This is a genomic window from Salinivirga sp., assembly GCF_035268865.1.
In the GTDB taxonomy this organism is placed as follows: Bacteria; Bacteroidota; Bacteroidia; order Bacteroidales; family Salinivirgaceae; genus Salinivirga.
Genome location: NZ_DATFKB010000086.1, coordinates 1 through 57,671 on the forward strand (window position 1 = coordinate 1; position 57,671 = coordinate 57,671).

Annotated in this window: 39 protein-coding genes, 1 tRNA gene and 1 pseudogene (1 of these 41 running past the window's edge); 18 read left to right on the forward strand and 23 right to left on the reverse strand. The window is 39.0% G+C overall.

Going from position 1 to position 57,671, the window contains the following annotated elements; genetic code table 11:
- The 7 genes and pseudogenes from VJ937_RS05310 to VJ937_RS05340 all read right to left on the reverse strand — a co-directional run.
- Positions 1–1,080 (reverse strand): annotated as a pseudogene (locus VJ937_RS05310) (hypothetical protein); the annotation flags it as partial.
- Between the two features lie 102 nt (positions 1,081–1,182).
- Positions 1,183–2,343, reverse strand: a complete 1,161-nt coding sequence (locus tag VJ937_RS05315) for a M20 family metallopeptidase (protein ID WP_324065854.1) — start codon at positions 2,341–2,343, stop codon at positions 1,183–1,185.
- Between the two features lie 54 nt (positions 2,344–2,397).
- A complete protein-coding gene (locus VJ937_RS05320) occupies positions 2,398–2,760 on the reverse strand; it encodes a sulfite exporter TauE/SafE family protein (RefSeq protein WP_057953339.1) in 363 nt (120 codons plus the stop codon).
- A 71-nt stretch (positions 2,761–2,831) separates the two neighbouring features.
- Complete coding sequence (locus VJ937_RS05325; protein WP_324065855.1) at positions 2,832–6,002, reverse strand: hypothetical protein; 3,171 nt, start codon at positions 6,000–6,002, stop codon at positions 2,832–2,834.
- On the reverse strand, positions 5,999–6,742 hold the full coding sequence (gene rlmB, locus VJ937_RS05330) for a 23S rRNA (guanosine(2251)-2'-O)-methyltransferase RlmB (protein WP_324065856.1): 744 nt from the start codon (positions 6,740–6,742) through the stop codon (positions 5,999–6,001). The genes VJ937_RS05325 and rlmB overlap by 4 nt, the downstream gene beginning before the upstream one ends.
- 14 nt (positions 6,743–6,756) lie before the next feature.
- The gene (locus tag VJ937_RS05335) at positions 6,757–7,989 is read right to left on the reverse strand and encodes a GWxTD domain-containing protein (RefSeq protein ID WP_324065857.1); all 1,233 of its coding nucleotides are present in this window, start codon (positions 7,987–7,989) and stop codon (positions 6,757–6,759) included.
- Positions 7,990–8,006: 17 nt separating this feature from the next.
- Entirely contained in the window at positions 8,007–9,314 is a 1,308-nt protein-coding gene (locus tag VJ937_RS05340; protein WP_324065858.1) for a DNA recombination protein RmuC, read from the reverse strand.
- 263 nt (positions 9,315–9,577) lie between these two features.
- Between VJ937_RS05340 and VJ937_RS05345 the strand changes: the two genes are divergently transcribed.
- The gene (locus VJ937_RS05345; RefSeq protein WP_324065859.1) at positions 9,578–10,198 is read left to right on the forward strand and encodes a hypothetical protein; all 621 of its coding nucleotides are present in this window, start codon (positions 9,578–9,580) and stop codon (positions 10,196–10,198) included.
- Here the strand turns inward: VJ937_RS05345 and VJ937_RS05350 are convergent.
- Entirely contained in the window at positions 10,195–10,656 is a 462-nt protein-coding gene (locus VJ937_RS05350) for a GAF domain-containing protein (protein ID WP_324065860.1), read from the reverse strand. The two genes, VJ937_RS05345 and VJ937_RS05350, sit on opposite strands and share 4 nt — an antisense overlap.
- A gap of 146 nt (positions 10,657–10,802) precedes the next feature.
- On the opposite strand from VJ937_RS05350, the gene VJ937_RS05355 reads away from it, so the two are divergent.
- On the forward strand, positions 10,803–14,207 hold the full coding sequence (locus VJ937_RS05355) for a SpoIIE family protein phosphatase (RefSeq protein WP_324065861.1): 3,405 nt from the start codon (positions 10,803–10,805) through the stop codon (positions 14,205–14,207).
- A 70-nt stretch (positions 14,208–14,277) separates the two neighbouring features.
- Positions 14,278–14,348, forward strand: a tRNA-Cys gene (locus tag VJ937_RS05360).
- Positions 14,349–14,588: 240 nt separating this feature from the next.
- Here the strand turns inward: VJ937_RS05360 and VJ937_RS05365 are convergent.
- Genes VJ937_RS05365 through VJ937_RS05375 form a run of 3 tightly spaced genes read right to left on the reverse strand, consistent with a single transcriptional unit; the run spans position 14,589 to position 16,497 of the window.
- Positions 14,589–14,879, reverse strand: coding sequence for a hypothetical protein (locus VJ937_RS05365; RefSeq protein WP_324065893.1), 291 nt, complete (start codon positions 14,877–14,879; stop codon positions 14,589–14,591).
- The gene (locus tag VJ937_RS05370) at positions 14,771–15,214 is read right to left on the reverse strand and encodes a hypothetical protein (RefSeq protein ID WP_324065894.1); all 444 of its coding nucleotides are present in this window, start codon (positions 15,212–15,214) and stop codon (positions 14,771–14,773) included. Before VJ937_RS05370 ends, VJ937_RS05365 begins: the two co-directional genes overlap by 109 nt.
- A gap of 2 nt (positions 15,215–15,216) precedes the next feature.
- The gene (locus VJ937_RS05375; RefSeq protein ID WP_324065862.1) at positions 15,217–16,497 is read right to left on the reverse strand and encodes an ATP-binding protein; all 1,281 of its coding nucleotides are present in this window, start codon (positions 16,495–16,497) and stop codon (positions 15,217–15,219) included.
- Positions 16,498–16,831: 334 nt separating this feature from the next.
- Between VJ937_RS05375 and cobA the strand changes: the two genes are divergently transcribed.
- From cobA to VJ937_RS05390, 3 genes are all read left to right on the forward strand, one after another.
- Positions 16,832–17,605 carry a uroporphyrinogen-III C-methyltransferase gene (cobA, locus tag VJ937_RS05380; protein WP_324065863.1) on the forward strand — a complete coding sequence of 258 codons (774 nt, stop codon included), beginning with the start codon at positions 16,832–16,834 and terminating at the stop codon, positions 17,603–17,605.
- 12 nt (positions 17,606–17,617) lie between these two features.
- Positions 17,618–19,600 (forward strand): TonB-dependent receptor, encoded by a 1,983-nt coding sequence (locus VJ937_RS05385; protein WP_324065864.1) that lies wholly within the window; start codon positions 17,618–17,620, stop codon positions 19,598–19,600.
- A 109-nt stretch (positions 19,601–19,709) separates the two neighbouring features.
- A complete protein-coding gene (locus tag VJ937_RS05390) occupies positions 19,710–23,375 on the forward strand; it encodes a ligand-binding sensor domain-containing protein (RefSeq protein WP_324065865.1) in 3,666 nt (1,221 codons plus the stop codon).
- A gap of 122 nt (positions 23,376–23,497) precedes the next feature.
- On the opposite strand, the gene gldA is transcribed toward VJ937_RS05390, so the two are convergent.
- The 11 genes from gldA to VJ937_RS05445 form a co-directional block, all read right to left on the reverse strand.
- Complete coding sequence (gene gldA / locus VJ937_RS05395; RefSeq protein WP_057953328.1) at positions 23,498–24,421, reverse strand: gliding motility-associated ABC transporter ATP-binding subunit GldA; 924 nt, start codon at positions 24,419–24,421, stop codon at positions 23,498–23,500.
- Between the two features lie 74 nt (positions 24,422–24,495).
- Complete coding sequence (mnmD, locus tag VJ937_RS05400) at positions 24,496–25,146, reverse strand: tRNA (5-methylaminomethyl-2-thiouridine)(34)-methyltransferase MnmD (protein ID WP_324065866.1); 651 nt, start codon at positions 25,144–25,146, stop codon at positions 24,496–24,498.
- Positions 25,147–25,164: 18 nt separating this feature from the next.
- A complete protein-coding gene (locus tag VJ937_RS05405) occupies positions 25,165–26,145 on the reverse strand; it encodes a lipoate--protein ligase (protein WP_324065867.1) in 981 nt (326 codons plus the stop codon).
- A gap of 147 nt (positions 26,146–26,292) precedes the next feature.
- Positions 26,293–26,859: a hypothetical protein gene (locus tag VJ937_RS05410; RefSeq protein WP_324065868.1), complete on the reverse strand. Its 567-nt coding sequence runs from the start codon at positions 26,857–26,859 to the stop codon at positions 26,293–26,295.
- Between the two features lie 103 nt (positions 26,860–26,962).
- Positions 26,963–27,796: an orotidine-5'-phosphate decarboxylase gene (gene pyrF / locus VJ937_RS05415; RefSeq protein WP_324065869.1), complete on the reverse strand. Its 834-nt coding sequence runs from the start codon at positions 27,794–27,796 to the stop codon at positions 26,963–26,965.
- A 3-nt stretch (positions 27,797–27,799) separates the two neighbouring features.
- Positions 27,800–28,876, reverse strand: coding sequence for a peptide chain release factor 1 (prfA, locus tag VJ937_RS05420; RefSeq protein ID WP_324065870.1), 1,077 nt, complete (start codon positions 28,874–28,876; stop codon positions 27,800–27,802).
- A 12-nt stretch (positions 28,877–28,888) separates the two neighbouring features.
- On the reverse strand, positions 28,889–30,058 hold the full coding sequence (locus VJ937_RS05425; RefSeq protein WP_324065871.1) for an AIR synthase related protein: 1,170 nt from the start codon (positions 30,056–30,058) through the stop codon (positions 28,889–28,891).
- A 99-nt stretch (positions 30,059–30,157) separates the two neighbouring features.
- A complete protein-coding gene (locus VJ937_RS05430) occupies positions 30,158–32,167 on the reverse strand; it encodes an OmpA family protein (protein WP_324065872.1) in 2,010 nt (669 codons plus the stop codon).
- A 93-nt stretch (positions 32,168–32,260) separates the two neighbouring features.
- Positions 32,261–33,574, reverse strand: coding sequence for an RIP metalloprotease RseP (gene rseP / locus VJ937_RS05435; protein ID WP_324065873.1), 1,314 nt, complete (start codon positions 33,572–33,574; stop codon positions 32,261–32,263).
- A 6-nt stretch (positions 33,575–33,580) separates the two neighbouring features.
- The gene (locus tag VJ937_RS05440; RefSeq protein WP_324065874.1) at positions 33,581–34,741 is read right to left on the reverse strand and encodes a 1-deoxy-D-xylulose-5-phosphate reductoisomerase; all 1,161 of its coding nucleotides are present in this window, start codon (positions 34,739–34,741) and stop codon (positions 33,581–33,583) included.
- Positions 34,742–34,805: 64 nt separating this feature from the next.
- A complete protein-coding gene (locus VJ937_RS05445; protein ID WP_324065875.1) occupies positions 34,806–35,672 on the reverse strand; it encodes a M23 family metallopeptidase in 867 nt (288 codons plus the stop codon).
- Between the two features lie 263 nt (positions 35,673–35,935).
- On the opposite strand from VJ937_RS05445, the gene VJ937_RS05450 reads away from it, so the two are divergent.
- The 12 genes from VJ937_RS05450 (at position 35,936) to gcvH (ending at position 57,517) form a co-directional block, all read left to right on the forward strand.
- A complete protein-coding gene (locus VJ937_RS05450; protein ID WP_324065876.1) occupies positions 35,936–36,952 on the forward strand; it encodes a DUF4837 family protein in 1,017 nt (338 codons plus the stop codon).
- Positions 36,924–37,295, forward strand: coding sequence for a hypothetical protein (locus tag VJ937_RS05455; RefSeq protein WP_324065877.1), 372 nt, complete (start codon positions 36,924–36,926; stop codon positions 37,293–37,295). The genes VJ937_RS05450 and VJ937_RS05455 overlap by 29 nt, the downstream gene beginning before the upstream one ends.
- 51 nt (positions 37,296–37,346) lie before the next feature.
- On the forward strand, positions 37,347–38,492 hold the full coding sequence (locus VJ937_RS05460; protein ID WP_324065878.1) for an efflux RND transporter periplasmic adaptor subunit: 1,146 nt from the start codon (positions 37,347–37,349) through the stop codon (positions 38,490–38,492).
- Positions 38,492–41,665, forward strand: coding sequence for an efflux RND transporter permease subunit (locus VJ937_RS05465; protein ID WP_324065879.1), 3,174 nt, complete (start codon positions 38,492–38,494; stop codon positions 41,663–41,665). Before VJ937_RS05460 ends, VJ937_RS05465 begins: the two co-directional genes overlap by 1 nt.
- 5 nt (positions 41,666–41,670) lie before the next feature.
- Positions 41,671–43,008 (forward strand): TolC family protein, encoded by a 1,338-nt coding sequence (locus VJ937_RS05470; RefSeq protein ID WP_324065880.1) that lies wholly within the window; start codon positions 41,671–41,673, stop codon positions 43,006–43,008.
- 133 nt (positions 43,009–43,141) lie between these two features.
- Complete coding sequence (gene trpS, locus VJ937_RS05475; protein ID WP_324065881.1) at positions 43,142–44,131, forward strand: tryptophan--tRNA ligase; 990 nt, start codon at positions 43,142–43,144, stop codon at positions 44,129–44,131.
- A gap of 195 nt (positions 44,132–44,326) precedes the next feature.
- On the forward strand, positions 44,327–46,627 hold the full coding sequence (locus VJ937_RS05480) for a HAMP domain-containing protein (protein ID WP_324065882.1): 2,301 nt from the start codon (positions 44,327–44,329) through the stop codon (positions 46,625–46,627).
- 35 nt (positions 46,628–46,662) lie between these two features.
- On the forward strand, positions 46,663–49,011 hold the full coding sequence (locus VJ937_RS05485) for a cache domain-containing protein (RefSeq protein WP_324065883.1): 2,349 nt from the start codon (positions 46,663–46,665) through the stop codon (positions 49,009–49,011).
- A gap of 13 nt (positions 49,012–49,024) precedes the next feature.
- Positions 49,025–51,769 carry a PAS domain S-box protein gene (locus VJ937_RS05490; RefSeq protein WP_324065884.1) on the forward strand — a complete coding sequence of 915 codons (2,745 nt, stop codon included), beginning with the start codon at positions 49,025–49,027 and terminating at the stop codon, positions 51,767–51,769.
- 15 nt (positions 51,770–51,784) lie between these two features.
- The gene (locus VJ937_RS05495) at positions 51,785–54,568 is read left to right on the forward strand and encodes a GAF domain-containing protein (RefSeq protein WP_324065885.1); all 2,784 of its coding nucleotides are present in this window, start codon (positions 51,785–51,787) and stop codon (positions 54,566–54,568) included.
- A 104-nt stretch (positions 54,569–54,672) separates the two neighbouring features.
- Entirely contained in the window at positions 54,673–57,057 is a 2,385-nt protein-coding gene (locus VJ937_RS05500) for a GAF domain-containing protein (RefSeq protein ID WP_324065886.1), read from the forward strand.
- Positions 57,058–57,139: 82 nt separating this feature from the next.
- Positions 57,140–57,517, forward strand: a complete 378-nt coding sequence (gene gcvH, locus VJ937_RS05505) for a glycine cleavage system protein GcvH (protein ID WP_324065887.1) — start codon at positions 57,140–57,142, stop codon at positions 57,515–57,517.
- A gap of 55 nt (positions 57,518–57,572) precedes the next feature.
- Here the strand turns inward: gcvH and VJ937_RS05510 are convergent, their stop codons facing one another.
- Positions 57,573–57,671, reverse strand: partial view of an NAD(P)-dependent oxidoreductase gene (locus tag VJ937_RS05510; RefSeq protein ID WP_324065888.1) — the 3' end only. 846 nt of this gene lie beyond the right edge of the window; only the last 99 of its 945 coding nucleotides appear in the window; its start codon lies beyond the right edge, outside the window; its stop codon occupies positions 57,573–57,575.

Sequence of the window (57,671 nt, forward strand, 5' to 3'; positions counted from 1 at the left end):
GGAGTTCTGGTTCTGTATTTTATGGTTCAGGGTATGGTCTATAGATTTATAAAATAAAAAAGGAATCATGTAAGCCGGATGTGCGCCGCCCATGTCGCTGTAAATAATAGCATTTCCCACGGAGAAACTTGTGTGTTTAAATGGATGAAGCGTGTACATGTTGGCAGCAATATTTTTCGGTCTGAACACCTGGCGACTTTCACCGTACTGACTGGTATAGGTCAGGGTACTATCAATTACCTCAGAAACCAGCCAGCCATGCAGGTAATCGAATTCAAACCATTTTACCGGCTTCAGGTGCAATTTAATCATGGCAAAAGAGGGTGCCCTTGAATCAATGATATTGGGGCCGTGCTGATGATCACCCCATTGGACATGGTCTTTTGATAGTTCGACATGTCCCCATTTCCATGCAAAAGACACGCCACCGCGCATTTCGGAGTAATCGCCCCCGGGCCTGCCGCCGTTTCCAATTTTATAGTTACCTCCATCCTGTCGGGTAAAATTACCGGGCCATGCCAGAATTTCGCTGATGCTGTTATCACGCAGCGATGCCCAAAAACCAAGATGCTTACCTAAAGTGACACTGGCTTCTGCACCTCCCCAATAATGGTCTACGCTTCCATTGTCGTTTGTGCGGTATCGGTACCCCCAAATCGGGCTTACCTCAGCGGTAAAATTGGAATCTCGATATACAAATCCCAAATGTGTGCTGCTAATGGCTGAGTGGGAGCTATATTTCCGAAGAAGATTTACTTTTTCGTCTATATAAGGGTTTTCCGGTTCATTATTATACAGTTGGTAAGCGTTAAGATAAAACGCCAGCTCTTTCTTTTGCCTTTTATTGAGTAAAGAATCCGCATGCTGCGCCTGCTTTAATTTACTGTAAATAAATTGCTTAGTGTATGGCTTTATAGCACTGTGAAGGGTAATTAATTTTTCTCCGGCAAGTTCATCCAAATAGTTGTAAATACCTTTATTACTTACATGTTCAGGAATAGCCTGCCCAAGCGTCATGAAGCCGGAAAATATTAAACCCGCTAACAATAAAAATCTTTTCAAATCATTAAAAAGGGGCATGGGCATGCATTTTGGTATTGTACGAAGGTAAAAAAAGTTTTTATAAATCGCTTACAGCGCATAGTGAGGTTAATAAATCTGCTGTAACAAAAGGGTTCGATATCACAAATCCTGCATAATTTGCACCAACAGCATTACCCCTGTTTCAAGTGCTTTAGGGTCGGGTAAAAATTCCGGTGTGTGCAAACCTGCACTGCGCCCATTTGAATCGGCTACACCCAGTCTGAAATATGCAGATGGAATTTTTTGCGCATAATAACCAAAATCATCAGTAGTCATGCGCAAAGGCAGCAGATGAATATTTTTCGACCCCAGTAATTCAGTGGCAATATCTTCAATTTTAGCGGTAACGTTTTTATCATTTTCGATGGTAGGGTAACCCGGTCGAATAACAGTTTCAGCATCTGCCCCAGTGGCTTTGGCTGTATTCTGTACAATTTGTTTGATTTGTTTTAGCGCTTTTTTACGCCACTTTTCGTTCATCGTACGGAAAGTTCCTTCAAGCAATACTTCCCTTGGAATAATATTCATTACACTTTCGGCACAAATATTTCCAAAGGTGAGTACCGAAGGAATTTCGGTCGGTATAAAACGCGATTGTATTTGCTGAAGGGCTACCAGCACCTGCCCTGCGGTAAGCACTGTGTCTACAGTTTTGTGTGGCATTGCTGCATGGCCGCCCGGGCCTTTAATATGCACATCTACCTCATCGCCTGAAGCCATGTATGGGCCGCTCCTAAATCCAACCTCACCGGCTTTCAAATCGGGGAACGAATGCATGGCCAACATCACATCAGGCTTATGACTTTTAAAAAAATCTGATGCAATTACATCCACAGCACCCCCGGGAATTTTTTCTTCGGCGTGCTGGAATACAAAAAGCACATTGTGTTCCAGGTTTGCTTTATGTGCAGAGAGTAGTTTTGCTGCACCCAGGGCACAAGCCATATGCAGATCGTGCCCGCATGCGTGCATGGTCCCTGTATTTTGAGAAATATAATTTACGTTGGTTTGTTCATGTAATGGTAATGCATCCAATTCGGCTCTTAAACCAATGGTGCCTTTGGCATTGGTTACCTGCAAATATCCCATCACAGCGTTTTGGGATAAGCGATGTACCTCCAGTCCCATTTTTTTTAGCCCGGAAGCTATATAGGCAGCTGTTTCTTTCTCCTGAAATGAAGGTTCAGGATGGGCATGCAAGTGCTCATACCAGGTGCGTATTTCAGGTAATTGTTCGGTAATTTGGGCTTTAGAAATCATTTTATAATGGTTTTATGTTGCAAGTTACAAAGAATGAAACAATAATACATCAGCTCAGCTTTTAAAAATCATTCTGTAAGCCACATATAGCAACATTACACCAAATATTTTCTTTAATACTTTATCGGGCAACTGCACCGAAATCATGGAACCTACCCAGGCTCCCACAACAAAGGCGACCATCAGCAACAGCGCGTACTTAACGTTGACATAACCCGCTTTATAGTAGTTCCAGGCAGCCATCAGGCCAATTGGCGGCAGCATAAAAGCCAGGGCTGTACCCTGCGCCTGGTGCTGCGAAAATCCCATGATAAACACAAGCGCGGGTATGACTACCACACCACCACCAACGCCCATCATACCACCCACGAAGCCTGCAAGCAGGCCAACAATTAGAAGCAATATTATTTCGTTCATCCGCATTATTTTATCTGGTTATATGATTATTGTAAAAATTAAACTGAAAAACTGTATTATCCTCGCATATCTTAAAAGTCGAGGTTAATTGAAAAATAAAACTGCCGATCCAGAATTTTTTTATTCTCAATTCCCCATGCCCAATCGAAACGCAAATAATATCCAAAAACACGTGTGCGAAAACCAAATCCGTAACCGGCCACTAATGGATCACGTCTCTTATCAATACGCACACTTACCGGTCCGTTCTCAATATAATCATAGCGGTAAAAATTATCGGTATTTGTGATATCCCAACCATACCAGGCGCTACCCACATCAAAAAAGCCGGCTATCATAAAATTATCCAGTAAATCACTATTTAAGGGCCGATTAAAAATATACTTGATTACGGGCCAGCGCAATTCTGAATTGATCAGTGCAAAACTATTTCCATTTCTGATATTTTGCTGAAACCCGCGCATATTAGTGGCAACCGTCTGAAAAGCCCAGTTTTTACTTTTATCAACAGGAATGGTCTGATCGAAATAACCATTTCCGCTAACCGACATCCAGTTGTCTACACCTCCCAGATAATATATCAGTAGCGCATTCCCGAAACTGGACGATGCTGCAAACCTGTTGGCCCAAATGAGTTGCCGGTGTATTTGAATATAGTGACGCACATCTGTACCCACTACAAACATATGATCGCCTGTATTTTGTTCAAGCCTGGAATATTGCTCAAAAAAGGCTTTTGCCCGGGTTCCACTGTACAAATTCAATCCCAGAGACCGGGTATTGTCATATACATACTCGGCCAACATGCCGCCCCACAACCTAAAATCGTCAGGTTTTACTAAAGTTTCGTTATTGATGGCGGGGTACACAATTTGGTCGAGCCGTAACCTACCGGTAAGACGTACCGATGACACCTGCGAAAAGGGGTATTTGAGCACAAGCATGGTTTGATAAGAATAGGATCGTTTAAGCTCATTATCGGTATACTCTTCACTTCCCATTCGATGGAGGATAAGCTGCTTGTCGAGCCGTGATTTAAGATTCTCGATGCTGATTAGGTATTCATTTCCTGTGAAATTTGCAGCAAGCCTGAAACCCGCAGTCAACTTATAATCCTCAAATAAATCAGCTGCACCAAATTTGGTCAGTACATTAAACCCGGGATTAAAAAAAACGCCCCCTCCCGTATAAACCTGGTAACTGCGGTTAAGCTGACTAAAATCGACCTGGTTAACAGTATAGTTGGTGTAAAAAGTTGTGAAATATAGCTTGCGCTTTAAAACCCAAAGACTATCAGCCTCAAAATCGGGCCATCGCTGATCAGACTTTTGCTTTTTTTCAAACTCAAAAGTGTAATTATTTATATCAATCAGGCTGTCGTTGCGTCGTTGTTGTTCCTTCAACCGTTCAATTTGTTTATTGTAAAACTTCCGGCGGGTGGTAAAAAAAGCTTTCTGCTCTGTAATGTTTAACGTTTTTTGCAGGGGAGTCAAATCGAATGGCTTTTGCACCAGATGATAGCGTTGGTTATAAAAATGAAGATCTGCAAAGGCAGACCTGGAATTGGCTACATCATGCTCAACTAAACCATACCTTAAATCAGTAAGTGGTTTTTGCTCAGTGAAAAACCGATAATGAATGGCTGTATCAACAAATTGAATAGCACTGTCGTAATTGGCCACAAAGCGATTCTGTATGCCATTCTGATCATTCAGATATAAATAATGATCCTTCCCCAGCACTATTGGCTTTGTTTGGTTACCCGGAGTTGCAACAACTTTTACAGGCTCAAAACGCCGGGCATCTGTCAGGTATAAATCCAAATGACTTTGCAAGGTGTCTCCTGTTGGTTTGTTACGATTACTACTAAAAATAATGTTGCCTTCAGGCGTGAACTTTGGATTAAGCTCGTCGGGCAAATCATCGGTGAGCCGGTTCTGCTCATTCGATGCCAGGTTCAGGGTAAATAAATCGGTTTTGCCATCCTGAATACCTGAAAAAACGATTTGTGTACCATCACTGTTAAAATCATAGTCCAACATACGATTAATATACTGTATGTTGCGTGCATTAATCTCAGTTGAATTCACATCATAAAAACAGAGTTTAATTTGCTGCTCATGCTCATACACCCACGATAACATATTGAGTTTTGGGTGCCAACGCACAACAGGGTATTTTCGGTCAATTTTCTGGGGTAATTTATGTCCATAAGCAAACACTTTCTGCCGCTTGCCGCTAGCTGCATCCTGGATATAAATTTTCACTTTTCCGGATTCATTTCTACTCCAGGCAAAATATCGCTCATCGGGAGAAAAGACCAGGTTGCTGTATTGCGCCTTTTTTTTGGTTCGCTTTTTTATTTTTTTTGCCTCAGCGCCGGGCACTCCAGTTCCCTCCTGCTCATAACGATAGGTTGAATACTCTGCCCATTCGCGCAGCAAGTATCGAAAAGGTACGCCTGTTACAAAAACAATGGCATTATTGATATTTTTACTCACCCTGGAGAGATACATGATATCTCTTAAAGCCGGCTCGCCATAATTCATTGCCACATAGGTCCAAAAAGAAAACCCGGCAAGTTCAGCATCCTTGCCAGTAAGCCATTGCATTTTTTTGTACTTACCATTGAGCAGACCATCTTTAATACTTTGCTGCTCTGATGCGGCAAATTCATTTCCATAGTAAGCAATAAGTCCTTTAATAAACCACTCCGGGTAAGATATCAACGCCGAATTTGCCAATCTGTCGGAAAACCGGCTTCCCACAAGAATCTCATTAATCAACAATTCGGCTGAAGCCCGCCGCACCTGCCTGTCCAGTTGCCGGTGTGTACCATAATTATAAATCATGACTTTATTATTGGCAATGGTTGTGGTACCACCTATATTGTACTGATCATTGCCTGAAACCAGACCAATATTGCTTTGTCTGAAATCTAACAAGTCGTTATACACAATGAAATTTATCTGTCCATCGAGTCGGTAGTCGAGTCGATATTCCATCTCTGTTAAAATGTCGCGTGCTCGCAACCCCACATACCGCGCTGTATTATCACCTCCCTGATGAAAATAAACTTTATAACGCTGAAAGTCGTAATGTTGCCAGTAAAAATCGCGGTATTGCACACGGTTCTTACCAAAACGCATACGATGACCGTTATAAAACTGGCCAAAAAGTGTATCCGAAATCAGTACCAGCATGCATAAAATCAGCGATATTTTAAGGGCAATATTTTTCACTTTTCCATTCGTTGCTTTAGCATCTCGTACAGGAGTACTGCGGCAGCATTTGATACATTTAATGATGATATTTTACCCTGTACCGGCAGTGCAGCTTTTACATCAGCCATATCAAGCAAACCCTGACTTATACCTTTATCTTCAGCACCCATAATAAGCAAGGCCGGTCCATCTAATGGCTGGTTAAAATACATATCATCGGTTTTTTCGGTAGCTGCGACCAGTTTCAGGCCGCTATCTTTGAGGTACGAAGCAGTTTTTTTCAAACTTGCGGTACGGCATACCGGCAGGTTAAACAACGCTCCTGCAGATGTTTTTACAGCGTCACCTCCAATACGCACCGAACCTTTTTGGGGAATAATTACCCCATGCACTCCGGCACACTCTGCTGTACGCACCATGGCACCAAAATTTCTAACGTCAGTTACCTCATCAAGCATTAAAAAAAACGGATCTTCGCCCTTGTCATAAACATTCATTAATACGTCCTCAATTTGCTGAAAAGGGACAGGTGACATCAGTGCAATAATACCCTGATGATTTTTACGTGTAATGCGGTTTAGCTTTGCATCAGGTACCTGCTGAAGCGGAATACGATGATTGCGCATCATCTCTTTTATGGCATCTATGGTATCTCCTCCCATGCCTTTTCTTATCAATACCTTATCGCAATGCTGGCCGCTTTTGATGGCCTCCTCTACGGGACGTATACCAAAAATAAAATCACTTTTTTGTTCCATGTTGTTAAGTTTTGTTAATAAAATTTGCCTTTTCTCCACCCGTTGATGTGGTGCATCAAAAAGCCATTCATAAGACTGTCATTACGATTCAACTGATACTCCCCAAGTGAATCGTTATATGCGAACGGAATTTTTAATTTTTCGTTTTTACCGATATAATAAAACCAATGCTCTGAAGTATCAGTAAGTTGTACTTCATCGGGCAGGCCGGCAAGTGTAATAACCTTACCCATGTCGGTTTTCCAGCCCGCACGATGACTACTAAATTTTATATTAGCCAACTGTACGCGGTTATAGAATACCTGTATGAGTTGTTTAGCTTTTTCTGCATCAGGGGCAGCTTTCAACCAAAATGTATCAACGGCATGCTTGGGTGATAATTGATTAATTTGGCGCCACTCCTTACCATTGATCAAATAACGAATAGGTCCAAGCATTTGTCTTGCCTGCCTGATGGCAGGAAAATATGGATTACTAACCACATACCGTAACCCTCCGTTTAATGTACTGTCGCTGTTAATTACATACGATCCGGATATTGAAAACCGTAGAAAATCGTTTTTGCTAAATTTATATGCTGTATCGAAAGGCAATGATGCTTTGCGGTTGTAGGTAAGATGAAACACCCATAAACTATCGTTTTCACCTCTGTAATTAACCTTCACAGAATCACCTTCGGCAGCAATTGTCCGTGTAAAAGGGTATTTTTTATCATTAAAATATGCAAAATAACGTTGCGGATTACCCATATGATCGTTTCGCAAACGCACTACCTCATTGGTTTCCAGCTCTGAGAGCAAATCCTGGATGCGTAAATCTACATACTTTACACTATCGGGATGATGGGCAAAGCCAAGTTGAAGCTGTAAAAAATTGGTAGCCGGCTTTTGAGGTTGGGCGTATTTTACTGACCCGCTATCGCGAAACATATTTGCACCAGCCGAATCGACTAAAAAATATTCAATAGCTACACCGGCCACCTGATCCTCGCGCCGTTTAAATTCCGGAAAAGCAATGTCACTAACAGGTATGTGCAAAAAAATAACCGACGAATCGGGAGCAACGCGGTTCAGCATTAAAACGGGATGAATATCGGTATGCATAGGATTGTAGAGATGCGAAAAATTGCGCTCGCTAATTGGCTGATAGTAGGTTTTGCAGCCTGCAAGAACAGAAAACACGGCCACCATCCACAATAAATGCCTGTAGAATTTTGCGCCCCGTCTATTTAGCTGATTATTAATCATTAAAACTTAGTAATTTTCTACTCCTGCTCATTAAAATTTGAAGGTAACGATTTTTTATGGCTGATGCCCATTTTACGAATCTTTTCAGCCCTGCTTATTAAATCGCCACGCCCTTCGCTGAGTTGTTTTATCAATTGCTCATGGCTGCGTTGAGCACCATGTATTTTCTGGCCCACATCATTTACCGACTCAAGCAAGCCCACAAATTTGTCGTACAGTTTACCGGTTTCATCTGCTACGCGCTCTGCAAACTCGTTTTGTTTCTCTATTTTCCACAAATTGGCCACTGTCATCAGAGTAGCCATTAATGTAGCCGGTGTAACCAACACAATACGGTTTTTCCATGCAAGATCCTGTAGAGTTGAATCGTATTGCAGAGCCAGGGATAGTGCATTTTCAACAGGCATAAACAAAAAGATAAACTCCGGGGAGTTTAATGTTTCACCAGTCTCATAATTCTTCTGTGCCAAATTAGTTATGTGATTTTTTACAGAGGTTAAGTGTTCATTCAGTGCGCGCTCACGGGATGTATCGTCTTCTGCATTAACAAGCCTTTCAAAAGCACTGAGTGATACTTTCGAATCAATTATCAGGTGACGGTTCTCTGGTAAAAACACAACTACATCGGGCCGCACCCGACCAGCTTCGGTAACCGTGGATACCTGCGTTTTATAGGTTATATTCTTTTCCAGACCGGCTTTTTCAAGAATACGTTCCAATACCATTTCACCCCAGTTTCCCTGTATTTTAGAATCATTTTTCAATGCTCCGGCCAGGTTTTGGGCATCGTGGCTTAACTGTTTATTTAACTCCTGCAGCTGTTTGAGTTCAGCAGAGAGTGTGCTGCGCTCTTTCACATCTTTTTCTCTGAAGTCTGTCAGCAACTGATTGTATTGCTGAAGCTTTTCTTTTAAAGGTTGCACAATCTGATCAATAGATGTCTTATTGGTTTTATTCAAAGCCTCGGTACTTTGCGTAAAAAGGTCATGACTCAGGTTTTTAAATTCTGTTTTCAGTGTATGCTGCATTTGCACAAAATCTTTCTCTTTTTGCTGCATCTGTGCATTGGCATATTTTAATGACTCCTGCAGGCGGGCTTTTTCTGTTGAAATGGTTGTAAAATCATCTTGTAATTTTGACAACTGCTCCTGCAGCTCATAATTCCGGTTACGGTAATATTCGGTTTGGGTACCGAGCTCACTCACTTGCAGGTCTGTTTTATATTTTTGCTCTTTAAAATAGCGCAGCTTCTGCCAAAATATAATAATAGCCCCGACAGCACCTGCAAAAAGCACGAATAGTAAAACCGTAGTAAATTGATCCATAAAGTACATTTTTTGTCACAACATTTGAAAAATGTTAATGATTAGCCAAAATTACACATTCTCATGGAAATGGACTGCTATTTGATTAGCTTAGTAATACAGCAAATTTTTCAATAGTTTACTGCTTTTTTAATCTGAATTCGGTTATTAAAGAAAAAGTGCACTAAATTTGCTACAGCAGTTTCGGGAAATTTTCCCGGGCATCATAAATACTTGAAAAATACGTTTTTTAACTCAGATAAACCCATAATAACATTCCGGAATTGAGAGACCGTCAAAAACTTACGAATTGGCAGCGATTTATGCTCTACCATCGCTTTTTCAGGAGCAGTGGTTTTTACCGCTTTTTTCTGCGCAATTTTTTGCGTGTAATTATTATTCTGGGATCTATCATTGGTCTAATTTTCGGTCTGGAACATTACATCCTGGAAGACCTGCGTGACGACTTTCTCTTTTGGCTCAGTCAACTACCTCATGCAGGCGTATGGGTTGTTTATGCCATATCAGAAACACTATTAGGCCTCATCCCACCAGACCTGTTTATTATTTGGGCAAATAAATTTGATAAACCCATACTTTATCTGACCCTTTTGGGAGGTATTTCTTATGGTGCCGGAATATTGAGTTATATTATTGGTAATTATTTTGGCACAAAAAAGCGGGTTGAACACTGGTTACTAAATCGATATGCTGTTTTTGTTAAAAGATTAAGGCAATGGGGTGGATTATTAATTATTGTTGCCGCTTTGCTGCCTTTACCCTACTCAACAGTATGCATGCTGGCCGGCCTTGTTAAATATCCGCTGCCGAAGCTGGCCCTTTACGGACTTACACGCATTATCAGGTTTTACATATATGCTTCATTCCTGATGAAAATATTTTAACTCCAAATTAACTGGAGTATTTTCACAAGATTCTGCTCATCAACCTCATCAAAAGCATTAAGTTGATCGCTATCGATATCTAATACACCAAGCAAATTGTCTTCAGGGTCAAACAGTGGCACTACCACCTCGCTTTTAGAGCGACCGTCGCAAGCAATGTGTCCCGGAAATTCTTCCACATTTTTTACAAGTACAGGCTTACGTGTATTGATTCCTTCCCAGCATACTCCGGTATCCTTTGCCAGTTGCATACAAGCAACGGGGCCCTGGTACATTTTTACCTGTAATTCTCCCTGATTTAAAAAGTAAAACCCTGTCCAAAAATAATAATCCATTTTGTGATGCAAAACGGCAATTATTGTATTCATGCGCGATTCAGGATTAGAACAGGTGGGCATCAACTGCTCCAGCTGTTTATATATACGATCGTAGCGACCCTGCTTCTTTTTAGCATCCATAATGTTTTTCTTTTAGTAGGAACCAAAAATAGAAAAATCCACGGGCTCCTCAAACTTACAAATTGTGTAATACTTGTCAATTATAAAAAAATAAACATAATTTTGTCAATAAATGTTTCTCTCATAAACCATAAAGTACAACTTTAATGCATCGGAGCAGCATTAAAATATTTTTTGCCTTCATATTTTTATGTCTGTTAAATTTAAACAGCGCTGCTCAAAAAGGTACACCATACATCAATAACTTCCCCATGGAAGATGAATTGAACTACAGGGTATGGGACATGATAAATTTACCTAACCAGGAAATGCTTTTTACATGCAGAAAAGGTTTGTTAGGCTATAATGGTTCAAAATGGAATCTACATACACTCTCATCGGTACCATTAGTCATAGAGACTGACGAGCGGGGAAGAATTTTTGTGGGTTTTCGCGGTGATTTTGGTCTGGTAAAGGAAGATAGTACCGGGTCATATCATTTTCAATCTCTACTGCCCGATAGTAGCATGAAAGATGTGGTATTCGATGAAATTTACATAGAACAGGACAGTGTGTTTTTTATTGGTGAAAAGTCTGTTTACCTGGTAGACAAAAACAACAAGACTTCTAACTTCACATTTCCTCAGTTTGATGAACATCATGGTTTTTTTATGCATAGAAAGCAACTACAGGTGGTTACCAATAATGGTATTTGCAGTGTTGATCCTGATTCTGTCGATTTGTTTTCAAATGTAACATTACCCCACAATTCAGATATCTTTTTTCATTTTAAGGTGAAACCCGGACTTACATATTTAGGTGCTTCGAACAATAAGCTTTATCAATTCGATGGAGAAAACCTTTTGAAAGTTAATATTAAAGACCAGGCATATCTGGACGAAAGCGTGCTTGTAGATGGATTACTCCTAAACGACTCACTAATAGCTCTTTCTACAAATATCGGAGGAGTACTGATTATAAATCTCAATACAGGAAAAACGCTCTATACAATTAATTACACAACAGGTTTGCCCGACAATAAAGTTTATGACATTTACCTGGACAAAAAAAATGGATTATGGATTGCCCATGGCCGTGGAATAAGTCGAATCAGCCTGTCATTGCCCATTATGCTTTTTAATAAATATCCTGGACTCAGTGGGAACCTGTATGCTTTTACAAGGAAACAAAACGAGATATACCTCGGTACCAGCGAAGGGTTATATTATTTGACCAAACAAAAACAATATAAAACCCGTCAAATAACTGTCAGGGTACCCGAAAAGACAGAGGCAAAAACCAAAAAGAAAAAACAAGTATCAGCGCAAGAAAAACCTGAAAACACAAATGACACGAAAAAAAAGGGGCGAGTACGAAAATTCTTCAGAAAAGTCGCTCAAAAAATAAAAGCACCAATAAAAAAAATATCGGGTAAAGAATCTGACAAGGAGCAGCCTCAACCGCAAACAGTAAAAAAGGAACCTGAACTAACATACAGGACCAGGACTATTTACAGCCTTCAATCCATATCTCATGCGTATAAAAAAGTAGCTGAGTTCAAAGGAAAATGTTTTCAACTAATCCACCACAATAATCAAATTTTGGCTGCTTCCAATACCGGGTTATACACAATAAAAAAACACAAAGCAAAAATCATTCTGAAAGACACTTACGTAAACTTCATTAAAAAATCACGGTTTGATCCACGGAAATTACTGGTTGCAACAAATGACGAAATAATATTTTTGGAATATACCGGAGACAACTGGAACCTTATAATGAAGCATAGCTTTGATGAAGCCATCTATTCTATTGCAGAACAAACACCCAAAACAATTTGGGTGGGCGGATTAGGAAAGGCTTTTAAAATAGATTTACATGCGCAAGACTCAATAAGTACCAATGTGATGTATTTTAAGGGCAACATGCTCGATGAAGTGGTAGTAAGATATTTCGATAAAAAACTACACTTCATCGTTTCGTCTGCCATTTACATTCTGGACAATAAACAAAACAAACCAATAAAGAAAAAGCAATATGCAGAACGCAATGCTCTTGATATATTCGCATTTTATAACCAACCGGAGTACACCTGGATTAAAACCAATCAATGGAACCTTTACGACTACTATGGTGAAAAAAAACTTGCAGCTATAAAGTATTTAAAATTACTCGATAATATTGATGAGGCTTTTCTGGATGAAAATCAGCAAATTTGGGTTATAGATAATTATAATAATTTATATAGAATAAACAATCAAACTGATTCTATCTACACCCCAAATTTCCGGCTAAATATTGCTTCAATACAACATAAAGGTGGTGCCTTTTTGAAGGCCGGGGACATCAAACTCGAATACGAGGATAATGCCATCACTGTTAAAGTTTCGTCTCCTTATTTCTTGAAAAACAATGCTGTGAAATACCGCTATAAACTGGTGGGGCTGACAAAAAAATGGTCAGACTGGAGTAACAACGAAATTATAAATTTCCCTTTTATTCCGGCTGGCACATATTATTTATTGCTGGAATCGAAAACTGTATTGGGAAACAAAAGTGGGATTACCAAAATACCAGTGCACATCGATAAACCTTTCAGGCAAACGATTATTTTCTATTTACTGGTAATTTTACTCCTGACGGGTGTGGTATTTTTGATTATTATACTCCGCGAACGAAAACTAAAACGAGATAAAGTTTTACTCGAAGCAAAAGTAAAAGCACGTACCAAAACTATTAGTGAACAAAAAGAAGAAATTACTGTACAGCACGATGAAATAAAAGAACAAAAAAACAGAATAGAGCAGCAGCACAACGATATAAAACAGAGCATTACTTACGCAAAAAGAATTCAGGCTGCAGCACTGCCTGATAAACCATTAATTGACAGACAACTAAAAGACTATTTCATATTTTTTAAACCACGTGATATTGTAAGTGGCGACTTTTATTGGATCAACAAAATTGGCAACAAAACAATTGTTATGGCAGCAGACTGCACCGGGCATGGAGTGCCTGGAGCCTTCATGAGTATGTTAGGTATTTCATTTCTTAATGAAATTACTTCAACCATAAAAGACCTGCATGCCGACACCATATTAGACGAACTCAGGAGATATGTCAAAGAAACTTTGTCGCAAGAAGGCAAAGAGGGTGAGGCAAAAGATGGTATGGATGCATCTTTAATGATTATCGACTATGAGAACAAAAAAGCTGAGTTTTCAGGCGCATTTAACCCGCTTTACATGATAAGAGGAGGCGAGCTTAAAGAGATAAAAGCTGACAAAATGCCGGTAGGCATTTATTTGAAAAAAGAAACACCTTTTACCAACCATGAAATAGAACTTAAGCAGGGAGATACGTTTTATATGCTTTCAGACGGTTTTCCGGACCAGTTTGGCGGGAAAAAAGGCAGAAAATTCATGCGAAAACCTTTTAAAAGGCTATTAATTAACATGCAGGATAAATCGATGGAAGAACAAAAAGATATTCTTGACAACACATTTAGAGAATGGCTGGGAACAGTGCATCAACAAATTGACGATGTTCTGGTTATCGGTTTAAGAATTTAGCAGCATGTGATTTTTATACCCTATAATTTTGCATAAAGAAGAAACTATTGTACTTTTGCAATCCGCAAATGGTCGGTTGGCCGAGTGGCTAGGCAGCGGTCTGCAAAACCGCGTACGGCGGTTCGAATCCGCCACCGACCTCAAACCATAGCTAGAAACCCTTGATTTTTAAGAGATTGAAAATTGAGGGTTTTGTTTTTGGAATAATTTGCTTTTTAGTTAAAAACCATAACCAAGACCTTGATATAACTATACCTTCACCCAACTTGTTCCATTAGATTTGGCCATGGAGGTAAGGTGTCCGTTCGGTCATTAAAGAGACAACTTATACGCATTGTAAGTAGTTTTCACTCATTTCATTTTAATCTCTCTGTAATAATCCTATTTTTTGCGGACTCCTTTTTTAAACTGTTCGAACTCCTTTATTGCAATATGAAGTGTTGTATAAGGAAAATGTGTACCGGTACTTTCTTTATTCTTTTTATCCAGTGTTTTTTGTGCATAATTTAGGGCTTGGTCCATCTTTCCATTTGAAATCAATTGCTCTACCCATGTGCAATTTTTCAGAAAACCATCTTTTCCTTTAGCATAATCAGGAATATGCTTTCGCAGAACTTGTTCTGCTTCATTAGCATTTCGAAATTCTTTTGTGGTATATTGATAATGCAGCAAAAACCAAAACTCAATAGAAGCATAGTTTCGCACAGAAACACTTCTGGAATTTGGGCATACTTCTTTTTAAGTTTGTTGAATTTTTGTTGGTTTGCTTGATTTACAACCGTGTCATAATCAAATAAGTAAATAATTTTATTTGTTCCGCCGCTTAAAAGTTCATCTATGATCTCTTCTGTACCTTCGATAGTTAATCGTTTGAACAAGCTGGGTTTAATAGAATAGCCATAATCTTTAGTTGCTTTGAGGTGTTTAAGGTAATACTGCTCTGTTCTTCCTTCGCCCAGCACAGCATATCTCATACGGAGTTTTCGATCTCGTGTTTTTCTGGCCATAATTATTTTAATTCAGGAATTCCTCCAAATTTTCCGTGTTTGTAATAATTGTAATATGAAAGCTCTTTTCTGAAATCCGAAAAATCAGCAAACGAGCTTAGCTCTGTGGCTCCATCTTCGCCTTTTTCGGTAATCCAAATGGCATCGCGACGCAAAATGTCTTTTTCGTTTAATAGAGACATATTATGTGTAGTAAAAAGTATTTGAGCACTATCTGACCGCTTTAAAAACTCACGCAAAAAATGCATTATTAGCAGGGGATGAAGGCCTGATCCGATCTCATCTATCAACATCAGGGCATTATTTTTTATTGCATTATAAAACGGAGCAGATAATCCATAGTACCTCATGGTACCTCTCGACTGTTCGTTTTCCGGCAGCTTAAAATATATCTCCTGATCCTCTTTAATAATCCGATGTTCGAAAACTGTGGTGTCAAACTCAATAACCTTCTCTTTTCGAATGCGTTCTTTTTCACTCTCGGAAATTCTCAAATTGTCCAGCTCTTCCATCACAGCTTCAGGTACAGGTTTAGCCTCTTTCTCATAATAAATGTCTGAAATATTTAAATCAGCTCTTTGGATGAATTCCAGAGCAAATTTTTTCAGTTCCTCATTACTTTGAATGTGATTGTCGGAATATTCCGTTAAACTATGATACGGGTTAATAGAGTTCATAAATTGGTATTGGAACCACTCATATACAGCCTCGATTTCAGGAATCTCCACATTTACACTGCTGTAACCCACAAAAACAGATATGTTTTTTAATGTTTTTACTGTAATTTCATCAAGAGCAGCTTTGGAAACCTTAATTTTGTTCCCAAATTTTAGGATAGCTGTCTTACCGGTTCCTGATAATGTGCGTTCGAATATTACAGCCGGTTGAGTCCCGGGATAAAACAACAATGTTTCATTAAATACGTTTTTTCGATCTATTGTAATGGAGTACAAGTGTTTTACAGTACCAACATAAAAAGTAAGTTCAAGTTTTCCGGGTTCTTTGGTCGTTTTGTCAAAAGCAAAAGCACGAAAATCCAACTCTTCCTCTTTGTTGTCCACATTGGCAAAAATAAACCTGTGAATAAAATCAAAAGCCTCAATCAAATTGCTTTTGCCCGAAGCATTGGCACCATAAACCATGGCCATTTTTAGCAGGCGCACACCTTTCACTGGTTCATACACATAGTAATCTTCCAGTGTTGTATCAGAGGTAGCTTCAAAACTAAACACCACTTCATCTTTAAAAGATAAGAAGTTCTGTATTTTCAGCTCTTGTATCATCTGTATTATTATTTTATGTAATTATATTACAAATATACACAAAAAGAGATAGTCTTGCAGTTTTTACTCAAAAAATGTAATTTTTTTACATAATACAAAAATAGAGGTTTGTATTTAGGGTCTTTATAGTTTGAATTACCATAATAGTTTTTGCCAATATCCTAAATAATAATTCAATTTAGATCAACTTTTAACGAATTTTTTTCTTCGATACATAATTATAAAGTGTATATTATATTGGTATATTGGATGATAAACAATAAGAATATTGAATTCCATCTATTTTTGTCAGGTAATTTTATTTTTTTAATACAAACAATTTTAAAAAAATCATATGTCATCAAAATATTTAAAAGCTAAATCACACCCCATAATCATTGCAGGCACCGGGCCCGGTGACCCGGAACTGCTTACTGTAAAAGCGCAAAAAGCAATTGCCAGTGCCGATGTGATTGTTTACGATGCTACGCAAATTGAGCACATAATTGATTTCTGCCAAAGCAAGGCCAAAAGGGTGAAAATAAATAAGGACAAAACCAAAAACAGCGATACTCTCAGAAAGGAAATAATTCAAATATTGGCCGATTATCACAAAACGGGTAAGCGCGTTGTGCGGCTCAAAACAGGTGATGCATTTATGTTTGGAAGTGGAGCTGCCGAAACAGAGTTACTTTTTGAAATGAATTTACCATTTTCTGTTATACCCGGTATCACTGCTGGAATGGCTGCTGCAGTCTATGGGAACGTGCGCATTTCAGAAAAAAAAGAGGCTGATACAGTCACATTTTACATGGCCAACCAAAAAAACGATCAGCATGAAAACCTGGAACAAATCGCTCAACTTTTGCAGAGCCGTGCCACTGTCGCCTTATATATGGCAGAAAACATTTTGCCACAAATCCGGGATTATCTTCTGAAACAAAAATTGCCCAAACACTTTCCTGTTGTTGCTGTAGCCAATGCCTCCCTTCCCAATCAGCAGGTACTAGCAGCAACATTAGCCGATATTCAAAGCATTTTAAATAAAATTCCGAAAAACAGCTCCGTTGTTTTTTTCATAGGAAAAAAAGTACATAGTATATTCGCAGCCCCAAACCAATCAGAATAGCAGGGGCAAATTATGAAACAATTCTTAGCAATTTTACTTGCCATTTCTGCGCTGCAATTGACAGCACAAGAAGACAGCATACAGCGTAAAATCTTTAAGCTGGGCGAAATAACCATCACTGAAACCCAAAACACATCACCACTACAAAGTATTGACCAAAAAGAAATAGAACAGTTCAGCCCGGATAACGCGGCTCAGGCCCTGAATTTGCTGCCGGGAGTTACGATGTCGCAGTCGGGTGGTCGCAACGAAGCCCTGATTTTTGTGCGCGGGTATGATTTGCGTCGAATTCCGGTTTTTGTCGATGGTCTACCGGTATATATTCCATACGATGGCTACATCGATTTGAATCGTATACAGGTCGGCCAGTTATCAAAAATATCAGTCGACAAAGGCTTTACTTCATTACTTTATGGTGCCAATACACTTGGTGGTGCAATTAACCTGGTTTCAGCAAAACCCTCAAATAACTTTGAACTCAATGCTGAAGCCGGCAGCAAAATAAGCAGAGAAGGGGTTAACGCTTATTCAGGATCCATTAATATTGGTACTCGCAGAAAAAAATGGTTTGCCGCTGGTACTTTTCAGATACAGCAACAAGAATTTTATAACCTTCCCGGGTCATTTACCACATTCTATCGTGAAACAGATTACAAACGGGACAATTCGCAATTTCATAATCTGCAATACAGCCTGAAGGCCGGTTACACACCTCGAAAGGGGGACGAATATGTACTGAGTATTAAAGGAATAAAAGCCAACAAAGGGGTTCCCATATATTTGGGCAATAACCCAAACATAAGAGTGCGCTACTGGAGGTATCCGAAATGGGAAAAAAACGGCATATATTTTCACTCAAAAACCAAACTCCAGAACCAACTCATATTAAAAACGCGTTGGTTTGCCGATGGTTATAAAAATGTGCTTAAGAGTTTCGACGACTCCACATACACATCACAAACCTACAACTACGCCTTTACCAGTACTTATGACGATCAAAGAATGGGGGGCAATATAGACCTGCATCTTTATAGTTTGGAAGCACATGCCCTGAAAGCTGGTGTGCGCATACAGTACGATCACCACAAAGCATTTAATAAGGGTGAAACACCCCGACACATAAAAGACCTCACAACCTCAGCAGCTCTGGAAGATATTTGGCAAATAAACGACCGTTTAAAACTAGTCAGCGGTATAGCCTTTATGAGCCGTAAAGGTTTGCAGGCAGATGACTACATTGCTCAATCAGATTCAGTCGTAAGCTTTGCCATGGGGCACGATAAAGCATGGCACTATCAGGCAGGCATATTTTATAATTTAGACAATAAACAAACACTTCATGCATCGGTGGCACGAAAAACCCGCTTTGCCACAATGAAAGATCGGTATTCATACCGCATAGGAAGAGCCATACCAAATCCTGATTTAAACACCGAAAATGCAATCAATACCGAAATAACTTACAGTGGACAAAAAACCAGTTTGCAATGGTCCTTTTCAGTGTTTTACAATTTCATAGACAACACCATACAGCGCGTAGATGAAGTGCAGAACGACCTTTGGCAATTGCAAAATACCGGTAAATCACATTTCCGCGGTGGTGAAGTAGCCATCGGATGGAAAGCAAACCAATTTTTTTCACTGGGTGGAAGCTATGCATATCTTGATCAAAAGAACATCACCAATCCTGATATAAAATTTGTTGATATCCCGGCTCATCAACTGCAGACATATGCCCGGCTCCACTGGCACGAAAAATTTAAAACTACCGCTGAAGTCAACTATCAATCTTCACGCTTTAGCACAAGCAATGGAACATACAAAGCACCCCAATTTACCACCATAAATGTAATGGCCAGCTATAAAATTTTAGAATCGCTTAAAATACATCTCAATGTTCGAAATTTAACAAATGAACTTTTCTATCTGACAGAGGGCTATCCAGAGGCTGGTCGTACTTATGAAATTAAACTTAGCTATCAGTTAAATCGATAATAACAGATTTTGCTTTTTGGCAAACGCAGGCAAGGATCCTAAAAAAAGGAGGTTAATTTAGCCATTTGCGACAACTTTGAATTTCAAAGTCATAAAAATAATCCTATTTTTGTTAATTGGAGGAACCAACTTTATGCAAAATTCAGGGTTTAAATACTGTACGATTTTTATTGTTTTATTGACTGTTTTTTATTCGCAGACACTTTTTAGCCAGCAGCACAAGCCTACCACAAACACATTACATGGCAAATTTCATGCAGCAGACACGGTAGAAATTGCACCTGACAATCTCCCTGTTTTTATACCTGAACTCATTCAAAGACGGTTTAAACCTACAACCACAACATCTTTTCTTGGCATAAACTCAAAACCTGTTGATTCCATTACTACTATTAAAACGGTCAAAACCCAAATTCCTTTACGTTTTGACACCATCTACTACCAAACAAACTGGCGTGCAGACACTGCGCTGAAAAAGACCATTCGTTATCCTGCTTTAAAAAACGCGGCTTTGCCCAGGTACAAAGATCAGGCGGTATGTGATGTGCAATACCTGGACGTGGAGCAAGGACTTAGCTCATCATACATCCTTAGCCTTCTAACCGACAGCAGAGGGTTATTATGGTTTGGCAGCTACGAAGGTGGACTTATTCGATATAATGGCCATACTTTTACAGAATTCAGAAAACAAAATGGTTTGCCAGGAAATTCCATCAGGGCACTTTATGAAGATAGCAAAGGCCATATTTGGATGGGTACACAGGGGAACGGGCTGGCAATTTTCGATGGTCATCAGGTAACCTTTCTTCCCAATAAAGCCAACCTTCATGAACTCTATGTTTATGAAATAACAGCCGACCAGCAAGGCAGAATGTGGGTTTCAACACGAAATAATGGCTTATTTGTGATAACCGAAGATGCCATACTTCAGCTTACAGAAAAAAACGGATTACCGGATAATGAGGTGTTTACTACATTTGCTAAAAACAGCGACTCCATTTGGATCGGCACAGCTAAGGGCCCGTCGGTAATAAATGCGCAAAAAATTACCAATTACTATTTCAAAAATAAAAACACAACCAATCAAGTTAAAGATTTTTCGACAGATAAATTTGGCAATTTGCTGCTGGGAACCCACAGAAACCCTGTGGTTTTTAATAAAAATACTTTCAGGGAGCTTCACATAAGGCTTAAAATCAAAAAAATAGAACAAGATGCCTCGCATAATTTATGGATTGGAAGTGCCGGGTACGGGGTATTTAAACTAGAATCGGATGATAAAAATTATGAGACAGCCCGTTATATCAGATACACCGAAAAACTTGGCCTAAGCCATAACTACATTTCAGATATCACCATAAAAAATGGCTTGCTGTGGATGGGAACTTACGGTGGAGGAGTAAACCGACTAAAAATAGATGGATTTACACATATCACAACAGAGCAGGGCTTGAAAAGCGAAAATATCTGGGCTTTTGCAGAAGATGAGAATCATAACTTATGGTTGGGCACAGAAACTGCCGGAATATGTCATATGGGTGACAGTACATTTAAATATTACGACCGCGATTCGGCAAAAATGAAGAGCCATATTGTTCTATCGGCCATGAAAGACCACAAAAATAATTTATGGTTTGGCACTTATAAAGGCGGTGTATATAAAATCAATCAAAACAGGTTGTTTGAAGTCAACTTAAATCCTGATAAAAGACGTCTGAAAATTATCAGTATGCTGGCTGACTCAAAAGGAAACCTGTGGTTTGGAACGTGGGATGACGGAGTATTCATGCACAACGGCGACTCGGTTACACAGTTCAACAAAAGTAATGGACTGAGCAATAATGATGTATTTGACATAATGGAAGACCAAAACGGGGATATCTGGTTTGCAACTGATGGTGGAGGCCTGAACCGATATAACGGACAACAATTTTTCCATTACAATACCTCAAGTGGATTAACCTCTAATGCAATATACTCAACGGTTCAAATGCAAGACGGATCAATATGGGTCGGAACTCATGATGCCGGCATCATGGTTATAAATGATACGAACAGCTTTACCCTGACTATTAAGGATGGACTAAGTTCAAATAACATTAAATCAATCATAGCAGATAACCAAAATAGAATTTGGGTTGGAACTGAAAACGGTCTCAATTTGATTGAATACAGCGGAAACCCTGATTTACCAAAATCAAAATCTATTAAAATTCAGTATTTCAAGAAAAAAGATGGTCTCAAAGGTCTGGACTTTCACACAAACTCAGCCTATATCGATCAAAACAACACAGCCTGGTGGGGTACAGGTAAAAGCCTCACATATTTGAATTTATCCAGACTGAGTTCTGACACAACTGCACCCGGGGTTATGATTGATGCGCTACAGATAAAACAAAGATGGATCGATTTTCATAATACAAAAGCCTCCACTGAACACAATCCATTAAAAATAAGCACAAAAGGCGCAGTGCCATTTTATAATAAACCAAAAAATCTTCAGGTTCCATATAATGCCCGACATATCACATTCTATTTTGGATCGACTAAATATCAAAACATTGAAGACATAAAATACATCACAAGACTTTATCCTTTGGAGCAAAAATGGAGCCTGCCCAATAGTGAATCGAAAGTCGATTACAGGAACATTCCCCCCGGAACATATACCTTTCAGGTAAAAGCAATAACCCCTTTTGGTTTAAAAAGCAAAACGGCCAACCAAAAAATAACGATTTCTGCACCATGGTGGATGACTGTGTGGGCATATTTAGCTTACGGAATTATACTTCTATCGATTATCCTGCTCTTTTTCAGGTGGCGTACCCGCGTGTTGAAAAAACGACAAAAAGAGCTGGAAATACAGGTAAAAGAGCGCACAATTGAAATACAGGAGAAGAACGAAGAGCTCAATGCCCTGGTTGCGCAGGTTACAGAACAGCGTAACGAAATTGCAACACAGCGCGACATGGTTGTTCAGCAGCGTGATCAACTGGAGCAAATCAATAAATCGACTTCCCAGAGCATCGATTATGCCCAACGTATACAATCATCCCTGATGCCGGAAATGTCGAATTTTGGTGTACACTTCCCAGAATCGTTCCTGCTTTTCCGCCCCAGAGATATTGTGAGCGGAGACTTTTACTGGTGGGCCGAGGTTGGCAATAAAACAGTTGTGGTGGCTGCAGATTGCACCGGACATGGTGTCCCCGGAGCTTTTATGAGCATCCTGGGAATGTCGTTCCTGCGGGAGATTGTGCTAAAAGAACAAACTACCCGACCCGATGAAATATTAAATCTTTTGCGTACCGAGGTAATTCAGGCCATGCAGCAAAAAAACACACCAGGTGAGCAACGCGACGGACTTGACATGACAATACTGACCTTTGAAAAAGGTAGCAACAAAGCCCTGTTTGCCGGTGCACATAATGCTATTTACCACATTAAAAATCAACAATTAAATGAATACCAGGGTGACCGGTTTACAATTGCCCTCTACCCCAAACTAAAGCCTTTTACAGTTCAGGAAATAGAATTTAAGCCCGGTGATAAATTTTACATGTTCACCGATGGATTTCACGACCAATTTGGTGGAAAAACAGGCAAAAAAATAAAAAAGTCCCGCTTCCAGGAGCTAATATTAAAGATTCATGAGCAAAGCATGCAAAAACAAAAACATGAACTCATTCAGTTCCTTGAAAATTGGCAGGGTGAAGAAGAGCAAATCGATGATATTCTTGTAATGGGCTTTCAAATACCGGGAAAAGGCATTTAGTTACATTTAAGATCACAAAATATTGTATAATTACTCAGGATAAAGTGCCTTAAATTTACGTAAGTTCGATTTAAATTTTCGAATTCACGTTAAATGATACCATGCTAAAGCATTGTGTCATTCTATAATTGCTTTGGGGTGGTGAGTTCCTGGAATATTTGCTCAAGGGTTTGACTTTTTTCCTGCATTGATAGCACCGTTAATTTCTCTTTCACAGCCATGTTAAACAGGTTGGTACGTATATCCACATTCCTGGCGCCTGTTAATTCATAAAGATGACCCTCTTTTTTAACAACCCTTTCAACTCCCTCAATCTTTTCCAGCCTTTTGATTTCAGGGCTTGAATTAAATTCGACCAAGATAACCTGTTGTTCACCCCCAATTTTCTTTTTTACATTCGCTGTGGTATCGTCGGCTACAATTTGTCCTTTATTTATAATTACGATGCGGTCGCAAATAGCCTCAACCTCCTGCATAATGTGAGTAGAAAGCAAAACTGTTTTAGCCTTGCCTACAGATGATATCAGGTTGCGAATCTCAATAATCTGGTTGGGATCGAGCCCTGAAGTGGGTTCATCGAGAATAAGCACAGAAGGGTCATGCAATAAAGCTTGTGCCAAACCTACCCGTTGACGGTAACCCTTTGAAAGCTCCCCAATTTTTTTATGCTGTTCGGGAGTTAATCCAACCTGATCGATAAGTGAAGCTATTCGTTCATTTTTCGATTTGCCCATTTTGTACAACCCTGCAACAAAATTTAAATATTCTTTCACATACATATCGTCATATTGCGGATTATTTTCAGGCAAATAACCTGTGGTTTTTCTCACCGCCATACTATCTTCGCGTACATTAACGTCATTTACCCATGCGTCTCCTTCGGTTTGGGGAATAAGTCCGGTAAGAATTTTCATGGCTGTAGATTTCCCGGCGCCGTTAGGCCCAAGAAAACCAACCACTTCTCCTGTTTTTACTTCAAATGTTACATTATCAAGTGCTTTTTGGGCTCCAAAAAGTTTCGTAAGGTTCTGCGTTTTTATCGACATAGGGCTGCAATGATTTAACCTGCAAATTTAATGAAGTATGGTAATTTTTAATGTTTTTCGCACAAAATCTATAGCTATTTACTAGCTCTTGTCATATGTTTTTTGCCAGGAGGACCCTGTAGTCTTTCTACTTCAAAACCGACTTCCTGCAGACCTCTGCGAACTGCACCTTTTGCTGTATAAGTCAGCAACAAGCCATTGGGGTTCATAGCATTGTAAATGGTTTGATAAATTGGCACCGACCACATATCAGGCTGTTTGTCAGGCCCGAAAGCATCGAAATATACCAGGTCATAAGTTTCTGTCGGCTTCCAACTATGTAAATCAATTTCTAGTTTTTTTAAATGAAACCCGGGACCAATTTCCTGCCAACTTTCCCATGCTGAACGATGAATGCGTCCCAGTACCTCCTCACCCACACCAACCAATTGTTCATAGTTCAATTTGCCTGTAACTGCTTCCGGCAATGGATATTTTTCCAGCGCTGTATAAAATATTTCCTGTTCTTTTACACGATCTGCAAAAGTTAATAAAGCATTCAGCCCGGTCCCCATTCCTATTTCCAAAACACTTAAGGGAGACGCGTTTTTTTGCTTTAGACCTGCCTCAATAAAAACATGCCTCGACTCTTGTAATGCGCCTTTTGTAGAATGATAATGTTCATCAAGTGATTCGACATACAGGCTATGGCTGCCATCATCGGTTTCAATGGGTTTAACTTTCATTCGGAGCAAAATTGTTAGTTAAAACAAACCTTCCAAAAACTCTTCTCGCGTCACTTTTGAAAAATACTGACTCACATCAATACGACTCAGCTGCTCTTTAAGATGCTTATATTCATGTGGTGTATTTATTAAAAGAGATTCCACCTCACTGATGTCTTTTGTATTAAAAAAGTCACCAAAAATCTTAGCTTTTCGGATAATACCCTTGTTAACATCAAGATTAACCTCAATATGTCCGCCTTCGGTTTTAATCCCTTTCTGGAAATTATACTCCGGTGAATAACCAAAGTTCCAATCCCAGGTGCCAAACTTCTCATCTACAAGTTTCTGAATACCTTGTTTATCCTCCTCTGTAAGTTCATAAATACGGCTATCAGCATACATGTCGCGAATATGGGTCATAATACGATCTTCGAATTCCTGCAAGGTAATGGCCTCATTCAGGTGATCGCTGATGTTGGTAACCCGGCTGCGAACCGATTTAACAGCCTTGTCTTTGTATTTAAGCGGGTTAACTTTCAGGGCCTGCGAAAGATCGGGCAACTTTGAACTAAAAAGTAATGTCCCATGATGCAAAATTTTGCTTTTATAGACATGTTCAGCATTGCCACTAAACTTTTTACCATCGATAGTAAGATCATTGCGCCCCTCAAAACGTGCATTCACGCCTAGTGATTGCAATACATCTAAAATAGGACGTGTATACTTTCGGAAATCGACCAGTTGATCTTTTTCCCCTTTTTTAATGAAGGTGAAATTAAGATTTCCCGGATCGTGAAATACAGCGCCACCACCGGACAAGCGTCTAATAACATCAATATTTTGTGCTTTCACATAATCTATGTTAATCTCTGCCAGGGTATTCTGATGTTTTCCTACGATTATTGAAGGGCCGTTTATATAAAGGTAAAAACACTCTTCCTCTTTATTTCTCAATAAATACTCCTCAGTTGCCAGATTAAATGCCGGATTTTGAGTTGTAGATTTTATGCACAACATATCTTATCTGATTAATACAATTTAACTTAAAAACATATTCCCCTAACCCTCACAATTTCTATTTGTTCAGGCATTTTACAAAGATGAGAATTTTATTTGGTACAAGAGAAATAAATAAAACAGTTTTACTCATTTAATCTGCTCTGATTAAATATTTTGAGCTGTTTTTTGAAAGGTGCGGTGCTTGATATTCCGTTTTAAGAAAGCTACTAATCTTTTGTTTGCAACGGTTACTGTATATTCTACAGCTTTTGCTTTTTCCTCAGAAGTTGAGTTATTCTTATCATATTTAACTGCACCATCCTTGATATGAATTGGAGTGCGCGAAACATCGTAAACAGTTACATGATAATGGGTCATTGCAATTTTATTGCTGGTAGCTGATTCTATTCCACTGTATTTCACTGAAATCATAATATTTACATGATCGCCAGATCTTTTCAATTCCCGCATTTTCTGTACAAAAACAAACTTTACCGCAGGAAAAGACTCCCGCAAATGCTGTTGAATTACACGTCTAAAATCAAGCGAAACATCAAGGGTGTCGGATTGTGTTCTGTCGTCTGTTATGAGTACATTAGCCTGAATGGTAGGTGGCTCTTCATCATGGAAAAGGTGGGCTGGTTCATTTTGTCCGGCATTTTGAGCATGCACTTTAAACATAGCTCCAGCTATGAATAAAATAACAAGTATGCCAACAAATGAACCTTTCATTCTGAATTCAAAATTTTAACAACGTATTAAAAGCCCCACAAATTTACCAACAATTATCTACTGATACAATATTGAAAAGCATATTGTAGAACATAAACGACAATTAGTCCAATAAATTATGCTCAAAAAGTATGGCTTTCATTTTATCCTGCAAATCATGGGCCGAAATTCTGGCTTCCTGGGCAAAATGTTCATTATTTCCGGCATAAATTATGGCTCTGGAGCTATTTACAAGTAATCCACACTGTGAATTTATTCCATTTGCAGCTACATCTTCCAGGTTTCCGCCCTGGGCGCCAACACCAGGAACCAACAAAAAGTGGTTTGGAATAACCTGCCGTATCTCTTTTAGCATTTCCGGTCTTGTAGCACCAGCAACGAACATGAGCTGATTCTCATCGGCCCACTTAGACCCTTTGTCTATCACTTCCATAAAAAACGGGCGGCCAGTATCTGTGTTGGCCAGTTGAAAATCTTCAGCTCCACTGTTAGAAGTCACGCCTAAAAGAACGACCCATTTATCTTTGTATTCAAAGAAAGGATCAATGCTGTCTTTGCCCATATAAGGTGACAATGTAACGGCGTCGAAACCAAATTGCTCAAAAACCGACCGGGCATACATTCTTGCGGTATTGCCGATGTCGCCACGCTTAGCATCTGCAATCATAATTATTTCAGGAAAATTCTCCTGAATATACGCATTGGTTTTTTCAAGACTTATAATGCCTTTGGTGCCCATGGCCTCATAAAATGCCAGATTCGGTTTATAAGCTACCACCAGATCATGTGTAGCATCAATTATGGCTTTGTTAAATTCAAATACGGGGTCGTCATATTTAAAAAGGTGCGATGGGATTTTATCTTCATCTGCATCTAATCCTACACACAAAAAACTTTGTTTTTTTCTAATCTGGTCAAAAAGGTCTTCAGCGTTCATGTTTTATAAATTACTTTCTTTGAGTTTTTCAGCATTCTCGGCCGTCTGCAACTTCTCAATGATCTCATCTATTTCACCATTCATTACTGCCTGTAGGTTATACATTGTGAGGTTAATGCGGTGATCTGTTACCCTACCCTGCGGAAAATTATAGGTTCTGATTTTTGCGGAGCGATCTCCCGATGAAACCATTGTTTTACGCTTGGAGGCAATTTCGTCCATGCGTTTCTGATATTCCAAATTGTAGAGGCGTGTACGTAATTCTTTCATGGCCTTATCCAGGTTTTTAAGCTGTGATTTTTCATCCTGGCAGGTCACTACAATATTGCTCGGAATGTGCGTAAGTCGAATGGCCGAATAGGTTGTGTTTACCGACTGTCCACCCGGACCCGAACTACAATAAGTATCTTTTCGAATGTCATTCTGATTAATTTCCAGGTCGAACTCCTCAGCTTCCGGTAATACTGCTACTGTTGCTGCTGAAGTGTGCACCCGACCCTGTGTCTCGGTTTGCGGAACACGTTGTACACGGTGTACGCCCGATTCATATTTCATAATACCGTACACACCATTCCCTGATATGTTGGCGATAACTTCTTTAAAACCACCGGCTGTCCCTTCGGTATTGCTGGTCATTTGAAATTTCCACCCTTTATTTTCACAATATTTGTTATACATCCGGAAAAGGTCTCCGGCAAAAATACTGGCTTCGTCACCGCCTGTTCCGGCGCGAATTTCGAGTACCACATTTTTCTCATCTTCCGGGTCTTTTGGTACCAGCAACACCTTTATCTTTTCTTCTAACTCATCTTTTTTTGCTTCAAGCTCTTCAAGCTCCATCTTGGCCATCTCTTTCATCTCCTCATCTTCTCCGCTGAGCATTTCTTTTGAGGTTTCGATGTTTTCGAGCACAAGCTTATATTCGTTACCTGTCTCGATGATGGGTTCCAGGTTCTTATATTCCTTATTGAGTTTTACATAACGCTTTACATCGGCAATCACTTCCGGATCTGTAATTAATTCTGCTACCTCCTCAAATCGTATCTTTATACCCTCCAGTTTTTCCAGTAAATTACTCATTTTTTCCTCCAATTAATGATATTCAAATTTTCCGTGTTCACTATCTATCGTCAATTTCTTTTTGTCTGCTGATTCGACATAACCCACTTTACGTGCTTCAATATTAAAAGTTGCTGCAATATCGATAATATCACGGGCTATATCCTCCGGGACATAGAGCTCAAAGCGATGTCCCATATTAAATACTTTGTACATTTCCTGCCAATCGGTTTCCGACTCCTGACGGATTAACTTAAAAAGTGGTGGTGTTGGAAACATATTATCTTTTACCACATGCAAATTCTGAACAAAATTAAGCACTTTGGTCTGTGCTCCACCGCTACAATGTACCATTCCATGTACTTTTGATCGATATTGATCCAGAATTTTGCTTATTACAGGCGCATAAGTTCTGGTTGGCGACAACACTAATTTTCCGGCATCAAGCTCCAGGTCTTCTATTGAATCTGTGAGCTTTTTGGTTCCTGAATATACTAAAGTTTCGTCCACTGCCGGGTCGAAACTTTCTGGGTACCTCTGTGCCAGGTAATGGGCAAAAACATCATGTCGCGCCGAAGTTAATCCGTTACTTCCCATTCCGCCATTATATGCATCCTCGTATGTTGCCTGGCCGGTAGAGCTAAGGCCTACAATAACATCTCCATCCTGGATTTCTTCATTGGTGATAATCTTGTGCCTGTGTGCCCTGGCTGTAACAGTTGAATCGACAATTACTGTACGAACCAAATCGCCCACATCGGCTGTTTCGCCCCCGGTAAACACAGTATTTACACCTAAAGATGTAAGCTGCTGCAACACCTCATCGGTACCATTGATGATGGCGCTGATTACTTCGCCGGGTATCAGGTTTTTATTTCGCCCGATGGTAGAAGATACCAAAATATTATCTGTTACACCTATGCAAAGTAAATCATCAATATTCATAACAATTGCATCCTGGGCAATGCCTTTCCAAACCGACAGGTCGCCTGTTTCTTTCCAGTACATATAGGCTAAAGATGATTTGGTTCCAGCTCCGTCAGCATGCATTATATTGCAATATTCGGGGTCCCCGGCTAAAAGATCAGGAATTACTTTGCAAAAAGCATTGGGGTAAATGCCCTTGTCTAGTGCAGAAATTGCTTTGTGTACATCCTCTTTACTTGCTGAAACTCCTCTACGGGCGTATCTGTTGTTGTTCATTACAAATTAATTATTGGCCACAAAATTAATCATTTTACATTTATTTAATATAAAAACAGCTCCGATGCTATTACACCGGAGCTGTGATATACAAATTTGCTATTTCTTTCGTCGAATTCGGGGAACGTAATCTGTGCCGGTTACACGGAATTCTGTTCTACGGTTAAGTGAATGTGCAATTTCTTTCATCTCTTCGGTTGGTAAATTTCTGATATACGATTCTGTCAGTATATCACCTGCTTTTAGAAATCCCCAACCTGGTTTATTTGCATATTCCTGAGCCTCGCGTGGCGAAATTTCCTTGGGTTTTGCCTCACCATATCCTTTTGATGTAAGACGTTCGGCATCAATACCGTAAAGAATAAGAAAATCCACAACACTTTTTGCACGCTTGTATGACAGCTCTCTATTTGCCTCATCACTTCCGCGAAAATCGGTATGTGAACTTAATTCAATAGTAATATTCGGATTGTCGTCTCTAAGCAGCTCTACGAGTTCCTCAAGCGCTACCATTGACTCTGGTTTCAGATCCCATTTGCCAAAATCATAAAATACTTTAACCAACCTTGGCTCATCGTTTGGTGGCATAAATACATCAAGTTCAATCTCTTTACTTTCTGTTAATCCTTTGGTCGAAAGTTTTTCTTTACCGGCAAGGAATCCTCCTTTGCGTGCTATAATTCTGTAATCTGTATTGGGATTCAATTCATATTCAACAGTGGCATCAGCCTCACTGGTTTTAACTTCGTTTGTTCCGTCAGAGCCAATTAGGTTTACAGAGGCATCTGGTATAATTTGTCCTGTTTTTTCGTTTTTAATAGTCAACTTAAGCGTAAACTCAAGTGGAGGCAATGCAAATTGAAAAACATCATCTTCACCTCTGGCATCGTCACGATTCGATGACATAAAACCACGTTCCAGCTCACGTTCGAAAACAATTCCAAAATCGTCTCTTGGTGAGTTCATCGGGTAACCCAGGTTTTCTACTTCCCACTTGCTACCTGCTGGCCGGGCCATAAATAAATCTAATCCTCCCATGCCCACATGTCCGTCGGATGCAAAGTATAAAGTTCCATCCTTGTGAATAAAGGGAAATACCTCATTGCCACTTGTGTTAATGTCAGGCCCAAGGTTTTCAGGTGTGCCCCAGCCATCGTCGCTGGCTGTAACTTTCCAAATATCTTTTCCGCCCTGACCGCCAGATTTATTACTTACAAAGTAGAGTGTTTTTTCATCATACGAAATGGCCGGGTGCGCTACCATAATAGAGTCTGTTTCATAAATAGCAACGCGGGTAGCTTCACCCCAATCAATACCTTGTTTTTCGCTCTTATAAATCTGGGTTACCATGTCACCATCTTTATTATCACGAATGGCTGTAAAGTACATCGTGTTGGCTTTCTCATTTGTACAGGCTACACCCTCATCAAATTCAGTGTTAATATTTTCACCCAAAGGTGTGGGGTCAGACCACTCACCTTTCCGGTCTACCCGCGATTGATAAATATCGGCATAGTACTGGCCTGTAACAGGATTTATCTCATTTCCGGTAGTCCCTTCAGTAGTAGTTGTAAAATAAACGATTGAGTAGTTGTCTTTTCCATAACAGGGCGAGAACTCACTTTCTCGCGTATTAAAAAAGTACATAGGTGTAACCACATGCCGGGTTGGGTTTTCTACAGCCTGTATGGCAAAATCACATGATTCAACCCCTTTATCGGCCCTAATATCGTCGGGTACCAATTGCTTGTACTTATTATAATTTGTTTTGGCTTCTTCATACTCACCATTGGCCAGTAATGCATCGGCATAATAGAGTGTTGCCAGGGGATTTTCTATGTCGCGCCGTACAGCTTTCCGGAACCAAATTTCTGCCTGCCGCACATCATCTATGTAGCGATAACACAAGGCGGTTTTAAAAATCAACTCTTTTTTAAGTTCACGGTCGTCAACTTTACCGTAGGCATATTTAAATAAATCAATGGCTTCAAAATACCTTCCCGAACTGAAAGCGTTTTCAGCCTTTTCGATTCTTCGTTGCTGAGCATCAGCAACCTGAACCACCATAAAAAAGGCTAAAAACAAACCCACTAACCTGAAATATTGCATATTATACGTTTTTCTTTTTATACTCCAATCCTTAATAGAACGCTGGAACTGAAATTTTATGTTTTATTTTGCTTTTTGCGAATTTAAATAATTTTATTGAAATAATTTCACGATATCATTTCCATTAGCAAAAATCAAGAGTGCCAGCAAGATAAACATTCCGGTCATCTGGGCATATTCCATGAATTTTTCACCGGGTTTACGGCCTGTAATAATCTCGTACATCAAAAACATAACATGCCCACCATCAAGCGCTGGTATTGGAAGTAAATTCAGAATAGCGAGCATTATGGATAGAAATGCTGTGAGACTCCAGAATGACTGCCAGTTCCATACGCCAGGGAAAATTTTTCCAATTGTAATAAAACCGCCAACTTCTTTGTAGGCTTCTGTCTCAGGGGAAAATATAAGTTTAAATTGCTGTAAATATTTTTTGCCCGTGTCGTAGGCCTTCGAAACACCTGCCGGAATAGCTTCTACAAATGAATAGTGTCTTGTTTCATAGTCGAGTGCTTTTGTAATATCAACCGCTACCCCCAACATTGCAGTAGAATCAAGTTGTACTTCAAATGTTTTTTCGCGTCCGTCACGCAGAACGGTTACATTTACGTTACTATTTTGGTAATTTTTCAGGGCAGGGCTTAATTGATCGGCCATTGGGGTTGCAATTGTATCGACCTGAATAATGCGATCGCCTTTTTGAATACCTGCTTTTTGTGCAGCACTTTTTTTACCAAACGCCCCAACTATAAACGGAATGCGCGGAGTAAAAAGCCTGTCGCCCTTGATTATTTTCTTTTTAACCTCAGCAGGCAACATAATACTTTTTTGTTCCCCATCGCGCATTACCTGTACTGTAGCAACATCTTCCAGTAAAATATTGGTGATGACTTCTCTGTAGCGCTCTACCTCTTTACCATCGAGGCTAACAATACGATCACCATCTTTAAACCCGGCTTCTGCTGCTGCAGAATCTACAACAACACCATGCTTTAAATTCTTTACAGGCAAATAATCTTCTCCCCAGGTATATAAAACAGCGGCATAGATTAAAAATCCAAGCAAAAAATTCACAAACACACCACCAAGCATAATGAGCAAGCGTTGCCAGGCAGGTTTTGCCCGGAACTCATAGGGTTTGGCGGGCTTGTTCATTTGCTCTCTGTCCATTGACTCATCAATCATGCCGGATATCTTAACATACCCTCCCAGAGGCAGCCAACCCAATCCGTAGGTGGTTTCGCCTTTCTTAAACTGAAATAGTGAAAAGCCCGGGTTAAAAAACAAGAAAAACTTCTCTACACGGGTTTTAAAAAGCCTTGCAAAGAAAAAGTGCCCAAATTCGTGGAGCACTATTAAAATTGAGAGGCTTAATAGAAATTGGCCTATTTTAACTATAATTTCCATCCAATGTTATTTCTTTAATTGTATAATAAATTCTTTTGCTTTTTCTCTGGCTTCATTATCGGTTTGCACCAGATCATCGAGGTCAGGGTTCACACATGGTGTGGCAGCTTCCATTGTTTGCTCCACCACCCTGGCTATTTCCATAAAACCAATCTCGTTATTTAGAAATGCATCCACAGCGATTTCGTTTGCAGCATTGATTATGCATGGAAAGTTCCCCCCTCTTCTAATTGTCTCAAAAGCAATGCCAAGTGCGGGAAACTTTTCTAAATCGGGCTTTTGAAAGGTTAGTGCGTTGTATTCGGTAAAGTCCAGTTCAGGCAACTTATTTTTAAGCCTTTCAGGATATCCGAGTGCATATTGAATGGGTACTCGCATGTCTGGCAATCCCATTTGCGCTTTTATCGATCTGTCATCGAACTCTACCATGGAATGAATGATAGATTGCGGATGTATTACTACTTCAATTTTGAAGGGAGGCGTTTTGAATAAATGGTAGGCTTCAATTACTTCCAGCCCTTTATTCATCATTGTAGCAGAATCGATTGTAATTTTATTGCCCATGTTCCAGTTTGGATGTTTCAATGCATCCTCACAAGATACCCTGTACATGTCTTTTACATCCATGTCGAGAAAAGGACCACCTGATGCTGTGAGTATCATGCGTCGCACCTTGTCGTAATTCTCTCCCTGCATGGCTTGAAAAATTGCCGAATGCTCGCTGTCTACGGGTAAAATGTTTATTTCTTTTTTTGTGGCTAAATCCATTACAATATCTCCTGCCACCACAAGTGTTTCTTTGTTTGCAAGGGCAATATCTTTTCCGGCTTCGATTGCGGCGAGCGTTGGTTTAAGCCCTGCAAACCCCACTATGGCTGAAATAACCATATCCACATCGCTATCAGTTGCCAGGCTTTTAAGTTCTTTTGCGCCGGTTAGAACTTTTGTAGATGTATCTTTAAGTGCTGTTCTAACCTCTTTGGCAATTTTTTCATCGGTGATATGCACCATAGCAGGCTTAAACTCTTTGGCCTGTTCAATAAGTAAATTGGCATTTGCATGTGAAGACAAACCAACAACGCTAAACCTTTCAGGGTTTTGGCGAATAACCTCCAAAGCCTGTGAGCCTATGGAACCTGTACTACCTAATATGGCAATTTTTTTCATTTGTTTGAATTTTTGAGGTATACAAATAGCTTATTCATGAACAAAATTGAATATAGGCAAACTATTATTCAAAATCAATATAATCTTGTGGATTTACGGGCAAACCGTTGTGCCATAATTCAAAATGCAAATGTGGGCCTGTGGTAAACTCTCCGGTATTGCCTACAAAAGCCACAACCTCTCCTGCTACGACCAAATCTCCCTGCTCTTTTAAAAGTGATTCGTTATGCTTATAAACTGACACCAGATTGTTGGGGTGTTGAATTTGCAAACTATAACCGGTTTCCAAAGACCAGGAGCTTGAAATTACTGTCCCGGGCAAAGTAGCATGTACCGATGATGACTTTTCTGTAGCAATGTCAATACCATAATGCCCCTCACCATAATTAAAGTAGTTACTTATTAAACCCTTTACAGGTGCAAAAAAAGTCATCTTCTTAATGTTACCCTTATCGTTGTTGAATTGCTGTCCTACCAGACTGGCCTGTTGTTCAAGTTTTACGCGTCTGCGCAACACCGAATCCTCTTTCGAGGGCTCCATGTTCAAATTGCCATATAACTCAACCGTATCAGGGACATCATCAATTTTAGTTCTTGAGTCGCCGGCTAAAATATGTCTTAAATTCCTAATATACTGGTCTCTTACCATCAATTCATGTTCTATGCTATCGAGCCTTACCGCATTTTGAATCATTTGCTCATGAAATTCAGCATCGGGATACTCCGGTAACAGACGTTTAAGCGGGGTAAAAGATATGAGCATGATACCAATAAAAATAAGCACCATGGCAATACCACTAACAGCAGTTAAAACATTTAAACCAGTGAGCCTGTATGACCATTTTTCCTCAAAAGTCTGGTCATTCATAATTACCAACCTGTAGGTACGGCGCAATCTGGTTATTACTTTCTTTTTATTTTGTTTAGCCATGAAAATCTAAATATGTAAAATCTGAAGGTATAATATTCTGCAAATATAACACTTCAGTTGGTTATTTGAAATATCGAGCCTGCCGGATATGTTTCATTTTAAATGTCTTCAATCATAAATTACTGATCTGTGCCTGAAAACAGTTTTTATAGAACGTCGCATACACAATTTTAATATAAAAACACGTTTTAACTCTAAGAATTTTTGAGAGAAACATAAGAGTTGTATTTTTATTTGATTTTTTAACACAAAAAATGTCACAAATGAACAAACTGATTTTCATAGCTATAATTGCTACTTTTTTTGCTGCACAATCCTGCACAGATATGAGTACAGCCACGGGTGGTGGCAGAGAGGGTGAAGTTGTTGTGGTACTTGATAAAAAGTTCCATGAAACCAAAGCTGGTGACTATATAGACACTGTGCTGGGAGCTCCGGTTTATGGTTTACCACAATATGAACCTATGTTTAAGGTTTATATGATTCCGTGGAATGCTTTTTCGAATACATTTCGTGCATTTCGAAACATCATAAAAATTACAATATCATCAGATGTCAGTAAACCCAAAGTTACTGTAAAAAGAGCTGATATGCAGGTGGTATTCCACTTTAAGGCCCCTAACGAATCTGCTTTTGTAAAGCTACTTATGAATAACGAGCAGCAGCTACTCGATTTGCTCAACTATACCGAAAAAAAATACGCCAAATACAAAATTAGAACGGGGGTTAATAAAAATCTCAGAAAATATACATTAAAAAACTATAACCTTCATACCACTTTCCCTAAAGGCTATGAGGTACGCCTTGATACCAGTAATTTTTTATGGGTTTCTTTCGAAACTAAAGACATGAGTTCAGGTGCATTTATTTATCATTTCCCGTATGAAGATACCAACACTTTCTCAAAAGATTATTTACTAAATAAAAGAGACTCGCTGTTGGAGTTATACGTAGAAGGCCCCCTTTCTGAAACAAGAGATACCTACATGACAACAGAATACCGTTATATTCCCCCTAAATTCACTGAATTGATGGTAGAAAATAAATACTATACAGAAATCAGGGGATTGTGGACAGTTGTTAATGATTTCATGGGCGGTCCTTTTATACAGATCAGTCGATTAGATAAAAAACGCAATCGCGTAGTAGTTTTCGATGGTTATGTATACAACCCCGGTGGAAATAAACGTAAATTTGTGCGCTTTTTAGAGGCAATTGGTTATATGATAAAATTCCCTGAAGAAGTATCTAATGGAAAAAAGTCTGAAAAAACTCAATAATACACATTCACTGGAGGAGCTCAATCAATGGTTGGATGATGCTTCATTTAATAAGAAAGTATTACAGCAAATAGAAAAAGATTTTTCACAATCAGACGTCAGTCTCGACATTGAAAGTCCAGAAATCATCAGTTTAATGCAGGAGCATATAGAGAAATTGCTACACTATGACTTTGCAAAATTGATGAACCTTCTTTACCGGATTGATTTATCGGAATCAAAAATTGAAGCGCTTAGAGCCTATGATCCTGCTATGCCTGAGCGAGATGTAATTACATTTTTGGTTATTCAGCGCGAAATGCAGAAAGTAATGTTTCGCGAGATGTATAAAAACCGGCTGTAAACAAATTGCTTAATTTATAGTTTTATCACTGTTTGAAAAGGTTAAATAAAAATGAGTAAAAAATTTTATCGAATTTTCCTGGCCGTCCTTGTGTTTTTGGGACTTGGTATAGTATTATTGCTTGCACTGGAATCACTCAAACCAGAAAAAACCAAACAAAAACCACAAAAAGCCACGCGATATGTAAACGCTGAAAAAATTGTTTACAAAAACTATGATGCAGAAATTATAGCATCTGGTAGAGTAATGGCCATAGAACAAGTCAACCTAAGCAGTGAAGTGCAGGGAAAAGTTTTCACCGGCGATGTCCCCTTAAAAAAAGGAGCCGCCTTCAGAAAAGGTCAGGTGCTGGCAAGAATCGTAAATGAGGAGGTAACATACAATTTAAAATCTCAAAAAAGTAGGTTTTTAATGTCTCTGGCCAATGTGCTTGCTGACCTTAAACTTGACTTTCCGGATGCATATAACGAATGGCAAATTTTCTTCAATGCAGTTAATGTGGACGATGATTTACCTGCGCTCCCGGACATCAATAATAAACAATTAAAAATTTTCCTCTCATCTCGAAATGTTCTGGGTGATTATTATTCGATTAAAAGCTTTGAGGAACGTGTAGATAAGCACACAATTATAGCTCCGTTTTCAGGAAACTTCACACAGGTAAACATGCAGGAAGGTTCCGTGATAAATCCCGGAGCGGTAATTGGGACTATTATCAATACCTCTACATACGAAGTAGAAGTGCCGGTTGAAAAAAATGAGGTAAAATGGCTTAAAAAAGGCCAGACGGTGAACGTAGTTCCCGAAGAACGCACAGCAGACACCTTGGTAGGAACCATTGTCAGAATTGCCCAATTTAAAGATCCTCAAACACAAAGCATACCTGTATATGTCAAGATTCCATCAAAGGCCGGCCAGGTTTATGAAGGAGATTATTATTCCTGTCTATTCAAAGATATTAAAGTCAAAAACTCTATGGAATTACCCCGGAGTGCTGTATTTAATCACAACGAAATATTTTTAGTGCAAAACAGCCGTTTGAAAAAAGCAGTAATCAACATCGTAAAAATTAACGAAAAAACACTTTTTTTAAACGGATTGAAAGAGGGTGAATTCATAGTAAATGAAGCATTGCTCAATGCCAATGAAAATATGCAGGTAAAAATTATTGATCAAGCAGAAAAGAAACAGAGGTAATGAGAAGACTGATACAACAATTTGTGCAATTCCCTTTTTATGCCAACATCATAATTGCGGTTTTATTATTGGCTGGCTCATTTGGTTATTTAACCATGAAAAAATCATTTTTTCCTGAGCGTACTTCTCGTGAAATTACAATCTCTGTATTCTACCCGGGTGCATCGCCAGAACAAATGGAAGAAGGGGTTACAACTCGTATAGAGCAGGCAATAAGAGGTATTGTTGGTATTAAAGAGTTTACTAGTACATCTTCAGAAAATTTCTCAAGAGTTCAAATAACCACAACAGGAGAGTACGATCTGGACGAAACCTTAATGGAAGTAAAAAATGCCGTTGATGGTATCAGCTCTTTCCCAACTGCAGCCGAAAGGCCAATCGTATTCAAGCGTCGATCGGTATCACAGGCCATGTTTTTGAGTTTATATGGCGATACAGATGTTTTTACCTTAAAAAAATATGCAGACCAAATAGAAAATGACTTTTTGGCCTCAGGTGTAATATCTCAAATGGGCATTTCAGGCTATCCTAACCTGGAAATTTCTGTTGAAATAAGTGAAGAAGATCTCATGCGGTATCAACTCACCATGAATGATCTTGTTCAAGCCATTGCAGCTACAAACCGCGACATTGCTGCCGGAATGATAAAATCACCTCAGGAAGAAATACTTGTACGTATAAGAAACCGGTCTGTAGACCCGAACGAAATTGGAGATATCATTCTGCGGGCAGGTGAAAAAGGAGATTATATACGTATAAGAGACGTAGCTGAAGTAAAAACAAAGTTCGAAGATGTTCCGATGGAGTATACCCTCAATGAAAAACAGGCTGTATCAATCTCCATTCAAAAATTGCCCGAAGAAGATCTGGAAGAAATAACCAAATATGTTGATCAATACGTTGAAGCATTTAATGCTGAAAACGACGATATTACCTTAAAAGAAACGTTCAATTTTCTTACTGTATTAGAAAGTCGCCTCAACCTTTTATACCGGAATGGCGGAATTGGACTTTTGTTAGTTGTGATAGCACTGGCTTTCTTTTTAAGTTTCAGGCTTTCGCTGTGGGTAGCCTGGGGTATTCCGGCATCGTTCCTGGGAATGTTCATTGTTGCGAGCATCTACGGCATCACCATAAACATGATCAGCCTCTTTGGTATGATACTGGTGATTGGTATTTTGGTAGACGATGGTATTGTAATTGCTGAAAATATTTATGCCCACTTCGAAGAGGGTAAAACTCCAAAAAAAGCAGCCATTGACGGGACCCTTGAAGTATTGCCGGCTGTAGTAACTTCCATAAGCACAACAATTGTGGCATTCTCCCCCCTTTTCTTTATTAAAGAGGGTGGCCTGGAATTTATGTTTGAAATGGCATTTGTGGTAGCCGTTAGTTTGGCGTTATCACTTTTTGAGGCATTTCTTGTGCTACCTGCCCATCTGGGAAATCATCGTGTACTGAAACCAATTGAGGGAACAAGCCCCGGAAAACGGTTACGCCAAAAATTTGATCGTATAGTGTTTTTTATGCGTGATAAAATTTATGGAAAAGTATTAAGCTTTGTAATTCGCTGGCGTTGGTTTTTCGTATTCCTTCCAATTTTTGTTATCCTCTTAACTGTAGGGTTATTGAGGGGTAATTTTATCAAAGTAACCTTTTTCCCTCCGGTAGCTTTTGACTTTTTTAATATCGACCTGGCTTTTAAACCCGGTGAAGGTGAAGCACAGACAATACGCTACCTGAAAAAATTCGAAGACCTTACATGGGAAGTAAATGAAGAACTAAAAGAAAAGTACAATGATGATGAAAACTTCATTGACTACACATTTCTGAATCTCGGAAATGCATTTAATGGTAACGAAACGGGCAGCCACTCAGGAAATATCAGGGTTATACTGCGCGATATGGAAGGGGCTCCTGTAAATTCTTACGATATAATAAACCTCATCAGTGAAAAAATTGGTGAAGTGCCTGAAGCGCAAAAATTTGCTGTAGGCGGCAATAGTCGCTTTGGAAAGCCGGTTTCTATGAGCTTACTCGGTCAAAACATAAAAGAGCTTGAAGCAGCCAAGAATTTTGTTGAAAAAAAACTCAATGAATTCTCTGAGCTTAAGGACATTACGAACAACAATGTGCCGGGCAAACAAGAAGTTCAGCTTGATTTGAAACCCAAAGCATATTTCCTGGGGTTAGATCAAAACTACATTGCAACCCAGGTAAGACAGGCCTTTTTTGGTGGTCAGGCACAACGTTTACAGAAAGGAAAAGATGAACTGCGTGTATATGTGCGGTACCCTAAAGAAGACCGCATGCGACTTGGTCAGCTCGAAGACATGAAAATTAAAACACCGGCAGGCTATTACCCATTGTCGGAACTCGCTGATTATAAAATTGAACGCGGACCTGTAAGCATCAAAAGATACAACAGTCAGCGCGAAATCAGAATTGAAGCCGACACCAAAGATCCACTTGAACCGGTTCCGGAAATCATTGAACGAATAAATAAAGAAATTGTACCCGAAATAAAAGCCCAATTTCCAGGAGTAGATGTAACTTATCAGGGACAACAAAGAAGGAGTAACGAGTCAATTGCCGAAATACAACAATATTATTTAATTGCTTTCCTGATTATTGTACTTATTCTGATGATACACTTCAAATCATTCGAACAGGCAGCAATTGTATTACTAATGATTCCACTGGCATGGTTAGGTGCAATGTGGGGTCATGGTATAGAAGGTATACCTCTCTCTATGCTCAGCGTTTGGGGGATGGTGGCATTATCAGGAGTAATTGTGAACGATGCTGTAGTTTTTCTGGCCAAATACAACCGCTTTTTACTCGAAGGTTATAAAATGCTGGATGCATTATACAAAGCCGGAATGACACGCTTCAGACCAATTGTACTTACGACCATTACTACAACCATTGGTCTTTACCCATTAATACTTGAAAACTCCTTTCAGGCTCAATTTTTAATTCCAATGGCAGTAGCACTTGCTTATGGTGTATTAATCGGAACTGCTTTTATTTTAATCTTCTTCCCGGTTCTAATTGGAGTCCTAAACGACTCAAGAAGAGTTATATTCTGGGCCTTGAGCAAGCGAAAAAGGATGCATACAGCAGAGGAAGTTGAATTCGTAATTTTAAATGAAAAGAAAAAAATCCACTAATTATTATGGTTATTTCTAAAAAATATATATACTTTTGTACTCTCATAGCTGTTTTCATTTGGATTGGTGGTTCCGGGCCAGCTCTTGGTCAGGAGCCACTTTCTTTTTTTAATGCCATTAGTAAAACGCTTGAAAACAACTACCAAATACGCATTGCACAAAAAGATCTGGAAATTGCCGCGAACAACAATACAGCCGGGGCAGCAGGCATGTGGCCGTCCATAACCTTGTCCGCAGCACAAAATAACAGATGGACAGACCAAACAAAGCCACAGAGCAGCACTACACTATATAATGATATTTCGCCTTCCGTAAATCTTAACTGGATACTTTTTGGAGGGTTTTCAGTACAGATAAACAGGTCAAGGCTTGCCGAATTAGAAAACCTCTCTGAGGGAATGATGAGCGTTGTAGTAGAAAATACCCTGCAGGCTATTATTCTCGCCTATCAAAAAACTTTGCTTGAGAAAGAACGGCTCCAAATTACCCGCGAAGTCATGAACCTATCTCTGGACCAGTTCCGATATGCCAAAACGCAAAGAAATACCGGAAATGGAACAACCTTTGACTTGCAACAAGCCAAAACAGCTTATCTGGAAGATAGCTCCAATTACATTTTACAGGGTATTAATTTTCGAAATGCCAAACGCAATTTAAACCTTATAATGGGAGAGTCGCACACCAAACAGTATACCCTCACAGATAGCTTTCAGCCCATTGACCAAAGTTTCAACCTCGAAGAACTTTACAACAGGCTGGAAGCAAGCAACCAAACGCTCACCAACCAATACATCAATCAAAAATTAATAAAATACGACCTGCAACAGAGTAAAAGTAACCTTTATCCTACTTTTTCACTCAATGCCGGTTCAAGCTATACCTACGGTTCGCGTAAAGTGGACGATTTGCCCAATACCAATTCCGACCCCCTTGTCGTATATGGGAACTTCACCCTTAATTTCAACCTCTTCAACGGTGGGCAGGTAAAAAGGTCAATTCAAAATGCCAAAATCTCCTTAGAGCAAAGCAAACTGGAAACACAGGAGATGGAAAACGAATTAAAAATGCAGCTCGTAATGCTATACGACCTGTATAATGTAAGAAAACAACTTTATAATGTGGCCCTGGAAAATGAAAAGGTGACGCGGCTAAATTATGACCTTGCAAAAGACCGCTACAGGCTGGGCACAATAAACAGCATCAACTTCAGAGAAGTACAGCTTAGTTTTTTAAATGCCTCTCTGTCTAAACTACAGACCATTTATGATCTGATGGACTCTTATACAGAAATTATGCGCATGACCGGAAGTATTTTAACTGAATTTGATCCACAAAAACAGTAATAACTGGCCGAAAAAAACATCACAAGCTTAACAGTAAAACCCTGAACAATTTAGGGGAAATTGACATGATACAAATCGTGGAAAACGAATAATTTCGTACATTTGTGAGATTAATTAAGCGAGATTATTTGATATGGAAAGAGTTGTAAGTGGCATAAGGTCTACAGGAAATCTTCATTTAGGAAATTATTTTGGTGCAATACGGAATTTCATCAAAATGCAGGAGAATCATAATTGCTATTTTTTTATAGCCGATTATCATTCTCTGACTACACATCCAAACCCGAAAGACCTGCATAGCAATGTAAAACAAGTACTTGTAGAATATCTGGCAGCAGGACTGGATCCTGAAAAAGCCACACTTTTTATCCAGAGTGATGTGCCAGAAGTAGCGGAACTCAATCTTTTACTAAGCATGAACGCTTATGTAGGTGAACTTGAACGTACTGCAAGCTTTAAAGAAAAAGTGCGCAAAAATCCCAATAATGTAAATGCCGGATTATTAACCTACCCGGTGCTTATGGCAGCCGACATACTTATTCATCGCGCTACAAAAGTTCCTGTAGGAAAAGACCAGGAGCAACACCTTGAGATGTGTCGCAAATATGCGCGAAGATTTAATGGAATGTATAAAACAGAGTATTTCAAAGCTCCTGAACCATGGAACTTTGGCGACGACCTCATAAAAATACCGGGATTAGATGGTAGCGGGAAAATGGGAAAATCAGAAGGAAATGGCGTTTATTTATCAGACACACCAAAAAAAATCCGTAAAAAAGTAATGAAAGCAGTAACAGATGCCGGCCCAACTGAGCCTAACTCCCCGGTTACTGAACCCATACAAAATCTGTTTACCATAATGCAGGTCGTTTCAGAACCAGACACATTAACCCATTTCAAAGAAACTTATGCCGATTGCAGCATTCGCTATGGCGACCTGAAAAAACAACTGGCCGATGATATTATCAAATACATCGAGCCTATTTACAACAGAATTCAGGAAATATCTGCCGATGAAGCTTATTTGCAAAAAGTAGCTAAATTGGGTGCAGAAAAAGCCAGAGAAAGTGCACAAAAAACCATTAGAGAAGTGCGCGAAATTATTGGATTTAAAAAATTTTGAGCTTTTGATTGATTTTATTAAGTTTAAATGCCTTTTGTCATGCAAATAATGAGAAATAAATGCAACTGATAAAAAATAACATATAGAAAAAATAACTGCGCAGTAATTCAAAAATTAAAATGAAAATTACTGCGTTGTTTTTTTCAGCAACTTACATTTATCAAGTAAATTAGATGCTTAATTATTTTTATAGGAATGAAAATCAAACTTCGCTTACGCCATAAAATTCAGTTTATTATTATATCACTCTCTGTACTGGTATTTACAGGAGCCATTGGCTACATTGCATTTAAAGACCGGCAATCTTCATACGAAAATCAAACACGACTTATAGAGGCACAAACAGAAAAACACGCCAACCAACTCAAAGTATTAATTAATGAGGATTTTGCAGTTGTAAGAACCCTTGCATTGGCATTTAAAACATATAAGTTCCTCGAAACTGACCAGTACCAAAAACTGGTCAATCAAATTTACGATCATGTATTTCAGGGGAATCCCGAATTTTATCAACTCTGGGACAGCTGGGAATTGAATGTCGTCGACAGCACATGGAATCGCCCTACAGGTCGCATTACAAACACAAGGTTGCGTGAAAAAGGCGAAATGAAACGACTTGTAGATATACGAAGTCTGGATGGTGACAATAAATATTACGCCAAAGATAAAGCCCTGGCCAGGGAACTTATTTCTGAAATATATGCCGATGCTTTCAGCGAACAAAAAGCTGATAAGAAAATTATGACAACCTACGAGGCTCCGATCATGGATCAAAAAAAGTTTGTAGGTTTAATCGGCGTTGATGTTACCCTGGACCGCTTTCAGGAAATTGTAAGCGGAATTCAGTTAGAAGACCTGGAAGGGAGCTATGCGTTCCTCATCTCACATAACGGAAAATATGCAGGGCACCCCGACAACGATAAACTAAACACCTTTATTCCCAAAAACCCTACAAGCAATCCAGATTTTAATATTTATCAAAAAATTAAACTAGGGAAACCCTTTTCTATTGTCAATGACCGTGGCCAGGAAGAACGATTTGTAAGCTATTTTCCAATAAAAATAAGCCGAACCGATACCTATTGGTACCTGGGAATTACCGTCCCAAGGGAATCAATAATTCAACAAGTCAATGAAAACCTATACGTCTCCTTTATAGTCGGAATAATTGGCTTAATTCTGCTGGGTATCGTCATCTATTTTGTAAGCATTAATATTTCCAGACCTGTTCAGTCGGTGACAAAACAGTTAAACAAACTGTCCAGGGGAGAAATAAAGACAAGCAATAAGCTCAAGCTTGAAACAGGTGATGAAATTGAGGAAATGGCAGAAGCCTTAAACCAAACCATCGAGAAACTAAACCAAAAAAACCAGTTCGCAAAACATCTGGGGCGTGGAGATTTAGATCAGAAGCTCACTATAGAAGATAAAGAGGATGAACTCGGGCAATCGCTTATAGAAATGCGCGAAAACCTGCAAAAAGCCAGAAAAGAGCAACAGGAAAGACAAAAAGAAGATGAAATAAATAACTGGATAAACCAGGCCATAACTGAAACCAGCGATATTTTCAGAAAACACAATCAAAACATCAAAAACCTTACATTCAGTACACTACAATACCTACTGAACTACCTGGAGGTTTCACAGGGAGGCATATATGTTAAAAATGATGAGGAAGATGAAATTTTTTATGAACTCATTTCAGCCATTGCATATGGAAGAGATAAACTCATTGAAAAAAAGATAAAAAACGAAGAGGGTTTAGTAGGACGATGTGCATATGAGGGGCTAACGGTATACATGACTGAAATACCAGAAGAATACGTGAACATTAAAACAGGCCTCGGAGATGCCAACCCCCGCACAATATTGCTGGTTCCCATAAAAAACAACGAAGAGGTACTTGGAGTAATAGAGTTAATTTCATTTAACGAATTTGCCGATTATCAGGTAAAAATGGTTGAACAAATCGGAGGTAATCTTGCAGCAACCATTGCCAACGTACGAATCAACCAAAAAACAGAGAAACTGCTCCATCGGTCACAAAAGCAAACCGATGAACTTGCCCAGCAAGAGCAGGAAATGAGGCAAAATGTAGAAGAAATGAAAGCAACCCAGGAGGAAGCCCAACAGCGACAACACGAAATGACAGCGCTACACGAAGCGGTAAACGACATCGCATATGTGGCTGAATTTGATATGGACGGGCACCTTATTGATATGAATAAAAACCTCGAAGTGTTGCTGGCCAAACCCAAAGACCAGGTTATTGGAATGCAACAGGGCAGTTTTGCCGGAACCGTCGACCAGGATGTTTTTGAAGAAACCTGGGAGCAGCTGCGTGCAGGTGAACCAATAACGAAGGAACAAAAAATTAAATCAGGTAACAAGTATGTTTGGTTACTCGAAACATACAAACCCGTAATAAACGCCGAAGGAGAACCATACAAAGTTGTAAATATTGGAATCGATATTACACATACAAAAGAGAGATAAAAGCATAAAAATCAACATCAGATTAAAGCATTACCATGAGAGGGTTAATCAATAAAATAAAAGAAAGTATTCAGGCTAAACTGCAGCTTTTTATATTAAGTAGTGCTACAGTAGTCTTTCTTCTAACCATTTTATACGTTAGCATAGAGACCCGGCAAATGGCCCTGGATGAAGCAAAACGGCTGACCATTGAAATAGCACAAAAGAAAGCTTCTGACATTGAAAGCGAGCTTAATAAAGACTTTATGTTAACACATACACTGGGCAAAGCTTTTCAGGATTTTGTGCTTTATGAAGATTCTATCCGGGATGAAATTATTCCCTCCATGCTCAAACGTGTCTTTGAACATAACACACACATACAGGCCATTTGGATGAACTGGGAGTTATCAGCCATTGATGAAAATTACTCAAAGACAAACGGCAGAATTCGCACAAACTTTTTTAGGGTTGATAATGAAATAAAATTAAATATAAAGACTTTAGATACCGCAGGATATGATAAACAGAGTCTTTACTATCAAATTAAAGCACACAAAAATAATGTAATAACAGAACCCTATTGGTACTCTTACACTGAAAATGAATCTGATAAAATACTGGAAACCAGCATATGTGTACCCGTATTACAAAGTACCCGTTTCCTGGGATTAATGGGAATAGATTTAAAACTGGAACGCTTCTCCGATTTAGTCAAATCTATTAAACCCTACAAAAACAGCTATGCGTTTTTTGTCAGCTATGAAGGCACGTTAATATACCACATTGATTCTGAAAACATTGGAAGCAACCTCATTGAAGATAACCCTAAAGACGCTGAAAAATACAATTTCGAAAGACAAATGAAAGCAGGCAAAACCTTTTCATTTGACAGGATAAAAAACGATAAAAAATATTTCACAACCTTTGCTCCTGTATTTATTGGTAACACTGAAACACCCTGGTATTTAAGCATTGTGGTACCCTATAAACAAATGTTGATACAAGCCAACCAAAACATGCAAAAATCGTTACTGATTGGTTTAGCAAGTATCATCATTTTAGGTTTTGTACTTTGGATTATTGCCCGAAACATTACACGTCCGCTTATTAACATATCCAGCTTGCTAAAAGAACTGGCAGCTGGAAAAATCAATACACAGCAAGAGCTGCAAATTAAAACAAAAGACGAAATTGGAAGCATTTCGCTTGATGTAAACGGGCTGAAAAAGAGCCTGGCACGCACAGCAGAGTTTGCAGAAGAAATTGGCAAAGGCAACCTGGATGTAGAATTTGAAAAGCTTAGCGAAGAAGATGTTATTGGCAAGGCATTGCTAAATATGCGTCAAAGCCTTCAAAAAGCTGAAGAAGACGAGAAAAAACGAAAAGAAGCCGACCAAATACAAAAATGGATTACCGAAGGTATTGCTAAAATAAATGAGTTGATGCGTCAGCATGGCAACCTGGAAGAACTCTCCTATCAGGTAGTTAAGTACATTGCTGATTACCTTAAAGCCAACCAGGGCGCACTTTATGTAGTATCTGAAAAAGAAAAAGTAGAAACGGAAGAGGACATTACATTTGAGGCTACTTCTGCCTTAGCCTGGGGAAGAAAAAAACCACTGCACAGAACCATAAAAATGGGAGAAACCCTCATAGGAAGGGCGGCATATGAACAGGCAACCCTCTACATGACTGATATTCCCGACAACTATGTCAATATAACCTCAGGCCTCGGAAAAGCCAATCCCAGGGCTCTGTTAATTGTACCACTCATGCTCAATGAAGAAGTTATGGGCATTATTGAGATTATTTCATTCAATGAAATGGAAAAATATCAAATAGAATTTGTTGAGCAAGCGGGCGAAAGCATTGCATCTACAATAGCATCACTAAAAATCAGTCAGCGCACAAGCAAACTGCTTGAACAAACCAAAAGCCAGGCCGGAGAACTTACCGAAAAAGAGGAAGAGCTCAGACAACAGATGGAAGAAATGCAATCTACACAGGAGGAAGCCGCAAAACGCGAAGCAGAAATGACCGGAATGATTACAGCCATAAATTCTCTTGCCTATGTAGCCGAGTTTAGCATGGAAGGCTACATCACAAACATTAATGATGCTTATGCACAACTGCTTGAGTTGCCCAGACAGCAAATTATTGGCAAAAAACAAGGCTTTTTCGAACTTGGAGAAGATGAAGAGCGCATCAAAAATTTTGAAACATTATGGGCAAAGATGCGAAAAGGAATACCCCATAAACAGGAACAAAAAATTGAAATAAATAACAAGACAAGGTGGTTGTCAGAAGTCTATACCCCGATTAAGGATAATGAAGGAGAACCACAGCGAGTAGTGAATATAGCTATAGACATTACACACCTCAAAGACAAAAAAGAGGACTAAAAGCACCAGTGCAATGAAAAAAATACGATTTAATATTAACACCCGCATGTTGGTCTATCTGCTCAGTGGAGCCACGTTAATTTATTTAATCTCATTGGGTGCTGTAATAATACAAACGGTTAATAGTACCAAAAAAGATACTTATAGAATTGTCGAAAAAACAGCAGCAGAAAAAGCCAACCTTGTAAAATCTGTAATTGATTCAGACCTTAAAGCCATTGATGTGCTTGCAGATGCGGGCTCCACCTTCAAAATGGAAACATTCGAAGCCTGGGAAAAAATATATTTGGCCCAACAAAAAGCCATTCTTGAAAATAATCCGCAATATATATCAGTAGCAACGAGTTTCGAACTTAAATACATCGATTCATCCTACAATAATGATTATGGAAGGCTTATGCGGGGATACTACAGAGAAGGAGATGTAATTAAACTTTTCGATGCTAAAAGAAACCTTGATGGAGATGATTATGCAAGTAATTACTATTCCATTAAATCCAATAAAAACCATTTTATAAGTAATCCGGAACTCTTTTCCTATACAGGAAACGAACAAGATGCTGTATTAAATACAAATATTTCTGTACCCATTCTTAAAAATAACGAATTTGTTGGCCTCGCCGGAGCTGATGTCAATATGGATTATTTTCAATCGATTACAGACTCCATACAGCCATACAATGGCAGTTATGCCTTTATACTTTCGACAGATGGCACCATAGTGGCGCATCCGAAAAAAGAGTGGGTTGGAGAAAAACTTAGCGATGTAGATTCAATTTTCACTGCAGATGGTAATATAAACAAACGTATTGACCTGGGGAAAACTTTTACCTTCACGCACCACGACACGCTAATGCAAGCTGAATATCAATATACTTTTTCGCCCATCAAAATAAAAAAAGCCAATATTAACTGGGCCCTGGCCGTAGCGTTCCCATCCACCATAATCGAGGACAGAACAGCAACATTTTTACAAACAGGAATTTTTATAGGTTCCTTGGGTTTGGTTGTGATGGGTTTCATCATTTCGTTAATAGCCCGGAGTATTAGTCGACCAATTATAAAAACCACCAAAATATTAAAAGAGCTTTCAGACGGCAAAATAGACAAAAGCAACCTGCTAAAAATAAATACTAGAGATGAAGTGGGTGAAATGGCCAATTCCGTAAACCAATTAACAGAAGGGCTTTACAGAACAGCCGAATTTGCCTCATACGTTGGAAACGGAGATTTATCGGTCGATTTTCACAAGCTCAGCGATGAAGATATGCTTGGTTCAGCACTACTCGAAATGCGCGATAACCTAAAACAGGCAAAAGAGGACGAAGCCAGGCGTAAAAAAGAAGAAAAGATCAGACGATGGGCTGCTGATGGATACAGTATGATTAACGATTTATTGCGGCAATCTAAAGACCTTCAGGAGTTATCCTACTCCATACTGTCCAGCATAATAAAGTATGTAGATGCGGCCATGGGTGCTATTTATGTTTTAAACGACAGCGACAAAAACGATGTTTATTATGAAATGATTACAGCTGTAGCCTATGAACGTGAAAAACTCATGCGCGACAAAGTTAAACCAGAAGAAGGTCTTGTTGGCAGATGTGCCCACGAAAAGCTGACAATTCATCTTAGAGAAATACCTGAAAACTATGTATCCGTAAATTCAGGACTGGGAGAGAGCAAACCAAGAAGTCTCATTCTCATACCGCTTAAAATAAACGAGCAGGTGTTGGGTGTAATTGAACTTGTGTCTTTTAATAAATTCGAACAATATCAAGTCGAGTTTCTAGAAAAAGCAGGTGAAACCGTAGCCAGTGATATCTCTACCACAAAAATCAATCAGCGCACAGAAGTATTGCTGCAACAGTCACAGCAACAAGCTGATGAATTGGCCCAACAAGAAGAAGAGATGCGGCAAAACATGGAAGAAATACAGGCCACACAAGAATCATTGAAAGAGAGCCAGGCTAAAACTCAAATGATTTTTGATAATATCGTGGATGCCATAATTACTATTGATAGCAACGGCATAATAGAACTCTGGAACCCCGCTGCAGAAAAATTATTTGGATACAGCTCAAAAGAAGCCATTGGCCAAAATATCAAATTAATCATGTATGGAGAAAATGCCAGAGAGCATGATAATTACATCAAAAGATACATGAAAACCGGACAAAGACATGTCCTTGGAAAATCAAGGGAAGTAATGGGTATGCATAAATCAGGTAAAAAATTCCCGGTTGAATTAAGGCTTGAGGAAGGCAAGTTGGGTAATGAGACAAAATTTGTAGGAGCCTTGCGGGATTTAACTGAAATGAAAAAAGCTCAGGAGGATGTTGAGCAAAAAATGGAACAACTTAAAGAGCTCAACGAAAAATCAGAGGCCAGTAAGGAAGAAATGCGGTTACTTGTAGACGGAGTAAAAGACGTTTCGTTATACGTTGAGTATGATATGAACAGAAAAATTATTGATATTAACAATAACTTCCTTAATTTGCTTGGAGCAAAAAAATCTGATATGCTTGGCGTAAAGCAAGGTGCCTTTGAAACTGACCCTGAAAAGAAAAAAGAATTTGATAAATTATGGAAAGATTTATCTGCCGGCAAAACCAGAAAAATTGTTCAACACATTCTGGCAAATGGAAAAAACCTCTATTTCTCAGAAGTGTACATACCTGTACGAGATCAAAAAGGAAGTATTTATAAAGTCATAAACCTGGCCATTGATATAACCGACACAATCAAGAAAAAATAACAAATCCGAAGATTGATGAATCAATTAAAAAATATAAGATTTAGCTTAAGCATCAGACTGCTAATTGGCGTAGTACTGGTTGCCGGTATTATTTATCTTATAACCATCCGTTATATAAACTACGACTACAAGGAGGTTTCCATTGAAATGGCCAAAAAAACAGCAGGCCAACAAGCCGAGAATGTTACGGCCAGAGTTAAAAACTTATTTGAAGCCGACTTTGAAAAATTCAGAACTTATGCCAACACATTCGAAAAATTCGATGAATTAGATCCTGAATCATACCGTACTTTTTTTAACAGCGCCCTGGAGCGCCTGCTAAAACAAAATCCCCGATATATTTCCGTTTGGGATAATTGGGAAAGACAATACATTGAACCGGACTGGAACCTACCCTATGGCAGGTTATCCTATATCTATTTCAGAGAAGGAGGCCTTATCTCCACCGCAATCGACACCCTCGACACCTATGGAGATGATACTGCAAGCCTATATTACGACTATAAAGCAAACCCAAGGGAAGGTATTACAGAACCATATACAGACGTTTATTCAGGTGGATCAGGTGAAGAAATACTAATGACCTCCATAATAGTACCCGTAATGCAGGATAATAGTTTTGTGGGTATGGTGGGTGCAGACATTAGTCTCAGGCAACTCAAGGTTTTGGTTGATTCCTTGAATCAAAACTTTGAAGGATATGCCTATATTCTTTCAAATAAAGGTTCTATTGTAGCACACCCGAATGAAGCCTACCTTGGTCAAAACTTTGCCGAAACTGATAGTATTTTAAATATACAGCACAATATCATTCCTCAAATTAAAAAAGGGGCATACAATAAATTTGTTAAAACTGACCAGACCACAAACGAAGAGTTCTTTACTACCATTATTCCCGTTACATTTGGCAATAGCAATTCCCACTGGGGTATAGCCATTAATGTGCCGCTTCAAAATATTATTACCGAAGCCGAAAGCCACATTGAAGATTCAAGAAAAGTAGGAATCTACGGGCTGATCGTGCTCATAATAGTTACACTGCTTGTTGCATACCAAATTATAAAACCAATCAATAAAACAACGAAAGTATTGCAGCAACTATCGCTGGGCGAAATAAGAAAAATAGATAACATCATTATTAAAACGGGTGATGAAATTGAGCAAATGAGTCATTCGGTCAATACGGTTATTAAAGGATTTAAAGATACTGTTGAATTTGCCAATCAAATTAAAAACGGCAATTTTGACCACGAATTTACACCGTTGAGCGACAAAGATGTATTGGGTAATGCTGTGCTGGAAATGCGTAACTCGCTCAAAGAGGCCAAAGCAGAAGAAGTCCATCGCCAAAAAGAAGAAGAACAAAGCAAATGGGCCTCAGAAGGCATCAACCTCTTTGGTACCATCTTAAGGCAGGATAATGATAATCTTGCCAAGCTTACCAACAAAATTATTTCAACGCTCGTCGATTACCTTGGCGCCCATCAGGGAGGCCTCTACCTTACCGAAGGTAAAAAAAATCAACAATATCTCGAACTCGTTGCCTCAATTGGCTTCGATAAAGAAAAAATGCTGCATAAAACTATACAGCCCAACGAGGGTGTGGTTGGCAAATGCCTGCTTGAAAAAGACCGGATTTATATGGATGATATACCCGAAGCCCATGCGCCGATTATCTCCGGTTTAGGAAATACCAGGCCCGGCAGTACGCTGGTTGTACCTATGATTATTAATGAAGATGTAATCGGTATAATTGAGATAGGATCTCTGAACAGGATGCAGGAATACCAAATACAGTTCGTTGAAAAAATCGGAGTTTCAATTGCATCGACCATTTCATCGGCCAAAATAAATGCCCGTACAGCAGAATTATTGAAAAAATCTAAAGAACAGGCCGACGAACTTGCTCAGCAGGAAGAAGAAATGCGTCAAAACATGGAAGAACTGCAAGCCATGCAAGAAGAGGCAACAAAAAGAGAAAGTAAAATTCAAAACTTCATCAATGCAGCCAAAAGCACACTATTATATATTGAATACGACCCGGATGGGAAAATTACCGATATAAATGAAAATATGCTGCACCTGTTTCAACTGAAACAAGAACAGGTAATAAATAAACAAATCGGATCATACGAATTCAGCAGTGCCCAGATTAAACACAACTATGAGGAAATTTGGAAAAAAATTGAAAAAGGACAAATAGCAACAAATAATTTCTACTCAAAGCATTTGGGTCGGGATTTCTACTTAAAAGAATACTATTACCCACTAATTAATAAAGAGGGTAAAACCTACAAAGTGCTCAACATTGCCATTGATATTTCAGAAGAAAAACGCAAAGAGAAACAATTGCAAAAACTAAAAGCTGAATACGAGAAACTTGTAAAAAAACTTGGAGGTAAAAAAGAAGCCGCGAAAAAATCCATCAATATTAATGAAATAATGGAACAAGAAGGTCGATTCGAATACATTGACCTGACGCATTTGAGAAAAGTGTACAAAAATGACTTACGCAAAATTCAGAATATTGTTAGTATATATGTTGACACTATTCCCAAGCAATTAGATGAATTACAAAATATAGCCAAATCCGACCTCACGCTGCTGCGATCAAAAATTGGAAATTTCAGAACCAAGATGTCGTACCTTGGATTAAGCCGTGTGGTTGAAATGGCTAAAGAAATTGAAACAATTTCTGCAACTGGTGTAGATACTGAAAACATAGAGGACCTGCTCCAGGAAATTGCCAGCATTTGGAAAAATGCACAAACAGAATTACAAAAAATTATAGTTAAATAACCTAGACGTAATTTAGCTTGTGGTCACGAGCTCAGTTTATGTTGAATTGCCGCACAATTTCAACGAAGTAAGCCACCGACCATTAAAATCAAAATCATAAACGGATGAAGGTAAGAATGAAACTATACGTAAAGATGCTGCTGCTAATACTAACGACCTCGTTTGTTATATTTGGCGCATCTATTCTGGTTATTGGTTTACAAATAAAGAAAAACGCCTACAATAAAAGCGTGGAGTACGCCGATCTTACTGCAGAAGTTAATGCCCGGCAAATTAAAGGAGAAATGCAAAAATATATGAGCACTGCTCAGGGTCTAAACAATTTTTTACTCTCCTTTGAGTCACTTGACTCTGCCGCCCGCAGAGGAAACCTCATGAATATCCTTAAATACAACCTCAAGAAAAAAACCGACATTTTAAGTTTATGGACCATCTGGGAACCCAATACCATAGATAATTTCGACAGTTTATACATTAATGTAAAAGGAAACACCTATATCGGAAACTTTTCCCCTACCTATTACAAAGACGGAGACTCTATTAAACTCGAAGGCTTAAGCTCAGGACCTTTATTTCAGGGCGATTATTATACTATACCTAAAGCAAACCGTGAGCAAACCTTGCTTGCACCATACTATTACAGTTATGGAAAAGGTGAAGAGTATGCTGTTTTGCAAACAAACATGATTGTACCATTAATTTACAATGGTCGCTTCCTGGGTGTTATCGGTGCCGATGCCTCATTAGACAGCCTCCAAAAATATGCTGAACAAATTAAACCTTTCGATGAAAGTTACGCTTTTCTAATTGCTCACGATGGAAGTATTGTTGCGCACAGATCATCAAAATGGGTGGGGCAAAAACTAGATACCCTAAAATACAGCAAGGTAACCTCTGAAGAAATCCTTCAAAACGCCCAGTGGAATAATAATTATAATTTTACAGATACAGATCCGATTACCGGGCAGGAAACCTATTTTACTATGAGCCCGCTCACCATTGGCAAAGCCAGTGAAAGATGGGTTTTTGGTATTGCAGTACCTACCAGCGAACTAAACAGTGTGGCCAAAAATAGTTTTATATTAAGCATCATTGCAGGATTGGTAGCCTTGTCCGTACTAAGCATCTTTATTTATATAATAGCAAGGTCAATTACCAGACCTGTTACCAACATCACCAGAGTGCTGGAAGAAATTGCCAAGGGTAACATCGAAACAAGCCTTAAAGTGAAAGGCAAATATAACGATGAAATTAATGACATGGCACAAAGCGTCAACAAGCTAATTGACGGACTTAATGAAACCGCAAGTTTTGCCAAACAAATAGGAGAAGGAAACCTCGATCGTGAACACCAACTACTTAGTAAAAACGATTTCCTTGGGCAATCGCTGGTAGACATGCGTGAGAGCCTGAAAGAAGCCCGAAAATTTGAAGAAGAAAAACGCGAAAAAGACCGCAAACAGGCCTGGGTTACACAGGGTCTTGCACAATTTGGTGAAATTTTGCGAGAAGATAACGATGATATGCAAAAGTTCTCTTTAAATATCGCCAAACATATTTGCGAATATATGGAGATACCGCAGTGCGCAATTTTTATCATTGAAGAAGACGAAAATGAGTCATATTTTGACCTCAAGGCCGTGCATGCATTCGGCAGTCAAAAACTTATAGACAAAAAAGTAAAAGAAGGTGAAGAGCTTGTGGGCAGAGCAATCAGCGAAAAAAATACCATACACCTTACCAATACACCAGATAGCTTCGCTACTTTAACTTCAGGCAAAACTGATGATCCGGCACCCAATAATTTGCTCATTGTACCGATGCTAATGAACGATGAACCTTTTGGTTTACTCGAGCTTATGGGCTATGAGCCATTTGAATACCATCAAATTGAATTTGCCGAGAAACTAGCAGAAAATATTGCTGCTACAGTATCTAGTGTAAAAACCAATATTCGTACTGCTCAGCTGCTAAAGCAATCAGAACAGCTCAAAGATGAGCTATCACAGCAAGAAGAAGAGATGCGCCAAAACCTTGAAGAGATGCAGGCTACACAGGAAGAGGCCAAAAAGCGGGAGTCAGAGCTTTCGGACATTCGAAATACTTTACAAAATACCACCATGATGGCCGAATATGACCTGGACGGACGCATTATCAGAATTAATGAGTTAATGGCAAATACCTACGGTCATGCAGCTGAACACATGATTGGAAAGTTCCAGGATGCATTTGTAACGCAAGATGATGCATCAAGAAGAGGGTTTCTTAAATTTTGGCAGGAAGTTATCAGTGGGGTTACTAAAAAAAGGATTCATGAAGTTACCAAAAGAGATCAAACCATATATCTTAATGAAACCTATATTCCAATTTTCGAAGATGAAGAAATTGACCGTGTGCTGAATATTGCCACCGACATTACCCATAAAGTAAAGCTCGACAAAGAAATCACACAACTCATGAATAAAGTAAGTGAATTAAAAAACAATTAAGATGTCTAAAAACACTTAATAATGATGAGGTTCGATAAAAAAAATATTAATTTTGCCTAAAACCTAATAAAATTTTACGATCATGAATATTCCCGAAAATCTTAAGTACACAAAAGATCACGAATGGGTGAAAATAGATGGTGATACTGCTACTGTAGGAGTAACCGACTTTGCACAGGAACAACTTGGCGATGTAGTATTCGTTGAGGTAGAAACCGAAGGTGAATCGCTCCAAAAAGGGGATGTATTTGGTACGATTGAAGCTGTTAAAACAGTATCAGATATGTATATGCCAATTAGCGGAGAAGTTGCTGAAATTAACCCAAAACTCGAAGATGCACCAGAAACCGTCAACGAAGATCCCTACGGCGAAGGGTGGATGATTAAAATAAAAGTTGATAATAAAGACGAACTAAACGATCTGCTTTCTGCAGATGATTATAAAAACGAAGTAGAATAATAAAGACCAACTCGTGGTTTACAAATGAGCCTGAGATTTTTTTCTCAGGCTTTTTTTATTGCACATTTTGTGGTTTACCTGCCTTCCATTGCAATATATTTTTAAATACAATCTCTGCTCTTAAACGAAATGCTTCCTGAGTAGCATAAGCAAT

Excerpts from the sequence above, each read along its gene's own strand:
- VJ937_RS05315 (WP_324065854.1), bottom strand. The coding sequence starts at position 2,343 with ATGATTTCTAAAGCCCAAATTACCGAACAATTACCTGAAATACGCACC.
- VJ937_RS05320 (WP_057953339.1), bottom strand. The coding sequence starts at position 2,760 with ATGAACGAAATAATATTGCTTCTAATTGTTGGCCTGCTTGCAGGCTTC.
- rlmB (WP_324065856.1), bottom strand. The coding sequence starts at position 6,742 with ATGGAACAAAAAAGTGATTTTATTTTTGGTATACGTCCCGTAGAGGAG.
- VJ937_RS05335 (WP_324065857.1), bottom strand. The coding sequence starts at position 7,989 with ATGATTAATAATCAGCTAAATAGACGGGGCGCAAAATTCTACAGGCAT.
- VJ937_RS05340 (WP_324065858.1), bottom strand. The coding sequence starts at position 9,314 with ATGGATCAATTTACTACGGTTTTACTATTCGTGCTTTTTGCAGGTGCT.
- VJ937_RS05350 (WP_324065860.1), bottom strand. The coding sequence starts at position 10,656 with ATGGATGCTAAAAAGAAGCAGGGTCGCTACGATCGTATATATAAACAG.
- VJ937_RS05355 (WP_324065861.1), top strand. The coding sequence starts at position 10,803 with ATGCATCGGAGCAGCATTAAAATATTTTTTGCCTTCATATTTTTATGT.
- VJ937_RS05370 (WP_324065894.1), bottom strand. The coding sequence starts at position 15,214 with ATGGCCAGAAAAACACGAGATCGAAAACTCCGTATGAGATATGCTGTG.
- VJ937_RS05375 (WP_324065862.1), bottom strand. The coding sequence starts at position 16,497 with ATGATACAAGAGCTGAAAATACAGAACTTCTTATCTTTTAAAGATGAA.
- cobA (WP_324065863.1), top strand. The coding sequence starts at position 16,832 with ATGTCATCAAAATATTTAAAAGCTAAATCACACCCCATAATCATTGCA.
- VJ937_RS05385 (WP_324065864.1), top strand. The coding sequence starts at position 17,618 with ATGAAACAATTCTTAGCAATTTTACTTGCCATTTCTGCGCTGCAATTG.
- gldA (WP_057953328.1), bottom strand. The coding sequence starts at position 24,421 with ATGTCGATAAAAACGCAGAACCTTACGAAACTTTTTGGAGCCCAAAAA.
- mnmD (WP_324065866.1), bottom strand. The coding sequence starts at position 25,146 with ATGAAAGTTAAACCCATTGAAACCGATGATGGCAGCCATAGCCTGTAT.
- VJ937_RS05405 (WP_324065867.1), bottom strand. The coding sequence starts at position 26,145 with ATGTTGTGCATAAAATCTACAACTCAAAATCCGGCATTTAATCTGGCA.
- VJ937_RS05410 (WP_324065868.1), bottom strand. The coding sequence starts at position 26,859 with ATGAAAGGTTCATTTGTTGGCATACTTGTTATTTTATTCATAGCTGGA.
- pyrF (WP_324065869.1), bottom strand. The coding sequence starts at position 27,796 with ATGAACGCTGAAGACCTTTTTGACCAGATTAGAAAAAAACAAAGTTTT.
- prfA (WP_324065870.1), bottom strand. The coding sequence starts at position 28,876 with ATGAGTAATTTACTGGAAAAACTGGAGGGTATAAAGATACGATTTGAG.
- VJ937_RS05425 (WP_324065871.1), bottom strand. The coding sequence starts at position 30,058 with ATGAACAACAACAGATACGCCCGTAGAGGAGTTTCAGCAAGTAAAGAG.
- VJ937_RS05430 (WP_324065872.1), bottom strand. The coding sequence starts at position 32,167 with ATGCAATATTTCAGGTTAGTGGGTTTGTTTTTAGCCTTTTTTATGGTG.
- rseP (WP_324065873.1), bottom strand. The coding sequence starts at position 33,574 with ATGGAAATTATAGTTAAAATAGGCCAATTTCTATTAAGCCTCTCAATT.
- VJ937_RS05440 (WP_324065874.1), bottom strand. The coding sequence starts at position 34,741 with ATGAAAAAAATTGCCATATTAGGTAGTACAGGTTCCATAGGCTCACAG.
- VJ937_RS05445 (WP_324065875.1), bottom strand. The coding sequence starts at position 35,672 with ATGGCTAAACAAAATAAAAAGAAAGTAATAACCAGATTGCGCCGTACC.
- VJ937_RS05450 (WP_324065876.1), top strand. The coding sequence starts at position 35,936 with ATGAACAAACTGATTTTCATAGCTATAATTGCTACTTTTTTTGCTGCA.
- VJ937_RS05455 (WP_324065877.1), top strand. The coding sequence starts at position 36,924 with ATGGAAAAAAGTCTGAAAAAACTCAATAATACACATTCACTGGAGGAG.
- VJ937_RS05460 (WP_324065878.1), top strand. The coding sequence starts at position 37,347 with ATGAGTAAAAAATTTTATCGAATTTTCCTGGCCGTCCTTGTGTTTTTG.
- VJ937_RS05465 (WP_324065879.1), top strand. The coding sequence starts at position 38,492 with ATGAGAAGACTGATACAACAATTTGTGCAATTCCCTTTTTATGCCAAC.
- VJ937_RS05470 (WP_324065880.1), top strand. The coding sequence starts at position 41,671 with ATGGTTATTTCTAAAAAATATATATACTTTTGTACTCTCATAGCTGTT.
- trpS (WP_324065881.1), top strand. The coding sequence starts at position 43,142 with ATGGAAAGAGTTGTAAGTGGCATAAGGTCTACAGGAAATCTTCATTTA.
- VJ937_RS05480 (WP_324065882.1), top strand. The coding sequence starts at position 44,327 with ATGAAAATCAAACTTCGCTTACGCCATAAAATTCAGTTTATTATTATA.
- VJ937_RS05485 (WP_324065883.1), top strand. The coding sequence starts at position 46,663 with ATGAGAGGGTTAATCAATAAAATAAAAGAAAGTATTCAGGCTAAACTG.
- VJ937_RS05490 (WP_324065884.1), top strand. The coding sequence starts at position 49,025 with ATGAAAAAAATACGATTTAATATTAACACCCGCATGTTGGTCTATCTG.
- VJ937_RS05495 (WP_324065885.1), top strand. The coding sequence starts at position 51,785 with ATGAATCAATTAAAAAATATAAGATTTAGCTTAAGCATCAGACTGCTA.
- VJ937_RS05500 (WP_324065886.1), top strand. The coding sequence starts at position 54,673 with ATGAAGGTAAGAATGAAACTATACGTAAAGATGCTGCTGCTAATACTA.
- gcvH (WP_324065887.1), top strand. The coding sequence starts at position 57,140 with ATGAATATTCCCGAAAATCTTAAGTACACAAAAGATCACGAATGGGTG.